Origin of the sequence: Citrobacter sp. Cf132, assembly GCF_030333885.1 — a bacterium.
GTDB lineage: Bacteria > Pseudomonadota > Gammaproteobacteria > Enterobacterales > Enterobacteriaceae > Citrobacter > Citrobacter freundii.
In genome coordinates, this window is record NZ_JAOWFA010000061.1 from 57672 (window position 1) to 115342 (window position 57671).

Sequence of the window (57671 nt, forward strand, 5' to 3'; positions counted from 1 at the left end):
TGCGCTTCCCCCGCCCCTTTTCCTGCGCACAGAATCAGCCCGACTGGCGGATTTTCCCCCGGTATCGTCCAATGTTCTTTGGCATAGTTCAGATACATATTCATCTGCCCGGCATCCGCATAGCTGAATTTGCCTACTTTTAGATCAACGAGCAACAGGCAGCGTAAACGACGATGAAAGAACAGCAGATCGACGCGGAACCAGTTATCGTCAATGCGCAATCGACGCTGACGGCCAACAAAAGCAAAATCGTCGCCGAGCTCCAGCATAAAGTCCATCAGGTGATTGATCAGCGCCTCTTCAAGCTCCGATTCTGAATACTCATCCTTGAGGCCAAGAAACTCCAGAATGAACGGATCGCGGATGGCCTTTTCAGGCAAGACTTCAGGCTCCGTCGGGACTGCCTTCTGCAACATGGCGGATTTGTCGCGGGACAACAGCGTCCGCTCATAAAACTGAGTGGCAATTTGTCGATTGAGCTGCCGTACTGACCAGCCGTTACGGAGAGTCTCTTTCTCATAAAAAGTGCGGGCATCGGCATTTTTAACAGACAAGAGGCGGACATACGCCGACCAGGGTAGTGGGAATGTTTTGGCGAGTTGTATGAGATTTTGAGATTCACCAGACAGTGTCTGCTGAATCTCAATTTGTTGAAAATAAAGATAAAACATACGCATTTGCCGTATGTTTACCATGGAAAACCCCCGTTTATAGCGTTGGTTTAGATCCACTGACAGCCGTTCAATAAGCTGAGCGCCATAGGCTGCCCGGGATTCACCACCTTGCTCAAATTCAACAATTCGTCGACCAATTTCCCAGTAGGTCGCCGTCATTAGTGCATTGATACTACGGACAGTTTCTGTCCGCGCGGTGTCCAGTAGTCGAACAATTCCGTTATGGATTTGCTGATAGTCATCTGCATCCTGAAGTGACGTCGGCGTGGTCATACTTCATCCCTTTTGTGAAAGTTACGGTGTAAAAATATTCCGCGATCAATACGCCCGGGTGCTGAAGTGGTCAATCCACGTTCTACTAATTACAAAGACTTGCAGTCTTAATTGCGAGTAGCTTTCAAAGAATGGTGGAGAAATACGGAGAAAAAAAGCCCCTGTCGACAAACGTGAACAGGGGCCAGAGAAGGCTCTTTTACACTTCCAGGTAATTCAGAATCCCGTCTGCCGCTTTACGACCTTCGGCAATCGCGGTGACCACCAGATCCGAACCGCGTACGATGTCGCCGCCTGCGAAGATTTTCGGGTTGCTGGTCTGGAAAGCGTTGTCGCTACGTTCCGGGGCAATAATGCGCCCCTGTGAATCCAGTTCGACGCTGTGCTCTTTCAACCATTCCATGCTATGTGGGCGGAAACCAAACGCCAGGACCACGGCATCAGCCGGAACAACGTGCTCGGAGCCAGCGACGATCTCCGCACGGCGACGTCCCTTCGCATCCGGTTCGCCCATTTCAGTGCGCGCCATTTTCACGCCGCACACTTTCCCGTTGGCATTCACTTCCACACCTAAAGGCTGGACGTTGAACTGGAACTCGACGCCTTCTTCACGCGCATTTTTCACTTCGCGTTTGGAACCCGGCATGTTCTCTTCGTCGCGACGATAGGCGCAAATGACGTGTGCAGCATTCTGGCGAACCGAAGTGCGCACGCAGTCCATCGCGGTATCGCCACCGCCGAGCACGACGACACGTTTGCCTTCCATGCTGATGTATGGCTCATTGCTGCTTTCGCCAAAGCCCATCAACTGTTTGGTATTGGCAATCAGGAACGGCAGGGCATCAAACACGCCATCAGCGTCTTCGTTTTCCAGCCCGCCGCGCATCGACTGATAGGTTCCTACGCCAAGGAACACGGCGTCGTAATCCTTCAGCAAATCGTTGAGCTGTACGTCACGGCCTACTTCCACGTTCAGTTTGAACTCAATGCCCATGCCGGTGAAGATTTCACGGCGACGGGTCATGACCTCTTTTTCCAGCTTGAAGGCTGGGATACCGAAGGTCAGCAAGCCGCCGATTTCCGGGTGACGGTCAAAGACCACCGCCTTCACGCCGTTGCGGGTCAGCACATCAGCGCACGCCAGACCTGCAGGACCGGCACCGATAATGGCGACGCGCTTGTCCGTCTGGCGAACACCGGTCATATCCGGACGCCAGCCCATCTCAAACGCTTTGTCGTTGATATAGCGTTCAATATTGCCGATGGTCACCGCGCCGAACTCATCGTTCAGCGTACAGGAACCCTCACACAGACGGTCCTGCGGACACACGCGCCCGCAGACTTCCGGCAGGGTGTTGGTCTGATGTGACAGCTCAGCCGCTTCAAAAATACGTCCCTCATTCGCCAACTTCAGCCAGTTCGGGATGTAGTTATGCACCGGGCACTTCCACTCGCAGTACGGGTTACCGCAGGACAGGCAGCGATCTGCCTGTGCTTTGGCTTGGCCTTCGGAAAACGGCTCGTAAATCTCGATAAACTCGATCTTGCGGATCTTCAGCGGCTTCTTCGGCGGATCAACACGCTGCAGGTCGATAAATTGGTATACGTTCTGACTCATTGCTGCTACCCCTTACTGCGCCTGCACACGCAGCTCTGCTGCGCTACGACTACGGTGACCCAACAGTGCTTTCACATCACTGGATTTTGGTTTTACCAGCGCGAATTTCGCCGAGAATGCTGGCCAGTTCGCCAGGATCTCTTCGCCGTGAGAAGAGCCGGTATGCTGTACGTGCTCGGTAATCAGGCCACGCAGGTGCTCTTCGTGGATCGCCAGCGAGTCCACGCTCAGCACTTCGACCAGTTCCGGGTTTACGCGTTTGCGGAATTCACCGTCTTCGTCGAGCACGTAGGCGAATCCGCCGGTCATGCCCGCGCCGAAGTTAACGCCGGTTTTGCCGAGAATACAGACGATGCCGCCGGTCATGTATTCACAGCCGTTGTCGCCAATACCTTCAACCACGGTGATTGCGCCAGAGTTACGCACTGCAAAGCGCTCACCCGCACGACCCGCAGCAAACAGGCGACCACCGGTGGCGCCATACAGGCAGGTGTTACCGATGATGCTCGCCTCATGGCTACGGAAAGCAGAGCCAACCGGAGGACGTACCGCCAGCAGGCCGCCCGCCATGCCTTTACCGACATAGTCGTTGGCATCGCCGGTCAGATACAACTCCACGCCGCCCGCGTTCCACACGCCAAAGCTCTGGCCTGCGGTACCGCTGAAGTGCGCTTTGATCGGGTCAGACGCCAGCCCCTGATCGCCATGCGTCTGAGCGATATAGCCCGACAGCGATGCGCCGACGGAACGGTCGGTGTTGCGGATATCGAACCAGAAGGTTTTGCTCTGGCGCTCGTCGACGAACGGCTTCGCCTGCTGTAACAACTGGGCGTTCAGCACGCCATTATCAAACGGCGGGTTGTTCTCGGTGCAATGCAGCGCTTTACCAGGATGCGGTTCGGCTGTTTCCAGCAGACGAGACAGCTCCAGCTTTTGCTGCTTGGCGGTAAACCCTTCCAGCTCTTTGAGCAGGTCGGTGCGACCAATCAGATCCACCAGGCGGGTAACGCCCAGCGAGGCCATCAGTTCGCGCACTTCACGGGCGATAAACTCAAAGTAGTTGGTCACTTTGAACGGTAGGCCGTGATAGTGGTTCTTACGCAGTTTCTCATCCTGAGTTGCAACACCGGTTGCGCAGTTGTTCAGGTGGCAAATACGCAGATATTTACAGCCCAGCGCCACCATCGGGCCGGTACCGAAGCCAAAGCTTTCTGCACCCAGAATTGCCGCTTTAATGATATCGACGCCGGTTTTCAGACCGCCATCGACCTGCAGACGAATCTTGTGACGCAGACCGTTAGCCACCAGCGCCTGCTGGGTTTCCACCAGGCCTAGTTCCCACGGGCAGCCCGCATATTTCACTGATGAGAGCGGGCTTGCGCCTGTGCCGCCATCGTAGCCAGCAATGGTGATCAGATCCGCATAGGCTTTCGCTACGCCAGTGGCGATGGTACCAACGCCTGGTTCGGAAACCAGCTTCACCGAGATCATCGCCTTCGGGTTGACCTGTTTCAGGTCGAAAATCAGCTGCGCTAAATCCTCGATAGAGTAGATATCGTGGTGCGGCGGCGGGGAGATCAGCGTCACGCCCGGCACTGAATAACGCAGTTTGGCGATGTACGGGGTGACTTTATCACCCGGTAACTGACCACCTTCGCCAGGTTTCGCGCCCTGAGCGACTTTAATCTGAATGACATCGGCATTGACCAGGTATGCCGGGGTTACGCCAAAGCGACCGGAAGCAACCTGCTTAATGCGTGACACTTTATTGGTGCCATAGCGCGCCGGGTCTTCGCCGCCTTCACCGGAGTTCGAGTTGCCGCCGATGCTGTTCATGGCTTCGGCCAGCGCTTCGTGTGCTTCCGGGCTTAATGCGCCGATAGACATGGCGGCGGTATCAAAGCGTTTAAACAGTTCGGTCGCGGGTTCTACTTCGCTAATGCTTACGGCTTCATCGCCAGGCGTAATCGCCAGCAGATCGCGCAGCGTGGCCGCCGGACGCTCATTAACCAGCTTGGCGTATTCCTGATAGTCGCTGTACTCGCCGCTTTGTACCGCCTGCTGCAGAGTGCGTACCACGTCCGGGTTGTAGGCGTGGTATTCGCCGCCATGGACGTACTTCAGCAAACCGCCCTGGCTGATAGGTTTACGCGCCAGCCATGCATGTTTGGAGAGGTTCAGCAGATCCTGCTGGAAGTCGGTAAACCCTGCACCGCTAATACGGCTGACCACGCCCTGGAAGCACAACGCAACCACATCATCGTGCAGACCAACGGCTTCAAACAGCTTCGAGCAGCGGTAGGAGGCAATGGTCGAGATGCCCATCTTGGACATGATTTTGTACAGACCTTTGTTGATGCCGTTACGGTAGTTCAGCATCACGGTTCGGTAATCTTTGGCAATCGCCTGAGTGTCGATCAGACGTCCCAATGTTTCATACGCGAGATACGGATAGATTGCCGTCGCGCCAAAACCGAGCAGGACGGCAAAATGGTGCGGATCGCGGGCACTGGCGGTTTCAACGATGATGTTGGCGTCGCAGCGCAGGCTTTGTTCTACCAGACGCGTTTGCACTGCGCCCACGGCCATCGGCGCCGGAACCGGCAGACGATTTTTGGCGATGTTGCGGTCAGAGAGTACCAGCAGCACCGTGCCGTTGCGCACCATCTGTTCCGCCTTATCGCACAATGCTTTGACGGTCTCTTCGAGCGTAGTTTCGGTCGCGTCGAAGGTGATATCCAGACGGTCAGCGCGATAATGCTCCTCTTTCATGGTGGTAAGCTGGGTGAAATCGGAGTACAGCAGGATCGGCGATTTAAAGCTCAGGCGGTGTGCCTGACCTTCAGCTTCGCAGAAGACGTTCATCTCACGACCGATGCTGGTGGCCAGCGACATGACGTGCGCTTCACGCAGCGGGTCGATCGGCGGGTTGGTGACCTGCGCGAACTGCTGGCGGAAGTAGTCATAAATGATGCGCGGCTGGCTGGAGAGTACGGCAAACGGGGTATCATCACCCATTGAACCGACCGCTTCCTGGCCATTTTCGCCGAGCACGCGGATCACGGAATCCAGCTCTTCAGCGCTGTAGTTAAACTGTTTCTGATAGCTGGCGAGGGTGTCATCGTCGAGTTCACGGCTGCCTACCTGATCGTCAGCCAGGTCTTCGAACGGCACCAGACGGCGGACGTTTTTCTCCATCCATTCTTTGTATGGGTGACGGCTTTTCAGGTCATCATCGGTTTCGGCGGAGTGGAGAATGCGCCCGCTGCGAGTATCGATAACCATCAGCTCGCCAGGGCCGACGCGGCCTTTCTCTACCACTTCATCCGGCTGATAATCCCAGATCCCGACTTCAGAGGCGCAGGTAATCAGCTTGTCTTTGGTGATGACGTAGCGTGCCGGACGCAAGCCGTTACGGTCAAGGTTACAGGCGGCAAAGCGGCCGTCGGACATGACGATGCCCGCTGGGCCGTCCCACGGTTCCATGTGCATGGAGTTAAAGTCAAAGAACGCGCGCAGCTCCGGATCCATATCCGGGTTGTTCTGCCATGCCGGGGGAACCAGTAAGCGCATGGCACGGATGATGTCCATCCCGCCTGCCAGCAGCAGTTCCAGCATGTTGTCCATCGAACTGGAGTCTGAGCCGGTTTCGTTAACAAACGGCGCGGCGTCGTGCAGATCCGGGATCAACGGGGTCTGGAACTTATAGGTACGGGCGCGCGCCCATTGGCGGTTGCCGGTGATGGTGTTGATTTCACCGTTGTGCGCCAGATAGCGGAACGGCTGCGCCAGCGGCCAGCGCGGTACGGTGTTGGTGGAGAAGCGCTGGTGGAACAGGCAGATGGCCGATTCCAGACGCAGGTCTGCCAGGTCCAGGTAGAAGCGCGGCAGATCCGCCGGCATACACAGACCTTTATAGATATTGACCAGGTTCGACAAGCTACAGACGTAGAAATCTTTGTCTTGCAGGAGGCGTTTTTCGATACGACGACGCGCGATGAACAGGCGACGCTCCACATCACGCGGACGCCAGCCCGCAGGGGCGTTAACAAAAATTTGCTCGATACGAGGCAGGGAGGAGAGCGCAATTTCACCGAGAACACCTTCGTTGGTCGGCACGTCGCGCCAGCCGACAATCGACAGGGTCTCCTGCTGTAATTCTTCTTCAACAATGCGACGAGAAGCCGCAGCCAGCTCAGGGTCTTTATTTAAAAAGATCATGCCGACGGCGTAGTTTTTGGCTAAACGCCAGCCGCGCTCTTGCGCCACGATGCGGAAAAAGCGGTCAGGTTTTTGTAACAGCAGGCCGCAACCATCGCCGGTTTTTCCATCGGCAAGAATTGCGCCACGGTGCTGCATACGGGCCAGTGCGTGTATGGCGGTACGCACTACCTTGTGGCTAGGTTCGCCTTCTATGTGGGCGATCAGGCCGAAACCACAGTTATCCCTCTCAAGGGATTTATCGTACAACATATCAGTGAACCTCCCCAGGCTCTGAGGGATTCCCATCTGGACCGTTGCGCACGGGCACACCAAGAGCATGGCGACGGGGTTTGCGTGTCATACGCTTACCTCGCATTCGCCCTCTTTATCCTTTTCGCACAGGTCAAACAAGTTTGAGGACTTGCTTCAGAGGGAATCTCAATTACTGCATAAATATGATGAGCAGACTGCTCATCCAGAAAGCTTCCAGCGGATTTCCAAGTTATCGGGAATCCACACACAGGTCAAATGGCAATCTTATTTATGCAAAAATGTGCTATAGGGCGATTAACTTTATGAAAATATTGAAATAAAAGGATTTTTTACATTGATTTAACCTAAGAGGAATCCCCCTGGAAGTGTGATCTGTCTCACTGTAAGAAAGGCTGGATATCCCTCGTCCTCCCTTTATTTATCGAGATGACTGGCATTTTATGCTGGTTTTTGGAGTTCAGGCGTCTTAAAGATACTGTTTTTACGCTCAGAGTATAAGAAGATAAAAAAAACCGCTGAATATAAGGAAAAGTAATTAGATTTTGAGTGAATGAAATTTCAATTATTTTGATTTGTTATGCAATAAATAAAGGCTCGCCAGGGCGATTGATCCAGGTCATCGCCGACTGGGGCAAAAAATGGCAGGCTTTGGCCTCTTTTCAAGGCGCGGTCTACCAGATTATGCAGTTACAGAAATTAGTCAATATGTTTGGTGGGGATCTTTCTCGCCGTTATGGGCAAAAGGTTCATAAACTCACGCTGCACGGCGGCTTTAGCTGTCCAAATCGTGATGGCACCATCGGACGTGGCGGATGTACTTTCTGTAATGTCGCCTCGTTTGCCGATGAAACTCAGCAGCATCATTCCATTGCCGAGCAGCTTGAGCATCAGGCGCAGTTGGTCAATCGCGCCAGACGCTATCTGGCCTATTTCCAGGCCTATACCAGCACCTTTGCTGAAGTACAGGTGCTGCGTTCGATGTATCAGCAGGCGGTCAGCCAGGCCAGTATCGTCGGGTTATGCGTTGGGACGCGCCCCGACTGCGTGCCGGATGCGGTACTCGATCTGCTTTGCGAGTATAAAGACCTGGGTTATGAGGTATGGCTGGAACTTGGTCTGCAAACCGTACATGACAAAACCCTGCACCGTATTAACCGCGGTCATGATTTTGCCTGCTACCAGAACACCACGCGGCTGGCGCGTGAACGCGGGCTGAAAGTATGTTCGCACCTGATTGTCGGTCTGCCGGGAGAAGGGCAGGCAGAATGCCTGCAAACCATGGAACGTGTGGTGGAGACGGGTGTCGACGGTATTAAGCTGCATCCGCTGCATATTGTGAAAGGCAGTACGATGGCGAAAGCCTGGGAAGCTGGGCGGCTGAACGGAATTGAACTGGACGATTATACGGTTACCGCCGGGGAGATGATCCGCCATACGCCGCCAGAGGTGATTTATCATCGCATTTCCGCCAGCGCGCGTCGCCCAACGCTGTTAGCACCGCTATGGTGTGAAAATCGCTGGACTGGGATGGTTGAACTGGATAAGTACCTTAACGAGCACGGCGTGCAAGGCTCGGCGCTGGGTACGCCATGGGTGCAGCCGGGGATCTAACCCTCCGTAGGCCGGATAAGGCAAAGCCGACATCCGGCAATCTGCGCCTGCTTGCCTGATGGCGCTTAGCTTATCAGGCCTACGATTAACCTCTCTACGGTCATTTCACTGATAACCTCCGCATTTCTTGCACATTCTCAAACGTCACGCCAAGAATTGAGTATTATTGTGCCAAGTTGTCGTGAAGGAACCCTCTATGAAGCAAATCCGTATGCTGGCGCAATATTACGTCGACCTAATGATGAAGTTGGGTCTGGTGCGCTTTTCGCTGCTATTAGCGCTGGCTCTGGTCGTGTTGGCAATTGTGGTGCAGATGGCTGTCACCATGGTTCTGCATGGCCAGGTAGAAAGCATTGATGTTATCCGTTCTATCTTTTTTGGTCTGTTAATTACCCCTTGGGCTGTCTATTTCCTGTCAGTGGTGGTGGAACAACTGGAAGAGTCCCGGCAACGCCTGTCACGACTGGTACAAAAGCTGGAAGAGATGCGCGAGCGCGATCTCAAGCTCAATGTGCAATTGAAAGATAATATAGCCCAGCTCAATCAGGAAATTGTTGAGCGCGAAAAAGCCGAAGCGGAGCGCCAGGAAACGTTCGAGCAACTGAAGGTTGAAATCAAAGAGCGCGAAGAAGCGCAGATCCAGCTCGAGCAACAGTCTTCCTTTTTACGCTCTTTCCTTGATGCCTCGCCGGATCTGGTTTTTTATCGCAATGAAGATAAAGAATTTTCCGGCTGTAACCGTGCCATGGAACTGCTGACTGGCAAAAGCGAAAAGCAGCTGGTGAACTTAAAACCGGCTGACGTTTACTCTCCTGAAGCGGCTGAAAAGGTAATTGAAACCGACGAGAAGGTATTCCGTCATAACGTCTCACTCACCTACGAACAGTGGCTGGACTACCCGGACGGGCGCAAAGCCTGCTTTGAAATTCGTAAAGTGCCGTACTATGACCGCGTAGGTAAGCGACATGGCCTGATGGGCTTTGGGCGCGATATTACCGAGCGTAAGCGCTATCAGGACGCGCTTGAACGTGCCAGCCGTGATAAGACCACCTTCATTTCCACCATCAGCCACGAGCTGCGCACTCCGCTTAACGGCATTGTCGGCTTAAGCCGAATCCTGTTGGATACAGACCTGACCGCTGAGCAGGAAAAATACCTGAAAACCATCCATGTCTCTGCCGTGACGCTGGGGAATATTTTCAACGATATCATAGATATGGATAAGATGGAGCGACGTAAAGTCCAGCTCGATAACCAGCCTGTTGATTTCACCAGCTTTATGGCGGATCTGGAAAACCTTTCTGGCCTGCAGGCGCAGCAAAAAGGGCTGCGTTTTGTACTTGAGCCAACGTTACCGCTACCGCATAAGGTCATTACCGACGGCACGCGTTTGCGCCAGATTCTGTGGAATCTGATCAGCAACGCCGTGAAGTTCACTCAGCAGGGACAGGTGACCGTGCGGGCGCGCTATGACCAGGGCGATATGCTGCATTTCGAGGTTGAAGATTCTGGGATCGGCATTCCGCAGGATGAGCAGGATAAAATCTTCGCCATGTATTATCAGGTGAAGGACAGCAACGGCGGTAAACCGGCCACAGGAACCGGGATTGGTTTGGCCGTGTCGAAGCGTCTGGCGAAAAATATGGGCGGCGATATTACGGTTTCCAGCCAGGCAGGTAAAGGCTCCATCTTTACGCTGACCGTACATGCGCCTGCGGTAGCGGAAGAGATTGAAGACGCCTTTGAAGACGATGACATGCCGCTGCCAGCCCTGAATGTGCTGCTGGTGGAAGACATTGAACTAAACGTTATTGTTGCGCGTTCCGTGCTGGAAAAATTAGGCAACAGCGTGGATGTCGCGATGACCGGGAAAGCCGCGCTGGAAATGTTTAAGCCGGGTGAATATGACCTGGTGCTGCTGGATATTCAGCTACCGGATATGACCGGTCTGGATATCTCGCGGGAGCTCACGCAAAAATACGCTCGTGAGGACCTTCCGCCGCTGGTTGCACTCACCGCCAACGTACTGAAAGATAAAAAAGAGTATTTGGACGCGGGAATGGATGACGTGCTGAGTAAGCCGCTGTCGGTTCCGGCGCTAACCGCCATGATCAAAAAATACTGGGATACCAGAAACGAAGAGGAGAGCACTGTGACATCTGAAGAAAGCAGTAAATCGCAAGCGCTGTTAGATATTCCTATGTTGGAACAATACCTCGAGCTGGTGGGACCGAAGTTAATTACCGACGGGCTGGCGGTGTTTGAGAAGATGATGCCGGGATATTTGAGCGTGCTGGAGTCAAACTTGACCGCACGGGATAAAAAAGGCGTGGTTGAGGAAGGTCATAAAATTAAAGGCGCAGCAGGTTCAGTGGGGCTGCGTCACCTGCAACAGTTAGGTCAGCAAATCCAGTCGCCGGACCTTCCCGCCTGGGAAGATAACGTTGCTGAATGGATTGAAGAGATGAAGCAGGAGTGGCAGCACGACGTGGCGGTATTAAAAGCCTGGGTGGCGAGCGTGGAAAAAAAATGACCCCGGCTTGACCGGGGTGCGCGAATACTGCGCCAACACCAGGGAAATCGTGGCTGCGCCGTAAATTATTATCATTGTTTACAAGGGCGCAGCCCTAATTTTCAGGCCGCACGCAGTTAAGATAGCAAATCTTAAATAATTTGTTACATGAATCAGTTAAATGTGTGAAGCGTAGCATTTAAATCATAATAACTAATATGTTTCAGCCAGTTGAGAAAGGAGTATCACGATGAAAAAAGTGGGTGTAGTGCTCAGCGGATGCGGCGTGTATGACGGTGCAGAGATCCATGAAACTGTTCTCACGCTTCTGGCCATTGCCCGCAACGGCGCTCAGGCCGTCTGCTTTGCTCCGGATAAACAGCAAGCGGATGTGATTAATCATCTGACCGGCGAGCCGATGCTGGAAACGCGTAATGTACTGATTGAAGCCGCACGTATAACACGCGGTGAAATTCGCCCGCTCGCTCAGGCAGTCTCAACGGAACTGGATGCGTTGATCGTGCCGGGTGGGTTTGGTGCGGCCAAAAATCTGAGCAATTTTGCCAGTCAGGGCAGCGAATGCCGGGTTGACAGCGATTTAGCCGCGCTGGCGGTGGCTATGCATCAGGCGGGTAAGCCGCTGGGATTTATGTGCATTGCGCCCGCTATGTTACCTAAAATTTTTGATTTCCCGTTGCGTCTGACTATCGGTACTGATATCGATACGGCAGAGGTGCTGGAAGAGATGGGCGCTGAGCATGTGCCTTGTCCGGTTGATGACATTGTCGTCGATGAGGACAACAAAATTGTCACCACGCCCGCCTATATGCTGGCGCAGGATATCGCTCAGGCTGCGAGTGGTATCGATAAACTGGTATCGCGTGTGCTGGTGCTGGCTGAATGAGAACAGGAGTTACCGCCTTTCTGCGACGTATCTTTCTGCGGGCGGTCATTGTCCTCGGCGTATTCTGGGGCGGGGGCATCGCACTTTTCAGCGTGATGCCTGTGCCTTTCTCGGCGGTGATGGTTGAACGGCAACTGGGCGCATGGCTGTCCGGTGATTTTGGTTATGTGGCGCACTCAGACTGGGTGAGCATGGACGAGATTTCACCTTGGATGGGACTGGCCGTCATTGCCGCGGAGGACCAGAAGTTTCCCGAGCACTGGGGATTCGATGTCTCCGCCATAGAGAAAGCGCTGGCGCACAATGAACGCAATGAAAACCGTATTCGCGGAGCGTCGACGTTATCGCAACAGACGGCGAAAAACCTCTTTCTGTGGGATGGACGTAGCTGGGTACGTAAAGGTCTTGAAGCCGGGCTAACGCTGGGTATGGAAACCGTCTGGAGCAAGAAACGTATTCTGACCGTTTACCTGAATATCGCTGAGTTTGGCGATGGGATTTTTGGTGTGGAGGCGGCGGCGCAGCGCTATTTCCATAAACCTGCCAGTCGGTTGAGTCTGTCTGAAGCGGCCTTGCTGGCGGCGGTATTACCCAATCCTTTGCGTTTTAAAGCGAATGCGCCTTCTGGTTATGTGCGTAGCCGTCAGGCGTGGATCATGCGTCAAATGCGCCAGTTAGGCGGTGAGTCGTTTATGCGGGAAAATAAGCTATATTAATTGCTGCTGTCGCTGTTTTTGTAGGCCTGATTTAAGTGCAGCGCATCAGACACAATACGACACAATGGCATTGCCGGATACGGCGTAAACGCCTTATCCGACCTACTGGCTACGTGTTAAAACTACTTGATTAATCTTCATCAAAACCTGAATTAAACAGGGCAACCACTGCGGCAAGGGCTTCAACTTCCTGCGGACCCGTGGCTTCAACTTCTATCTGACGCCCTTTGGCTGAATCCAGCATCAGCAGAGCGATAACGCTGTTGGCCTCGGCTTCCGTTCCTTCATCATTACGCAGCAAAACTTCTGCTTCGAAACCCTGCATCAATTCAAACAGTTTCATAGCTGGACGGGCATGCATGCCCAGCTTATTAGTGATTTCAACGGTTTGCTTCACGGTCATGATTTACGTTTTTCCAGCGTACGATGGCGTGACTGCACGTTTTTACCGCGTGAGCGGAAGTAGTCTGCCAGCTGCTCTGCAATATACACCGAACGGTGCTTCCCGCCGGTACAACCGATGGCTACGGTGAGGTAGCTGCGGTTGTTGGTCTCCAGCATGGGTAACCATAGCTCAAGATAGCTGCGCGTCTGGTAGATAAAATTGTGTACTTCTGTGTGCCTGTCGAGGAACGCGGCGACGGGGCGGTCAAGACCGGTCATTGGGCGCAGCTTCGGATCCCAGTGCGGGTTAGGCAGGAAGCGCACGTCAAAGACGTAATCCGCATCAATCGGGATACCGTGTTTGAAACCAAAGGATTCGAAAACCATCGTCAATTCACGTTCACGTTTGCCCAACAGTCGGGTACGCAACATTTCCGCCAGTTCGTGCACGGACATTTCGGAGGTATCAACGATCAGGTCAGCGCGAGAGCGCAAAGGCTCAAGCAAATCGCTTTCCTTATCGATAGCGCTTTCCAGAGACAAGTTCTTGCTGGAGAGTGGGTGCAGGCGACGCGTGTCACTGTAGCGACGAATCAGCGTGTTACGGTCAGCATCAAGGAACAGCAGTTGTGGTGAGAAACCTTCAGGCAGATTGTTCATGGCCTGCTCGAAAATCTCCGGGGACTCAGGCATGTTGCGCACATCAATGCTGACGGCCGCAGAAATCTGGCGATCGGCCAGAGTACGAGCCAGATCGGGCAACAGCACTACGGGAAGGTTATCCACGCAGTAAAAACCCATATCTTCCAGCGCACGCAGAGCGACAGATTTACCTGACCCTGAACGGCCGCTGACGATCATCAGTACCATGTACTGTTTCTCCTCACAACGACAAAAAAGGATGCCATTGGGTTGTTATGCTTCATCCTGTCCACCTTCGGTGTCCGTGATGATTTGATACAACTCCTGGTCACTCTGTGCGGCGCGCAGACGACGACAGATGGTTTTATCCGCCAGACGTTTTGCGACCAGTGACAACGTATGCAAATGCGTCTTGGTTTGGTCCGCCGGAACCAGCAGGGCGAACAACAGATCGACTGGCTGATTATCAATAGCGTCGAAGGCGATAGGCGTTTCAAGTTGCACAAACACACCAACCGCGCGCATCGTGTCTTCTTCCAGCTTTCCATGCGGGATAGCAATACCATTACCGATGCCGGTACTGCCCATTTTTTCACGCGTCAGAATGGCCTCAAATACCACCTGAGAAGGCAAGCTGAGCTGTTTTGCCGCCAGTTCACTGATGATTTCCAGTGCGCGTTTCTTGCTTTGGCAGTGAACGCCTGCGCGTGTACATTCCTGGTTAAGAACAGTGCTCAGTTGTAGAGTCGTATCGTTATTTGTCATAATTTCACCTAAGCGCTAACTGTACAAATGGCCCGTTGTGCTACACAACAGGCCGTCCTGCACCCGCTAACTGCCCGGACAAGTTAGTGCTGTTTCAGTTTATCTTTATGTTTTGTTAACTGCCGAGCCAGTTTATCAATTAAACCGTCAATGGCGGCGTACATATCCTGACCTTCCGCGCTGGCATGAATTTCGCCACCGTTCACATGCAGCGTTGCATCCGAGATATGTGTAACCTTCTCCACTTTCAACACAATATAGACCTGATTAATCCGGTCGAAATATTGTTCAAGCTTGGCAAATTTTGTATTAACAAAATCGCGCAGGGCCTCAGTGATTTCGACGTTGTTTCCAGTGATGTTGAGCTGCATAGTGTCTTCCTTATCGGTTGGGTCAGACCAGCTGTTTGCGCTGGTTAGACGGCGGAATGGATAAAGACTCTCGGTACTTCGCAACGGTGCGGCGTGCCACCATGATACCCTGTTCTGACAGCATAGAGGTTAACTTGCTGTCACTCAGTGGTTTCGCGGGGTTTTCCGCAGCAATTAATTTCTTCACCAGCGCACGGATCGCCGTGGATGAGGCTTCGCCTCCACCTTCAGTGTTAACGTGACTGGAAAAGAAATACTTCAATTCAAAAATGCCGCGCGGACTGTGCAGATACTTTTGCGTGGTCACACGGGAAATGGTCGATTCGTGCATCTCGACGGCTTGGGCGATATCCGCCAGCACCATCGGTTTCATAAACTCTTCGCCTTGCTCAAAGAAGGCTTGCTGTTGTTCAACGATGCAACGGCTTACGCGCAGCAGTGTATCATTGCGGCTTTCCAGGCTTTTAATCAGCCACTTCGCATCCTGTAGATTGCTACGGATAAACTGACTGTCGGCATCGTTGCGCGCGCTATTGCACATAGCGGCGTAGTGCTGGTTAATCTGCAGTCGTGGGATGCTGTCGCTGTTGAGTTCGACCACCCAGCGATCGTTATGCTTACGCACCAGCACATCCGGAATAACGTATTCTGGTTCGCCAGTCTGGATCGACTGCCCAGGCCTTGGATCCAGTGACTGAATAAGATTGACGGCTTCTTTTAGCACGTCTTCTTTCAGTCGGGTCACGCGCATCAGCGTGCGGAAGTCATGGTTGGCTAACAGATCGAGATGATCGCTGATGATCAGACGCGCTTCTTCCAGCCACGGTGTGGCTTTATCAAACTGCGAAAGTTGGATCAGTAAGCAGTCGCGGAGATCTTTAGCGGCCACGCCTACGGGATCAAAGCGCTGAACGCGTTTAAGCACGGCTTCGATTTCGTCCATACCGACGTCGTCATCGCCCATGCTTTCGAGAATATCGTCCAGGGTCACGGTGAGATAACCGGTTTCGTCTACCGCATCCACAATGGATGTCGCAATGGCGCGATCGGTATCCGAGAACGGGGTCAGTTCCACTTGCCACATCAGGTAATCCTGTAGTGATTGCGTGGTCTCACCCTGATACACAGGCAGCTCGTCGTCGATGTAATCTCCGCTGGTGCCCGAAGGCGTCCCGGCGGTGTAAATTTCATCCCAACTGGCGTCAAGCGGCAGCTCCTCAGGCATCTCTTTTTGTTCGAGAGCATCGGCGGTGTCGAGGGTTTCGCTGTCCTGTTTTTCCTGGGTATCAATTTCGTCGTGAAGATCGGTTTGCTCGAGCAGTGGGTTACTTTCCAGCGCTTGCTGAAGTTCTTGCTGAAGTTCCAGCGTGGACAGCTGCAACAGACGGATAGCCTGTTGTAGCTGAGGCGTCATCGCCAGTTGTTGGCTAAGCCTGAGTTGCAAACCTTGCTTCATGTTCAGAGTTGTTTTCTCCTGCGGTGACGTGAAGTCTTCTACCCTATCAGAGTCTGAAGTCTTCCCCAAGGTATACGCGCTTAACGTGCTCATCCTGCAGTATTTCTGTTGGCGTGCCGTGCGCGATCAGGTGCCCCTGACTCACGATATAGGCGCGCTCACACACAGCCAGCGTTTCGCGGACGTTATGGTCGGTAATCAGCACGCCAAGGCCGCTGTCGCGCAGGTGTTCGATGATCCGTTTGATATCAATAACGGAAATCGGGTCAACACCGGCAAACGGTTCATCCAGCAGGATAAATTTCGGATTAGCGGCCAGTGCGCGGGCGATCTCCACGCGGCGTCGTTCACCACCGGAGAGCGACTGCCCCATACTGTCACGCAGGTGCTCGATGTGGAATTCTTCCATCAGCTCGTTGGCGCGATCTTCCCGCTGCTCGCTGGTCAGATCGTCACGAATTTGCAGTACCGCCATCAGGTTATCAAACACGCTCAGGCGACGGAAAATCGATGCTTCCTGCGGTAAGTAGCCGATGCCGCGACGCGCGCGCGCATGCAGAGGCAGCAGGCTGATGTCTTCGTCATCAATGATAATGTTACCCGCATCGCGCGGGACAATGCCGACCACCATGTAAAAGGTTGTTGTCTTGCCTGCACCGTTAGGACCGAGCAGACCGACGATCTCCCCGGAGTTGACGGTCAGACTGACATCTTCCACCACACGACGGCCTTTATAGGCTTTTGCAAGGTTCTTTGCAGTTAATGTTGCCATAACGAATCAGTTACCTTTTTTCTCTGCCGGAGCCTTGTTTTTGTCCTGCAACTGCGACGGAACCAGAACGGTGGTGACGCGTTTGCCTTTATCGCTGAAGGCCTGCATTTTCTGCTCTTTTACCAGATAGGTGATCTTATCGCCCGTGATGTTGCTATCGAGCTGTTCCAGATACGCCTTGCCGGTTAGCACGACAAAGTCTTTCGCCAGTTCATAGTGCATCTGCGAGGCGCGGCCTTTAACCGGTTTACCGTTGTCCTGCATCTGGTAAAACGTCGCTGGATTGCCATAGCCGTCAATCACTTCTTTGCCGTCTTCGCCGCCAGGACGGGTCACGACGACTTTATCGGCGTTAATTTTGATGGTGCCCTGAGTCACAATCACGTTGCCAGTAAACGTTACCACGTTGCCCTGCATATCCAGGGACTGCTGGTCCGACTCAATGTGAATCGGCTGCTCGGTATCGCCGGTGACGGCAAATGCCGGAATGCTGGCGGCCAGAAGTGAGCTGGCAAGTACAAGATTAAGGCTGAGTTTGTTTGTTTTGGATTTCATATGAGGTTCTAACCTTTTCAATCAGCTCGGCGTTCTTGCTGCGTAAGTTGCCGCGCATCTTCAGTCCGCTGGAGTTAAATGTTGTGCCATACAACGTCACCAGATCATCGGAAGTGACATCTTGTGTCACCAGGTTAATCTGCGCGTTATCGGTCGTAATTCTGCGTAGTTGAGAGTCAGGCACCAGGGCGTTAACCTCAACATGGCCGTACAGATACAGCATCCGATCGTTGGTCAATTTGGCTTTATCGGCCTTGATCGTCCAGGTCGGTACTTTATCCTTATCAAATGTGGTTAATACTGGTTGAGTAAACCACGAAACCGCTTGTTCCGAATAATATTCAACGTGTTGTGCGATCAAGTGATAGCTCAGCGCGCCTTCCGGACTATACACGACGGTATCAGTATGTTCGCTCTTATAGGTTGGCTCGTTGTTATTGACGACGACCTGAGCGGTGTCCTCTTTGTCTGCCAGATTAATACCAATCATCACAAGGACAGCCAGCGACAGTAGAATGATAACCCAACGTCTGGTTTTGCTCATATCGATTGCCCTTTGGCCTCGTCCAGTTTGCCCTGCGCCAGGAGTAATAAATCGCAGACTTCACGCACAGCGCCACGTCCCCCATTAATACGGGTGACATAATCGGCCCGCGGGATCAGCAAAGGGTGGGCATCTGCCACCGCGACGCTCAATCCCACTTGTGCCATCACCGGCCAGTCGATCAGGTCATCGCCAACGTAGGCGACATTCTCCGGCGCGATCGCCAGTTTGCTAAGGAGATCGCCAAAAGCAACCAGTTTGTCTGACTGCCCCTGATACAGGTGGGTGATCCCCAAAGTGGCACAGCGATCTTCTACAAGTTTAGCCTTTCGTCCGGTAATAATGGCAACCTCAATACCGGAAGTGAGCGCACAGCGAATTCCGTAACCATCGCGGACGTTAAAAGCCTTCAGCTCTTCACCGTTGTTGCCCATATAAATCAGACCATCAGACAGTACGCCATCCACATCCAGGATCAGCAAACGGATGTTTTCTGCCCGGGTGATAACGTCTGCGCTGACGGGTCCATAACAGGTCGCAAGCGACGCACCTGCTTTACTCATTTTCGTTATCCTTGAGTTTCTTACACTACACCTGCACGTAGCAGATCATGCATATGTAACACACCGAGTAACTGGTCGCCATCAGCAACCATTACCGAGGTGATATGGCGGGACTGCATTAAGTTCAGGGCATCGACGGCAAGAATACCCGGACGCACGCGAATGCCTCCAGGGGTCATCACATCGGCAATGCCTAACTGGCGTACATCAACGCCCATATCGAAGACACGACGTAAATCACCATCGGTGAAAATACCGTCAATCTTCATGGCATCATCGCAAATGACGGTCATGCCGAGATTTTTACGCGTGATCTCAATTAAGGCGTCACGCAGGCTGGCGTTTTTGGTTACATGCGGGATCTCGTCGCCCGTATGCATAATATCGTTAACGCGCAGTAAAAGCTTACGGCCCAGTGCGCCACCGGGATGAGACAATGCAAAATCTTCCGCGGTAAAGCCGCGCGCTTTTAATAATGCCACCGCAAGGGCATCGCCCATCACCAGTGTTGCTGTCGTGCTGCTGGTCGGCGCCAGGCCTAACGGACAAGCTTCCTTGGGCACTTTAACACACAGATGCACATCTGCTGCACGCGCCATACTGCTTTCCGGACGACCGGTCATGCAGATAAGCGGTACATGAAGACGTTTTAATACCGGGATCAGCGCCGCTATCTCATTGGATTCACCGGAGTTAGAGATGGCGATGACCACATCCTGCGGCGAGACCATACCCAGATCGCCATGTGCGGCTTCGCCTGGGTGTACAAAAAATGAGGGGGTGCCGGTGCTGGCAAATGTGGCTGCCATTTTCCGCCCGATATGGCCGGATTTCCCCATTCCCATCACCACGACTTTGCCCGGGCAACTGAATATTTTCTCGCATGCCAGGGTAAAATTTTGGTTGATGTACTGATCAAGCTCCGCCAGGCCTTCACGTTCAATTGCCAGGACTTCCTTGCCTGCTTGCTGAAAGTCAAAACCCGGTTGCAACTCTAAGTGCGACATAATGCGTTTCCAGTTATCCAACGAGAAGTGGCGATAACCAATACAGCATCGCCAGCCATATGATAAAACCGCCGGTCAGCAGCGCGCCCGCGCCGCGACCAATCTGGCGCGGACGTCGCCAGCAGAGTAATGCAAAAATAACGCTCACCAGCAGCATGACGCTGTAGTCCCGGACGAAGGCCATCGGATTGACTTCGCCCGGCGTAATCAACGCCGGTAGCCCGAGGACGATAACAATATTAAAAATGTTCGCGCCGATAATGTTACCGACGGCAATATCGTTTTCACCTTTACGCAGACCCGCAATCGCCGTTGCCAGTTCCGGCAGGCTGGTACCAATGGCGACCACCGTCAACCCGATGGTGAGTTCGCTCATGGCGAAATAGTTCGCCAGTACGGTAGCGTTATCTACCACCATACGCGTAGCCATAGGCATAATAATCAGCGCAATACCCAACCACAAAAATGCGACGGGTAACCCGCCTTCGCGCGGCAGCTCAGCTATCTGCTCGCGTGTCAGGCTGTCATTGCCTTGTCGCTCGGCCAGACGAGCGATTTTAACAATGAATAGCAGCCATAGCACGGCCAGGAGCAGAAGAAAGAAACCGTCGCTGCGGCTCAACTGCCCGTCATACAGGACGGATGCAGCTAAAATACTTACCAGCAACATTAGCGGTAATTCACGACGCAGAACATCAGAATGCACGGTAAAAGGATGAATCAGCGCCGACAGGCCTAAAATAAGCAGAATGTTGGTGATGTTAGAACCTATGGCGGTCCCGACAGCCAGATCGAGTTGCCCATTCATCGATGCGGCAACGGATACAATGATCTCGGGTAACGACGTACCAATGCTGACCACGGTCATTCCGATGATAATGGGTGGAATACCGACGTTTCGACATAAAATGGATGCGGCAAATACCAGACGGTCGGCACCGTAGACCACCAGAAGTAAACCAATTATTAACAGCGCCGTCGCTAAAAGCATCTAAAGTCCTTTCTTCAGGTATACTCGCCGGTCCTCTTGAAGGATCTTCTGGAAGCCGTAACGAAGTCTTAATTTTGACTTTATGCGGCTAAAAAGTAAAACAAATGCCAGCTTTCGCTAACCAGGACAGGCAATAATCTGTAAATATGTTGAGTTCAGGGCTAAATTGAGCGCCAAACTCTTCGATCAACAAGGCAATAGTAAAGGATGAATCAATGGGGCAGTCTGTGGCGAATCTAGTCGATATGCGCGATGTCAGCTTTTCCCGGGGCGACCGCTGCATCTTTGATAATATTTCCCTGACGGTACCGCGCGGTAAGGTGACGGCAATCATGGGGCCATCAGGCATCGGCAAAACGACGCTGTTGCGTCTGATTGGCGGACAGATCTCACCGGATAAGGGCGAGATTCTGTTTGACGGTGAGAACGTCCCGGCCATGTCCCGTTCGCGTTTATTTACCGTGCGTAAGCGCATGAGTATGCTGTTTCAGTCAGGTGCGCTATTTACCGACATGAATGTGTTTGACAACGTTGCGTACCCTCTGCGCGAGCATACGACGTTGCCAGCGCCGTTGCTGAAGAGCACGGTGATGATGAAGCTCGAGGCGGTCGGCCTGCGGGGTGCGGCCAAATTAATGCCTTCTGAATTATCCGGTGGGATGGCGCGCCGCGCTGCGTTAGCGCGTGCTATCGCGCTGGAGCCTGACCTCATTATGTTTGATGAGCCGTTCGTCGGTCAGGATCCCATCACCATGGGCGTGCTGGTGAAGTTGATTTCAGAACTGAACAGCGCGCTGGGTGTCACCTGTGTGGTGGTATCCCATGATGTGCCTGAAGTACTGAGTATTGCGGATTACGCCTATATAATGGCGGACAAAAAAATAGTGGCCTACGGTAGTGCTCAGGCGCTACAAGAAAATGCCGATCCGCGCGTACGCCAGTTCCTTGACGGCATTGCCGATGGACCGGTTCCGTTCCGTTACCCGGCGGGTGACTACCATATCGATTTACTCTAAACAGGGAGTTAAGCCACCCATGTTGTTAAATGCGCTGGCATCACTCGGACACCGAGGAATAAAAACCCTCAGGACGTTCGGGCGAGCCGGATTAATGTTGTTCAATGCGGTTGTCGGCAAACCGGAGTTTCGCAAACATGCGCCGCTGCTGATACGCCAGCTTTATAATGTCGGTGTCTTATCGATGCTGATCATTATTGTGTCAGGCGTATTCATCGGTATGGTGTTGGGATTGCAGGGATACCTGGTGCTGACGACCTACAGTGCGGAAACCAGCCTCGGTATGCTGGTGGCGCTGTCATTGTTACGTGAGCTGGGGCCGGTTGTTGCGGCACTGCTGTTTGCCGGGCGGGCCGGATCGGCCTTAACTGCAGAGATTGGTCTGATGAGAGCGACCGAGCAGCTTTCCAGCCTGGAAATGATGGCCGTCGATCCACTGCGCCGAGTGATCTCTCCGCGTTTTTGGGCCGGTGTCATTTCATTGCCGCTGCTAACGATTATATTTGTCGCCGTGGGGATCTGGGGTGGTTCACTGGTTGGCGTAAGCTGGAAGGGTATTGATGCGGGCTTTTTCTGGTCGGCTATGCAAAATGCCGTCGACTGGCGTCTGGACCTGGTCAACTGTCTGATTAAGAGCGTGGTGTTCGCCATTACGGTCACCTGGATTGCATTGTTCAATGGTTATGATGCGATCCCGACCTCTGCCGGGATTAGCCGGGCAACGACACGCACCGTTGTGCACGCCTCTCTTGCCGTTCTGGGGCTGGATTTTGTGCTGACCGCACTGATGTTTGGGAATTGAGTTCATGCAAACGAAAAAAAATGAAATTTGGGTCGGGTTATTCCTGCTGGTTGCGCTGCTGGCTGCGCTGTTTGTCTGCCTGAAGGCGGCGAACGTTACCTCAATGCGTACTGAACCGACTTACACGATTTATGCGACCTTTGATAATATCGGCGGCCTGAGAGAGCGTTCTCCGGTGCGGATTGGCGGGGTGGTAGTTGGACGCGTATCGGACATCTCGTTAGATCCGAAAACGTACCTGCCGCGCGTGACGCTGGAAATCGAATCGCGTTTTAACCATATTCCTGACACCAGTTCTCTGAGCATCCGTACTTCCGGTCTGCTGGGCGAACAGTATCTGGCATTGAACGTGGGTTTTGAAGATCCTGAGCTGGGAACGTCTATCCTCAAAGATGGCGGTACGATTCAGGACACGAAATCCGCGATGGTGCTGGAAGATATGATTGGTCAGTTCCTTTACAACAGCAACAGCAAAGGTGATGACAATAAGAATTCTGGCGATGCGCCAGCCGCAACTGAAGGCAATAATGAAGCCACTACGCCTGCGGGCGCAACGAAATAATATCAGGAGAATCGACGTATGTTTAAACGATTGATGATGGTGGCTATGCTGGTGATTGCTCCACTTAGCGCGGCAACCGCAGCAGACCAGACTAACCCGTACAAACTGATGGATGAGGCGGCGCAAAAGACCTTTGACCGTCTGAAAAACGAGCAACCAAAAATCCGTTCCAACCCCGATTACCTGCGTCAGGTCGTCGATCAGGAACTGCTGCCTTATGTGCAGGTTAAGTATGCCGGTGCGCTGGTGCTGGGTCGTTACTACAAAGATGCGACTCCTGCCCAACGTGAAGCCTATTTTGCTGCATTCCGTGAATATCTGAAGCAGGCTTACGGCCAGGCACTGGCGATGTACCACGGCCAGACCTATCAGATTGCCCCTGAGCAGCCGTTGGGTGATGCGACCATCGTACCTATCCGCGTAACCATCATCGATCCAAACGGTCGTCCTCCGGTACGTCTGGATTTCCAGTGGCGTAAAAACTCCCAGACCGGTAACTGGCAGGCGTATGACATGATCGCCGAAGGCGTAAGTATGATCACCACCAAACAAAATGAGTGGAGCGACCTGCTGCGTACCAAAGGTATTGATGGCCTGACGGCACAGCTGAAATCTATTTCTCAGCAGAAAATCACGCTGGAAGAGAAAAAATAATGACGCAGTCACTCACCTGGACGCGCGAAGGCGACAAGCTGGTGCTGGTGGGAGAGCTGGATCAGGACGTGTTAAATCCCTTATGGGATGCGCGAATTGAGGCGATGAAAGGGGTATCCTGCATCGATCTGAACCAGGTATCCCGGGTAGATACCGGCGGTCTGGCGTTACTGTTGCATCTGATTAATCAAGGCAAGCAGCAGGGAAACAGCGTTTCGCTCACTGGTGTTAACGATAAAGTGTACACGCTGGCGCAGCTTTACAATCTGCCTGACGACGTCCTTCCGCGTTAATTTTTCCAGGCCGGATAAGGTCTTGTGCCGCTATCCGGCAAAACCCCTGAGGGGGATCTGCCACTAAAGCCTTGTCTGATTTATCAGCGAGGCTTTTTGCTTATTTATGACAGCGCCACTTTGCTCTAAGATGTTGGGCTGTTTTCACTATCTGACGAATGAAGAGCCCATGGAAAATAATGAAATTCAGAGCGTGCTGATGAATGCACTCTCCCTCCAGGAAGTCCACGTTTCTGGCGACGGCAGTCACTTTCAGGTTATTGCCGTGGGTGAGATGTTTGAAGGCATGAGCCGGGTCAAGAAGCAGCAATCGGTCTATGGCCCGTTGATGGAGTACATTGCGGACAACCGCATTCATGCCGTGTCGATTAAGGCGTTTACCCCAGCGGAATGGGCGCGCGATCGCAAACTTAACGGTTTTTGAGCTACGGGTGATGCGCCGGTAGCGAAGATAAATTCTTAACAGAGAACAGAATAATGGATAAATTTCGTGTTCAGGGGCCAACCAAGCTCCAGGGCGAAGTCACAATTTCAGGCGCTAAAAACGCCGCACTGCCGATCCTGTTTGCGGCGCTGCTGGCTGAAGAACCTGTAGAGATCCAAAACGTCCCGAAACTGAAGGACGTTGACACATCAATGAAGCTGTTGAGCCAGCTGGGTGCGAAAGTTGAGCGTAATGGTTCCGTGCACATTGATGCGCGTGATGTGAACGTCTTCTGTGCGCCGTACGATCTGGTGAAAACCATGCGTGCATCCATTTGGGCGCTCGGGCCGCTGGTTGCTCGCTTTGGTCAGGGCCAGGTTTCACTGCCGGGCGGCTGCACCATCGGCGCGCGTCCGGTTGACCTGCACATTACCGGTCTGGAGCAGTTAGGCGCGACTATCAAGCTGGAAGAAGGCTATGTGAAAGCGTCCGTTGATGGCCGTCTGAAAGGCTCGCATATTGTCATGGACAAAGTGAGCGTCGGTGCGACTGTCACCATCATGTGTGCAGCAACGCTTGCCGAAGGCACCACCATTATCGAAAACGCCGCGCGCGAGCCGGAGATTGTGGATACCGCGAACTTCCTGATTGCGCTGGGCGCGAAGATCACTGGCCAGGGCACCGATCGTATTACGATCGAAGGCGTTGAGCGTCTCGGCGGCGGTGTGTATCGCGTTCTGCCAGACCGCATCGAAACCGGTACCTTCCTGGTGGCGGCGGCAATTTCTCGTGGCAAAATTATCTGCCGTAATGCACAGCCGGACACGCTGGATGCTGTTCTGGCGAAGCTGCGTGATGCGGGTGCGGATATTGAAGTGGGTGATGACTGGATCAGCCTTGATATGCACGGCAAACGTCCGAAAGCGGTCAATGTGCGTACTGCGCCGCATCCGGCGTTCCCTACCGATATGCAGGCCCAGTTCACGCTGCTGAACCTGGTAGCAGAAGGGACCGGCTTCATCACGGAAACCGTGTTTGAGAACCGCTTTATGCACGTGCCTGAGCTGAGCCGTATGGGCGCTCACGCAGAAATCGAAAGCAATACCGTGATTTGCCACGGCGTGGAAACACTCTCAGGCGCACAGGTTATGGCGACCGATCTGCGCGCATCTGCAAGTTTAGTGCTGGCAGGTTGTATTGCTGAAGGTACAACAGTGGTCGATCGTATTTATCACATCGATCGCGGCTATGAGCGCATCGAAGATAAACTGCGTGCGCTGGGCGCAAACATTGAGCGCGTGAAAGGCGAGTAATCGTCAACGTCTCTTGTAACCCCCAGTTCAGTTGGCCGGGGGTTACAGCTCAATGTTCATTCCGGATTCTTTTTCTCTCTGCGACTCCTCATCATCCGCGTTCTGTCGATGAACTCATGCGTTTTGGCATCGTGATAGCGTGACGGCCAAATCACCCAGGGATCAGTTCCCAGTGCCCGGGCGATAATCAACTCACCTTTTGGCCATGGTCTCGTTAACGCATTTGCCAGCGTTGATGAACTCAATCCATTTTTACGTGATTCAGCGGCCATTGAGGTCCCTTTCTTGCGCAGTCCGGCGATGATGTCGGCCGGATGCCAGTCAATCAGCTTGCTTTCCATAAATTCATCTCTCCTTTGGTTAACGACTTACGGTTCCACGATCGGTTGTGGCGACACTATAACGCCCGAAGAACGAATGTTCTAAAATGTTCATGTAAAGTGTGTGTATATTCAGAATATGCCAAGGTTATGCGTGATTATCCGGAGGGGAGTAGGGAGGATTACTAGAACTTATAAAAAAATCCCGTGCAGAGCACGGGATGAGGGAGGATGCTGTAGGGAATTAACGGTCGCGCTGTACGGCGATATGTGCCAGACCAATCAGCGCTTCTCTCCACGGCGTATCAGGCAGCACCTGCAACGCAGCGATGGCCTTATCTGCCTCTTCTTCTGCACGTTGGCGCGTCCACTCCAGGGAACCACAGGCGTTCATCGCTTCCAGAACCGGCTCCAGAAGGTGACGACCATTACCTTGCTCAATGGCCTGGCGGATCATTTGCGCTTGTTCTGGAGTACCGTGGCGCATGGCATGCAGCAGCGGCAGCGTAGGTTTACCCTCGTTGAGGTCATCACCGACGTTTTTACCCAGCTGCTCGCCATCTGCGCTGTAATCCAGCAAATCGTCAATTAACTGGAAAGCTGTGCCGAGATAACGGCCATAATCCTGCAACCCTTTTTCTTGTTCTTCGCTACAGCCAGCCAGAATGCCTGAACATTGGGCTGCCGCTTCAAACAACCGCGCCGTCTTACTGTAGATGACGCGCATATAGTTTTCTTCGGTGATGTCTGGGTCGTTGACGTTCATCAGCTGCAAGACTTCACCTTCGGCGATGACGTTGACTGCTTTCGACATGACTTCCAGCACTTTCAACGAGCCAAGGCTGGTCATCATCTGAAATGCGCGGGTATAGATAAAATCGCCAACCAGCACGCTGGCCGCATTACCAAACGCCGCATTTGCCGTAGCTTTCCCACGGCGCATGTCTGACTCATCCACAACATCATCGTGCAGCAGGGTCGCTGTGTGGATAAACTCGATGAGGGCCGCGATCGTAACGTGCGCATTTTCCTGGTAACCAACGGCCCGCGCTGCGAGGACGGCGATCATTGGGCGAATGCGTTTTCCGCCGCCGCTAACGATGTAGTACCCCAGTTGATTGATCAACTGAACGTCAGAATTGAGCTGTTCAAGGATTGTCGCATTGACCCCCGCCATATCTTGCGCGGTTAACTCATTGATTTTTTCTAAATTCATCGCAAAAGCCGGGCTTCTCGCCCCGATTACCTTACTGTGTGAGAAGGTAACGTCGGGTTTAGGGTTATAAATATATGCTGATTGTACTGAAAAAACGCCGTAGATAAACGTTACCGTACGTGTTGTGTTTTTTTTCTTCATGTATTGACGGTAGCACTTGTCAAAGGCTCGCGTTTTGCGTAATATTCGCGCCCTATTGTGAATATTTATAGCGCACTCTGAATCATCAAAAAGGTGTGCGCGGAAGCGGAGTTTTTTATGTACGCGGTTTTCCAAAGTGGTGGTAAACAACACCGAGTAAGCGAAGGTCAGACCGTTCGCCTGGAAAAGCTGGACATCGCAACTGGCGAATCTGTTGAATTCGCAGAAGTTCTGATGATCGCAAACGGTGAAGAAGTCAAAATCGGCGTTCCTTTCGTTGATGGCGGCGTTATCAAAGCTGAAGTTGTTGCTCACGGTCGTGGCGAGAAAGTTAAAATTGTTAAGTTTCGTCGTCGTAAACACTACCGTAAGCAGCAGGGCCATCGTCAGTGGTTCACTGATGTGAAAATCACTGGCATCAGCGCTTAAGTTAAGGGGAGCAGATTAAATGGCACATAAAAAGGCTGGCGGCTCGACTCGTAACGGTCGCGATTCAGAAGCTAAACGTCTGGGCGTAAAACGCTTCGGCGGTGAAACAGTTCTGGCTGGTAGCATCATCGTTCGTCAACGTGGTACTAAATTCCACGCTGGCTCCAACGTTGGTTGCGGCAAAGACCACACTCTGTTTGCTAAAGCAGACGGTAAAGTGAAATTTGAAGTGAAAGGCCCGAAAAACCGTAAATTCATCAGCATCGTTGCTGAATAAGTTTTTCGCGTCCCGGTAACGGATAAAAGCCCCGCAACACGTTGCGGGGCTTTTTACATTCGACGGCCGGTAAATACGCTCGTCACGCCGTGACAACCCGGAAACGAGCCCTTGCAGGGAATACGGCATGAAGCAACAGGCAGGCATTGGTATTCTGTTAGCACTCACAACGGCAGTATGTTGGGGGGCTTTGCCAATAGCAATGAAGCAAGTGCTGGAGGTGATGGAGCCTCCTACCGTGGTGTTCTACCGTTTTTTAATGGCAAGCATTGGCCTTGGCGCTATTCTTGCGGTTAAAAAAAAGCTCCCTCCGTTGCGTATTTTTCGCAAAGCGCGTTGGCTGGTGTTGCTGGCTATCGCAACCGGTGGGCTGTTCGGTAACTTCATTCTGTTTAGTTCATCCTTGCAGTATTTGAGCCCAACGGCTTCGCAGGTTATCGGTCAGCTGTCACCGGTTGGTATGATGATCGCCAGCGTCTTTATCCTGAAAGAAAAGATGCGCGGCACGCAGGTGATTGGCGCCATTATGCTTCTGAGCGGCCTGGTCCTGTTTTTTAATACCAGTCTGATCGAAATTTTTACCCGACTCACCGATTACACCTGGGGCGTTATCTTTGGTGTCGGTGCGGCGATGGTTTGGGTGAGCTATGGGGTCGCGCAAAAGGTGTTATTGCGCCGCCTGGCATCACCGCAGATCCTGTTTTTACTGTACACTTTATGTACGATTGCGTTGTTGCCGCTGGCTAAACCCGGTGTCATCACGCAGCTCAGCGACTGGCAGCTGGCATGCCTGGTATTCTGCGGCCTGAATACGCTGGTAGGATACGGCGCTCTTGCGGAAGCGATGGCGCGTTGGCAGGCGGCGCAGGTGAGCGCTATTATCACGCTCACACCGCTGTTTACGTTGTTATTTTCAGATTTATTATCACTGGCCTGGCCCGATTTCTTCGCCAGACCGATGCTAAACCTATTAGGTTATCTCGGTGCGTTTATCGTGGTTGCGGGCGCGATGTATTCCGCCATTGGTCATCGAATTTGGGGCGGTTTACGTAAGCATGAAACGGTGGTTTCGCAACCCCGCTCAGGCGAATGATTTACGGAGAGTAAAATGAAGTTTGTTGATGAAGCATCGATTCTGGTCGTTGCAGGTGATGGCGGTAATGGTTGCGTCAGCTTCCGCCGCGAAAAGTACATCCCAAAAGGCGGTCCGGACGGTGGTGATGGTGGTGACGGTGGTGACGTTTGGCTGGAAGCCGACGAAAACCTGAACACACTAATCGATTACCGTTTTGAAAAATCATTCCGTGCGGAACGTGGTCAGAATGGCGCGAGCCGTGATTGCACCGGTAAGCGTGGCAAAGACGTCACGATTAAAGTGCCTGTTGGTACGCGTGTTATCGATCAGGGCACGGGCGAAACCATGGGCGACATGACCAAACACGGTCAGCGTCTGATGGTCGCTAAAGGCGGCTGGCATGGTCTGGGCAACACCCGTTTCAAATCATCGGTTAACCGTACTCCGCGTCAGAAAACAATGGGTACGCCGGGTGATAAGCGCGATCTGATGCTGGAGCTGATGCTGCTGGCAGACGTGGGTATGCTGGGTATGCCAAACGCCGGGAAATCGACGTTTATCCGTGCAGTATCTGCGGCGAAGCCGAAAGTCGCTGATTATCCGTTCACCACCCTGGTGCCGAGCCTGGGCGTGGTGCGTATGGACAACGAAAAGAGCTTCGTGGTTGCCGACATTCCGGGTCTGATTGAAGGTGCGGCTGAAGGCGCAGGCCTGGGTATCCGCTTCCTGAAGCATCTGGAACGTTGCCGCGTGTTGCTGCACCTCATCGATATCGATCCGATTGACGGTTCCGATCCGGTAGAAAACGCCCGTATCATTATTGGCGAACTGGAAAAATACAGTCAGGATCTGGCATCTAAACCGCGCTGGTTAGTGTTCAACAAAATTGATTTGATGGACAAGGCTGAAGCGGAAGAGAAAGCGAAAGCGATCGCCGAAGCGCTGGGCTGGGAAGGTAAATATTACCTGATCTCTGCCGCCAGCCAGCTGGGCGTGAAGGATCTTTGCTGGGATGTTATGACCTTTATCATCGAGAACCCGATTGTTCAGGCTGAAGAAGCGAAACAGCCAGAGAAAGTTGAGTTCATGTGGGATGATTATCACCGCCAGCAGCTCGCTGAAGTCGAAGACGAAGCGGAAGATGACTGGGATGACGATTGGGACGAAGAAGACGACGAAGGCGTCGAGTTCATCTACAAGCGTTAATCGCATGAAAAACCCCGGCCATGTTGCCGGGGTTGTTGTTTTCAGGTCTCTCTGTAGGCCGGATAAGGCACGTTAGTGCCGCCATCCGGCAATCAAACTACCCATCTAATTGTTCTGATAAATATCCTTGTACAATCGGCTCTCGAAGCGCACCAACGGAATACGGCGATTACGCTGGTCAGCCGGCTCTACCGCATAACCAGACAAATACTGCACGAATGCCATGCGTTGGCCGCTTGCCGTGGTAATGAAGCCAGCAAGGTTATAGACTCCTTGCAGCGAGCCTGTCTTCGCCGATACTTTGCCATCCACACCAGCCTGATGCAGACCCGCACGGTATTGCAGGGAGCCGTCGTGCCCCGCCAGAGGCAGCATAGTGATAAAGTTCAGCTCGTTATCGTGTTGAGCGATATATTGCAGCACCTGCATCATGGTCGCCGGAGCAATCAGGTTATGCCGGGAGAGGCCTGAACCGTCGGCAATAATGGTGTTGCCGATATCAACGCCCGCCTGCTGACGCAAAATCTGGCGTACGGCATCAGAACCCGCCCGCCAGGTGCCTGGCACGTTAAATCGGGCATGACCAATCATACGGAAAACGGTATCGGCAATCATGTTGTCCGATTTTTTCAGCATAATCTTAAGCAGGTCATGCAGTGGCGCTGACTGCTTACTGGCGACCACCGTTCCCGGCTCGTTGACCAGCGTTTGGCGCAGCAGCGTACCGCTGTAGGTGATACCTGCTTGTTTTAGCTCATCTTTGATAATCGCCCCGGCATAGCTGGCTCCGTCCTGAATGGCGAACGCCAGCGGCAGCGGATCGGCTCGTTGGGGCAGGCATCCGGTCAGCGTATAGCGGTTGAGATCGCCGGGAACCACATCCAGTTCACAATATTGCGCTTCCGCAGAACCTCGGGCGAGAGTACGCACCTGACTGAACATGGTGACCGGGTAATAAGATGCCACGCGAATAAAGGCGAGATCGTTGGGTTTTTGCGCGCTGTAGAGTGAAACCGAGAAACAGTTTCTATCGACAATAGCCGCTGCGGGCGGTGCGCTAAAACACTGCGTCATGTCGTTCCAGGGCCAACCGGGCGCTTTATCATGACTGGCGAAAATAGAGGTGTCGATCAGGACATTTCCGGCAATTTGCGTCACGCCTGATTTTTTCAGGGTTGCCACCATATTGCGAATATCCTGGCGTTTTAGCGTCGGATCAGCACCAAATCGTGCCACTAAGTCACCTTTCAATACGCCGCCTTCCACGTTGCCTTTAGTCTCAAGCGTAGTGGTAAAACGAAAGTCAGGCCCGAGCTGAATCAATGCCGCCAGCGCGGTGATCACTTTCTGGGTACTGGCCGGCAGCGCCATCTGCTGGCTATGAAAATCAATAGCGGGTGCAGGTGCGCCAACCTTCTGTACCATGAGGGCGAGGTTGGCCCCGGCAGGGAGCTGATTGATATACTCGTCGACGTTCGCAGCCTGAACACTGAACGCTATACTGGCAGTCAATCCGATGGTAAATCTGGAAAATCGCATAATCTCGCGCTAACAACCTGGAAACAGGCCGTCATACTACGGCGCAACGCCCCAAAAAGTAAACGATGACCCATAAGGAACTCCAGGGTAAAATGATCATCAAATAGAGAATTGTAGCTGACCTGGGACCTTGAGCCCCGGGTCGGTATTTTTTTGCTTCTGACTCTGGCATGACATTCGCCAGGGTGGGCTTAGCAGCCGGGGTGAGAGCAACTGCCCCCTACAGGAATGTTCAAGAGGTATAACAAATGCAAGCTATCCCGATGACCTTACGTGGTGCTGAAAAACTGCGCGAAGAGCTGGATTTTCTGAAATCTGTGCGCCGTCCTGAAATTATTGCCGCTATCGCTGAAGCGCGTGAGCACGGTGACCTGAAAGAGAACGCGGAGTATCACGCGGCGCGCGAACAGCAGGGTTTCTGCGAAGGACGCATTAAAGATATCGAGGCTAAACTGTCCAACGCGCAGGTAATCGACGTTACTAAAATGCCGAACAATGGCCGCGTTGTTTTCGGCGCGACGGTTACTGTGTTGAATCTTGATAACGATGAAGAGCAGACCTGGCGTATTGTCGGCGATGATGAAGCCGATTTTAAACAGAACCTGATTTCAGTGAACTCGCCTATCGCTCGTGGCCTTATCGGTAAAGAGCAGGATGACGTCGTGGTTATCAAAACGCCGGGCGGCGAAGTGGAATATGAAGTGACGAAGGTAGAATACCTGTAATTCGCATCTTGGTTAAGATGTTGATACATTGTAAAGAAAGGAAAAAGGCCGCATAGCGGCCTTTTATCAACGAAGAGAGCGTGGCATTTTGCTCTCCTGCTAGCGGAAAACCCCGCGTTTTACACAAACTTCGTGTGCAACTTTGGGATATTCTTAGCGTGGCAGCGAGATTTTACGTTCTTTAGTCGGGCGATACAGTACCAGCGTTTTGCCGATGACCTGCACATTACAGGCGCCGGTTTCGCGTACGATAGCTTCCACGATCAAGGTTTTAGTATCGCGATCTTCCGAGGCGATTTTCACCTTGATAAGTTCATGGTGCTCTAACGCTTGTTCAATCTCGGCCAGTACCCCTTCGGTCAAACCATTGTTGCCAAGCATAACTACAGGCTTGAGCGGATGTGCCAGACCTTTCAGGTGCTGTTTTTGTTTAGTACTCAGATTCATCGTATATTTTTGCTTACGTTGGGATTGAAAACGGGTCATTCTACCGCCATCTCCCATATATCACCAAATAGCTGTGTAGAAATTTACACCATTGGTTACGATGAACTGCCCTTTGGGAATGTGAAATGACAGGTAAAAAGCGTTCTGCCAGCTCGAGTCGCTGGCTTCAGGAACACTTTAGCGATAAATATGTTCAACAGGCGCAGAAAAAGGGGTTACGTTCCCGTGCCTGGTTTAAACTTGATGAAATACAGCAAAGTGACAAAATTTTTAAACCGGGGATGACGATAGTTGATCTCGGTGCTGCACCCGGTGGCTGGTCGCAATATGCAGTTACGCAGATCGGCAACACCGGCCGCATTATCGCTTGCGATCTTTTACCTATGGATCCAATCGTTGGTGTGGACTTCCTTCAGGGCGACTTTCGTGATGAATTAGTCCTGAAAGCGTTACTTGAACGCGTAGGTGACAGTAAAGTACAAGTTGTCATGTCTGATATGGCGCCAAATATGTGTGGAACACCGGCGGTGGATATTCCCCGGGCCATGTATCTGGTAGAGCTGGCGCTTGGAATGGCTCGTGATGTATTAGCGCCAGGTGGTAGTTTTGTAGTGAAGGTGTTCCAGGGCGAAGGCTTCGATGAGTATCTAAGAGAGATTCGCTCCCTGTTTACGAAGGTCAAAGTTCGTAAGCCGGACTCTTCTCGCGCCCGTTCGCGTGAAGTGTATATTGTAGCGACCGGGCGTAAACCATAACCGGCAGATTTCAAACGAAAGTTTGAAAGAAACTGGATATAGAGTATCCTGACGCTGTTTTTAACACAGTTGTAATATGAGGTTAATCCCTTGAGTGACATGGCGAAAAACCTAATTCTCTGGCTGGTCATTGCCGTTGTGCTGATGTCAGTATTCCAGAGCTTTGGGCCCAGCGAGTCTAATGGCCGTAAGGTTGATTACTCTACCTTCCTGCAAGAGGTCAATCAGGACCAGGTTCGTGAAGCGAAGATCAACGGACGTGAGATTAACGTTACCAAGAAAGATAGTAACCGTTACACGACCTACATCCCGGTTAACGATCCGAAGCTGCTTGATAACCTGCTGACCAAAAACGTCAAGGTTGTTGGCGAACCACCTGAAGAGCCGAGCCTGCTGGCTTCTATCTTCATTTCCTGGTTCCCAATGCTGCTGCTGATTGGTGTCTGGATCTTCTTCATGCGTCAGATGCAGGGCGGTGGTGGCAAAGGTGCCATGTCGTTCGGCAAGAGCAAAGCGCGCATGCTGACGGAAGATCAGATCAAAACGACTTTTGCTGACGTTGCGGGTTGTGACGAAGCAAAAGAAGAAGTCGCTGAGCTGGTTGAGTATCTGCGCGAACCGAGCCGTTTCCAGAAACTGGGCGGTAAAATCCCGAAAGGCGTCCTGATGGTCGGTCCTCCGGGTACGGGTAAAACCCTGCTGGCGAAAGCTATCGCAGGTGAAGCGAAGGTTCCATTCTTCACAATTTCCGGTTCTGATTTCGTGGAAATGTTCGTGGGTGTCGGTGCATCTCGTGTGCGTGACATGTTCGAACAAGCCAAAAAAGCGGCACCGTGCATCATCTTCATCGATGAAATCGACGCCGTAGGCCGCCAGCGTGGCGCAGGTCTGGGCGGTGGTCACGATGAACGTGAACAGACGCTGAACCAGATGCTGGTTGAGATGGACGGCTTCGAAGGTAACGAAGGTATTATCGTTATCGCTGCGACTAACCGTCCGGACGTTCTTGACCCTGCGCTGCTTCGTCCAGGCCGTTTCGACCGTCAGGTTGTGGTTGGTCTGCCGGACGTTCGCGGTCGTGAACAGATCCTGAAAGTGCATATGCGTCGCGTGCCGCTGTCTCCGGATATCGATGCGGCAATCATTGCACGTGGTACGCCTGGCTTCTCCGGTGCGGACCTCGCGAACCTGGTCAACGAAGCGGCACTGTTTGCTGCTCGTGGCAACAAGCGCGTAGTGTCGATGGTTGAGTTCGAAAAAGCGAAAGACAAAATCATGATGGGTGCGGAACGTCGCTCCATGGTGATGACGGAAGCGCAGAAAGAATCTACCGCGTATCACGAAGCTGGCCACGCGATTATCGGTCGCCTGGTGCCGGAACACGATCCGGTGCACAAAGTGACGATTATCCCGCGCGGTCGTGCGCTGGGTGTGACCTTCTTCCTGCCTGAAGGCGATGCAATCAGCGCCAGCCGTCAGAAACTGGAAAGTCAGATCTCCACATTGTACGGTGGCCGTCTGGCGGAAGAGATCATCTACGGTGCTGAACATGTTTCTACCGGTGCGTCGAACGACATTAAAGTCGCGACTAACCTGGCGCGTAACATGGTTACTCAGTGGGGCTTCTCCGATAAACTCGGTCCGTTGCTGTACGCTGAAGAAGAAGGCGAAGTGTTCCTGGGACGTTCTGTGGCGAAAGCGAAACACATGTCCGATGAAACCGCTCGCATTATCGATCAGGAAGTTAAACTGCTGATTGAGCGTAACTATGACCGTGCACGTCGTTTGCTGAACGAAAACATGGACATTTTGCACTCGATGAAAGATGCGCTCATGAAATATGAGACTATCGATGCGCCGCAGATTGACGATCTGATGGCTCGCCGCGATGTGCGTCCGCCTGCGGGTTGGGAAGAACCGGGTTCTTCTAACAACAACTCTGGCAGCACCGGCAAGCCGAGTGCACCGCGTCCGGTTGATGAACCGCGTGCGCCGGACTCTGGCACTATGTCAGAGCAACTGGGCGACAAATAAGTTATCGTTGATGATGACCGTGTTTTAATTGAAAACCCTGGGGCTTGCTCCGGGGTTTTTCTTATCTGCATATTCAAGATTTTACCAGGGATAAAACTATGAAACTCTTTGCTCAGGGTTCTTCACTGGATCTCAGCCATCCGCACGTCATGGGGATTTTGAACGTCACGCCAGACTCATTTTCCGATGGTGGAGCGCACAACTCTTTGGTTGAGGCGGTAAAACACGCAAACCTGATGATTAACGCCGGGGCGACTATCATTGATGTGGGTGGTGAGTCCACGCGTCCGGGCGCGGCTGATGTGAGTGTGGAAGAAGAGTTGCAGCGAGTGATCCCTGTGGTGGAGGCGATTGCTCAGCGTTTTGAAGTGTGGATTTCGGTTGATACCTCAAAGCCCGAAGTGATCCGCGAATGCGCCAGAGTTGGCGCGCATATCATCAATGACATTCGCTCACTCTCGGAGCCTGGAGCGTTGGAAGCCGCAGCGGAGACCGGATTGCCGGTTTGCCTGATGCATATGCAGGGGCAGCCGAAAACCATGCAGGAAGCGCCAAAGTATGAGGATGTTTTTGCTGAGGTAGATCGTTACTTTGTTGAGCAAATAGCACGTTGCGAGCGGGCTGGAATCACAAAAGATAAATTGTTGCTCGACCCCGGGTTCGGATTCGGTAAAAATCTCACTCACAACTACACATTACTGGCACGTCTGGCGGAGTTTCATCATTTTAATCTGCCGCTGCTGGTTGGGATGTCACGAAAATCAATGGTTGGCCAGTTGCTGAATGTGGGGCCATCCGAACGCCTGAGCGGCAGTCTGGCGTGCGCGGTGATTGCCGCAATGCAGGGGGCGCAGATCGTTCGTGTCCATGACGTCAAAGAAACCGTAGAAGCGATGCGTGTGGTGGAAGCCACATTGTCTGCAAAGGAAAAAAAACGCTATGAGTAATCGTAAATATTTTGGCACTGATGGGATCCGCGGTCGCGTAGGTGATGCCCCAATTACTCCTGACTTTGTGCTCAAGCTGGGCTGGGCTGCAGGGAAAGTGCTGGCTCGTCATGGTTCACGTAAAATTATTATCGGTAAAGATACGCGTATTTCCGGCTATATGCTGGAGTCCGCGCTGGAAGCGGGCCTGGCAGCCGCCGGACTCTCAGCCTCATTCACAGGGCCAATGCCAACACCTGCCGTTGCTTATTTGACGCGTGCTTTCCGTGCTGAGGCCGGGATTGTTATCTCCGCTTCGCACAACCCATTCTATGACAATGGGATTAAATTCTTCTCCATCGATGGGACCAAACTGCCGGATGCGGTTGAAGAAGCTATCGAAGCCGAAATGGAAAAAGCGATCACCTGCGTGGACTCGGCTGAACTGGGTAAAGCTACCCGTATCGTTGATGCTGCCGGTCGCTATATCGAGTTTTGCAAAGGCACCTTCCCGAACGAACTGAGTCTGAGTGAGCTTAAAATTGTGGTGGATTGCGCTAACGGTGCAACGTACCACATTGCACCAAATGTACTGCGTGAGCTGGGTGCAAACGTGATTGCCATTGGCTGTGAGCCAAACGGTGTGAACATCAATGAAGAAGTCGGCGCCACTGACGTCCGTGCCCTGCAGGCGCGCGTGATTGCGGAAAAAGCCGATCTGGGTATTGCGCTGGACGGCGATGGCGACCGCGTTATTATGGTTGACCACGAAGGCAATAAGGTCGATGGCGATCAGATCATGTACATCATCGCCCGTGAAGCCCTGCGTCAGGGACAGCTGCGTGGTGGTGCGGTAGGTACGCTGATGAGCAACATGGGCCTCGAGCTGGCGCTGAAACAGCTGGGTATTCCTTTTGCTCGGGCGAAAGTTGGCGACCGCTATGTGCTGGAAAAAATGCAGGAAAAAGGCTGGCGTATCGGTGCCGAAAACTCTGGTCATGTGATCCTGCTGGACAAAACCACCACTGGTGACGGCATCGTGGCGGGCCTGCAGGTGCTGGCGGCGATGGTGCGTAACCATATGAGTTTGCACGACCTGTGCAGCGGCATGAAAATGTTCCCACAGCTGCTGGTTAACGTACGTTACACCGCAGGTAGCGGCGATCCGCTGGAACATGAAAATGTGAAAGCGGTGATGGCGGAAGTGGAAGCGGCACTGGGTAACCGTGGACGCGTCCTGCTGCGTAAGTCTGGTACCGAACCGTTAATTCGTGTGATGGTTGAAGGTGAAGACGAAGCGCAGGTGACTGAATTCGCCCACCGTATTGCCGATGCTGTGAAAGCGGCGTAATCCCGAAGAAAGTGAGAGCCGGAGTCTGAGACTCCGGCTTTTTTTTACTGTACGGCAAGCGGCTGTTTACGTCGGCGCTGCCAGAAGTAACCACCGACCATCAGTAGTACAAGGACTGCCAGCCACGGCAGAACCGCCAGCAAATGCCCAGACCGGGCAAAGGTTAGCGCAATCATCAGTAGCCAACCGCCCAGCATCGGAATCGCGGTGCGCTTAACAATATCCACAGGCGAGACGCCTGCAATCCCTGCGATAGCAATGATGACGCCGGCAATCGGCGATAACGTACGACCAATACCCGCCGATATCTGGATAGGCAACATCATGACTGCGATATCGCTACCGATATGACGGCTGATGTCCGGCACCATGGGTGCGAAGGAGAAAAATGCCGCATTCCCGGAGCCCATCAGCGCTGAAATTGCGAAGGTGATTAGGGTCATCAGCAGGATAATAGAGGCGGCGCTGAGGCCAAATTCGCCAGAAAGCGACAGCAGCGCGTCGACGGCGCCAATGGCTTTCAGCCCGGCGGAAAAAACTTCACCGGCGATAATCAGCGTCACGACGGTGGCAAAAACGCTGCCCATGCTGTCGAAAACCTTTTGTACGCCAGCCATCACCTCGCGCGCCTTGCGATGACGGCAGTACTCACAAACCAGCGTAATAGCGAGGCTTATCAGTACGGCGGTATCCAGCGTAATCTTAAGCGAGCTAAATACTAAATCGCTGCACACCAACATCAATACCAGCGGCAGCATGGGCAGAAACAGCCAGGCGATAGGTGCGTCGGCTTCATCAGTTGCCGTTAATGTCTGCATCTGCTGAGCTGCATTGTCGCCACTTTCCCGACGGTCAAAAAAGCGTTGCACAACAATATGCAACAGGGCGATGAAAAGGATGACGGGCACAACGATCGGCAACTGATCCTGCACAAAATAGTTCACCACTTCAATACCTGCGGTTTTGGCGGCGAGAACCGAGTTGCCGGATCCTGGGCCAAACTCAACCGCACAGGTACTGGCGATAACTGCGGCAACTGCGGCGCGGCTACAGCCAAGACGGGTAAGCAATGGGTAAAGCGTCGCCATCAACAGCAGACCCAATCCGGTGGCGCTGCTGATAAACAGCGACAGGAATTGGCCTAATAGCAGTGCCAGTCCCAGCAGCAGATAAGGCGAGTTCAGCCGTTGTAGAGGACGAGATGTTACCCGAACCAGTACCTGGCTTGCGCCAATGGCTGACATGTACGTGGCGAAACCACCAATCAGCATAATTTGCAGCCCGAGGCCGCCGAGACGCACGCTCAGGGTATCGCGGATAAACTCAAAGGCGTCAAAGGGGCCAAATCCGGTGCTCTTTTTCACCAGGCCACTGAGTGAGGTCATTCCGCTAAAATGCGCGATAAGCAACAGCACAATCCCGGTCAATAACAGTACCGACTGGGGGTGATATTTTTTGAGGATCAGACGTCCGGCAAAAATGATGGCGATTAGCGCCAGTAGTAATGACATTCTTGCCCCCTTACTCGAAGTTGCCGGTAACCAGGCACTCGCCATCCCGCAGCAACGGTTTACCCGCGGCAAACAGATGGGCCAGCGAGAGGTCATCATTGAGTACACAGATATCGGCACGTTCTCCGGCGCAGAGCACGCCCCCGGAAATACCCAGCGAGCGTGCAACGTTTGCCGTCAGCATTGCGATGGCCTGCGGCACCGGAATACCGACATCAATCAGGCGAGGAAGTAGGTTAAGATTGCCTGCGACCGGTGCCGCGCTTAAACCTTCAACGATACCCTGAGCGTTAAAGCGCGGAACGCTGCCATTGCCGTCAGAACTGATCGTGATGCGCTCCGCCGGAACCTGTGCTTCGAGTGCGTGGAGAATCGCTTGCTCCTGAGGCATAAAACGACTGCCACCAGACGTAACATCGATATGGCCGCCACGATGGGCGAAAGCAATAGCCTGTTCGAACAAGGGCTCTGTTCTTGCAACATGGGTCGGTGAAATATGGTGAATCGGAATACCCGCATCACACAACTCAATAAGTTGCGACATCCCTTCCGGCAGATTCCCCAGGTGCACATGCAGCAAGCCTTTTTTCCCTGCCAGCAGGGAAGCGACGCGAATATCGCTCACTATCCTCAGCAACTCCTGGAAAGAGGGGTAAGAGCCGCGGTGATCGGCGAGGGCGATTTTTACACCAAGAATTGCCGGAATGAAGGCCATATCATCGCGGATGGATCGCGTAATGGTTGGGCTGGGAACGGCGTAGGCTCCCGTATGCATAAACGCGCGTAATCCCTCAAGGTTGAGAGACTGCATTTTAGCGTAGAGGTCTTTGGGCGAACGAGAAATGGCATCGGTGCCTAACACGCCAACCACCGTGGTAATACCCGCCTGAATCAGATCGCGCAGCTTGACGGCGGGTGTCCGGCTGGCAAATCCGGCTTCGCCACCGCCACCGGTAAGATGAACATGCTGATCGATGATGCCAGGGATAACCCATTTACCCCGACAATCGATGACCTCGTTGACGCCATCAAACAATGAAATATCTTTTTCTACCGCCACAATTCGGTCGGCATGAATGAGCAGGGAGCAGAGGCCTAAATCCTCAGGAGAAAAAACACGGGCATTGGTCAATAAAGTAAACATAGCGGTCCTGTCAAACGTCGAAGGTGAGAGTCGGCAGGTGAAACGGAATATTGTTGTTATGATGCCCACCATAAAGCCATTACTATAACTATGACTATTACCGATTTGTTATTGGAGGATGCGGTTATGGCATGGCGGAGAGCACAACGTGGATTGTAAGTGGCTGGAAGATTTTCTGGCCTTGAGCCAGCATGGAAACTACTCTCAGGCCGCGGCGCAGCGGCATATTACTCAACCTGCGCTGAGTCGGCGTATAAAGGCGCTGGAAGAGGTGCTGGGCGTGCCTTTGTTTGATCGGACAACGACCCCCGTCACGCTGACGCGCTATGGTGAACGCTTTGAACCTTATGCCCGGCACGTCCTCAGTACGTTAACAGAGGCACGCCATGAGCTGTCGGCGATGACGCCAGCAACGGATAACACGCTGGTGATGGTCAGCCTGCATACGCTGTCGGTGAATATCCTGCCGGATATGATCAACTACCTGCGACAGAGTGAGCCGCAGTTAAACTTTACGGTAAACGCCAGTATCCAGGGGATAGACAACCACTTCAATGCCCTGATAAACCGGCAAATTGATATGCTGGTGACTTACGATTTACCCTCTTCACAACCAGGGCTGGAGATTGCCGGAGGGTTAAAACGTTCACTATGGCGGTATGAGCGATTTATTCCTGTGATTTCTGCACAGTTGGTGGATACGCTTGACGATCCGCATACCCCGATCCCCTGGCTATGTTACAGCGACTATACCTTTGTCAGACGTATTATTGATCTGGCAGAACAACGAGTGCGATCACGGTTGAAAAAAGTGTTTGAGAGTGGTTTAAGCGAAACGATACGAGAAATGGTGTTGCGCCATATGGGAATGGCCTGGTTACCTGAATCAATGGTGGCGGAAGAGTTGGTGAATCAGCAAATTATTCACTGCTGGCCACAAAATGCAGATCTGATTTGTGAAATCCCCGTTGTGGTATGGGCGAATCTTGACGATCAACGCGCCGTCATGCAGAGATGCTGGGAGAAGTTGCTGCGTTTTTGATTGATATGGCGATTTTTTCCGCAGTTGATACAATGCTAACAAATTGCCCTTGCGAAGGTTATTCGCTTTGGTTAGTATTCACACCCGCTTCAGTGGGAAACAGTAAATATTCCCGCTTTAATGGTCGAAGCATTGTACGCGGCAACTCCGCAAGGAACAGGTTGATTATGCACGAAGCTCTTTTAGTAGTTTTCCTTATTGTGGCAATTGGCCTGGTAGGCTTGATCATGCTGCAGCAAGGCAAAGGCGCTGATATGGGAGCCTCTTTTGGCGCAGGCGCTTCTGGTACTCTGTTTGGTTCAAGTGGTTCTGGTAACTTCATGACCCGTATGACAGCTGTATTGGGAACCTTGTTCTTCATCATCAGTCTGGTGCTGGGTAACATGAACAGCAATAAGACCAATAAAGGAAGTGAGTGGGAAAATCTGAGTGCACCGGCGAAAACCGAGCAAACTCAGCCAGCTGCTCCGGCTCAGCCGACCAGCGATATCCCACGCTAAGTATTCTGTACCGAGGTGGTGGAATTGGTAGACACGCTACCTTGAGGTGGTAGTGCCCTAACGGGCTTGTGGGTTCGAGTCCCATCCTCGGTACCAAATTCCAAAAAAAAGACGCTGCAAAGCGTCTTTTTTTTCGTCTGTTATTTTTGGCTGTCCTGTAGGTCGGATAAGCATAGCGCCATCAGGCGTTGTAATAATGTCGGATGGCGGCGTAAACGCCTTATCCGACCTACAGGGCCGCAGAGCTATATTCCGCACATAAAAAAGGCCGCTTTCGCGGCCTTAAGATGGTGTATCTTTACTTCGCCTTATTTTCCAGATTCTCAACCTGCGGCAGGCCGGTTGTGGAAGAAGCGGTCAGCAGACCAGACTGCGCATAGCCGAACAGCTTCTCGCGGGTATCGGTGATATCCAGATTACGCATGGTCAACTGACCGATACGGTCGTCCGGAGAGAATACGGAATCGCCTTTTTCCATCGTCAGACGTTCTGGTTTATAAGTCAGATTGTCAGATACGGTGTTGAGGATCGAGTAGTCATTACCACGGCGCAGTTCCAGCGTCACTTCACCGGTAATCTGGCTGGCAACCCAACGCTGCAGACCGTCACGCAGCATCAGCGCCTGAGAGTCGAACCAGCGACCCTGATACAGCAGACGACCAAGCTGGCGACCATGTGCGTGATACTGCTCGATGGTATCCTCGTTGTGAATACCGGTCAGCAAACGCTCGTATGCGATATGTAACAATGCCATCCCCGGGGCTTCGTAGATGCCACGGCTCTTCGCTTCAATGATGCGGTTTTCAATCTGATCGCTCATACCCAGACCGTGACGGCCGCCGATACGGTTGGCTTCCAGCATCATCTCAACGTCGTCGCTGAAGGTTTTACCGTTCAGTGCAACCGGATGACCCTGTTCAAAACGCACAGTCACTTCTTCTGCCGGGATCTTCACGCTCTCATCCCAGAACTTCACGCCCATAATTGGGTTGACGATTTTGACGCTTGAGTTCAGGAATTCCAGATCTTTTGCTTCGTGGGTCGCCCCGAGCATATTGGAGTCTGTTGAGTACGCTTTCTCAACGGACATCTTGTAGTCGAAACCACAGGCAATCATAAATTCGGACATCTCATGGCGACCGCCGAGTTCATCGATAAAATCGGTATCCAGCCATGGTTTATAAATCTGCAGTTCGGCGTTGGTCAGCAGACCGTAACGATAGAAACGTTCAATATCGTTACCTTTATAGGTGCTACCGTCACCCCAGATATTTACGCCATCTTCTTTCATGGCGGCAACCAGCATGGTGCCGGTCACGGCACGGCCCAGCGGGGTGGTATTGAAGTAGGTCAGTCCGCCAGTGGTGTTGTGGAATGCACCGCACTGAATGGCAGCGATCCCTTCGGCAACGAGCTGCTTACGGCAATCTACCAGGCGAGCATTCTCAGCACCATATTCCATTGCACGGCGAGGAATGGCGTCATAGTCATCCTCATCCGGCTGGCCCAAATTCGCAGTATATGCATATGGGACAGCCCCTTTTTGTCGCATCCACAGCAGTGCTGCACTGGTGTCCAGGCCGCCGGAAAAAGCGATACCAATACGTTGACCTACCGGGAGATGCTTGAGAATCGTCGTCATAAAATAAAACCCTGCTTGATAGACTGGTGAAGAGGTCGCTTATTATGCTAATTGCATTTTTATGCAAAATAAATGAGTTTTCATTTAATCATCTTTTCTGGATGACAGGAAGAGTTTAGTGATAATTTCGTTAAATAACGGCGTGGGTGGCATATTTATCTTGCTGGGCTAGTGCTGGGCAGCATTCATTGATTTGCATAGTCGTAACAAGGTTGACATAACACATATTGAATCAATATACTGTGTGCAGATTTTACGTCCCGTCCTCGGTACCAAATCCCAGCAGTATTTGCATTTTTTACCCAAAACGAGTAAAATTTGCCACGTTTCAGGCGCGGGGTGGAGCAGCCTGGTAGCTCGTCGGGCTCATAACCCGAAGGTCGTCGGTTCAAATCCGGCCCCCGCAACCACTTTCCCTTAGAGTTCTTTTTCAAATATACTGTGAAGACTTAGGCCTTCGTAGCTGGATTTGAAAAAAATTCTTTCGGAAGGTTCTCCGAACCGCAGGTGCGGTTATAGGGTTCAGTTATCTAAAGCCCCGATTTATCGGGGTTTTTTGTTATCTGACTACAGAATAACTGGGCTTTAGGCCCTTTTTTTATGTCTTGGGGGTGGGCTTGTCCACATTAGAGCAAAAATTAACAGAGATGATTACAGCGCCAGTTGAAGCCCTGGGCTACGAACTGGTCGGCATCGAATTTATTCGTGGTCGCACATCCACACTGCGCATCTATATTGATAGTGAAGATGGCATCAATGTTGATGATTGTGCTGATGTGAGCCATCAGGTAAGCGCCGTGATGGATGTCGAAGACCCAATCACCGTTGCCTATAACCTGGAAGTCTCCTCTCCGGGTCTCGACCGTCCTCTGTTCACAGCTGAACACTACGTGCGTTTCCTGGGTGAAGAAGTCACGCTGGTTCTTCGTATGGCGGTACAAAACCGTCGTAAATGGCAGGGCGTTATCAAAGCGGTGGACGGTGAGATGATCACGGTCACAGTCGAAGGCAAAGATGAAGTGTTCGCGCTGAGTAATATCCAGAAGGCGAACCTGGTTCCCCACTTTTAACAGTCTGGATTGAGGTGAAAAGCCCGCGATGAACAAAGAAATTTTGGCTGTTGTTGAAGCCGTATCCAACGAAAAAGCGCTGCCACGCGAGAAAATTTTTGAAGCACTGGAAAGTGCGCTGGCTACAGCAACAAAGAAAAAATATGAGCAAGAGATCGACGTTCGCGTAGAAATCGATCGTAAAAGCGGTGATTTCGATACCTTCCGTCGTTGGGTAATCGTAGAAGAAGTTACTCAGCCGACCAAAGAAATTACGCTGGAAGCGGCACGCTTCGAAGACGAAAGTCTGAACGTGGGCGAATATGTTGAAGATCAGATTGAATCTGTCACCTTTGACCGTATCACCACCCAGACCGCGAAACAGGTTATCGTACAGAAAGTACGTGAAGCTGAACGCGCAATGGTTGTCGATCAGTTCCGCGAACACGAAGGCGAAATCGTCACCGGTGTGGTAAAGAAAGTAAACCGCGACAACATTTCTCTGGATCTGGGCAGCAATGCTGAAGCTGTTATCCTGCGTGAAGACATGCTCCCGCGTGAAAACTTCCGCCCAGGTGACCGTATTCGTGGCGTTCTGTACTCTGTACGCCCGGAAGCGCGCGGTGCGCAGCTGTTTGTAACCCGTTCCAAACCGGAAATGCTGATTGAGCTGTTCCGCATTGAAGTACCGGAAATTGGCGAAGAAGTTATCGAAATTAAAGCGGCTGCCCGTGATCCGGGATCGCGTGCGAAAATCGCCGTTAAGACCAACGACAAGCGTATTGATCCGGTCGGCGCCTGTGTTGGTATGCGCGGTGCGCGCGTTCAGGCGGTTTCTACCGAACTGGGCGGCGAGCGTATCGATATCGTCCTGTGGGATGATAACCCGGCGCAGTTCGTGATTAACGCAATGGCGCCAGCAGACGTTGCTTCTATCGTGGTGGATGAAGACAAGCATACCATGGATATCGCGGTTGAAGCCGGTAACCTGGCTCAGGCGATTGGACGTAATGGTCAGAACGTCCGCCTGGCTTCACAACTGAGCGGTTGGGAACTCAACGTGATGACCGTTGATGACCTGCAGGCGAAGCATCAGGCTGAAGCACATGCAGCCATCGATACCTTCACCAAATATCTCGATATCGATGAAGATTTCGCGACCGTTCTGGTGGAAGAAGGTTTTGCGACGCTGGAAGAACTGGCCTACGTGCCAATGAAAGAGCTGCTGGAAATTGACGGCCTGGATGAACAGACCGTTGAAGCGCTGCGCGAGCGTGCTAAAAACGCACTGACCACTCTGGCACTGGCCCAGGAAGAAAGCCTCGGTGATAACAAACCGGCTGACGATCTGCTGAATCTGGAAGGATTGGATCGTGAGATGGCCTTCAAACTGGCGGCCCGTGGTGTTTGTACGCTGGAAGATCTCGCTGAACAGGGCATTGATGATCTGGCTGATATCGAAGGGTTGACCGACGAAAAAGCCGGTGAGCTGATTATGGCTGCCCGTAATATTTGCTGGTTCGGCGACGAAGCGTAATAAACTGTAGCAGGAAGGAACAGTATGACAGATGTAACCGTAAAAACGCTGGCTGCAGAGATACAGACTTCCGTGGATCGCCTGGTACAGCAATTTGCTGATGCCGGTATCCCGAAGTCTGCTGACGACTCTGTGTCCGCACAAGAGAAACAAACCTTACTGGCGCATTTGAACCGTGAAAACGGCTCAGCGCCGGATAAGTTGACATTGCAGCGTAAAACGCGCAGTACTCTCAATATTCCAGGTACCGGTGGAAAAAGCAAATCGGTACAAATCGAAGTCCGCAAGACACGCACCTTTGTGAAACGCGATCCGCAAGAGGCTGAACGCCTTGCCGCGGAAGAGCAGGCGCAGCGTGAAGCGGAAGAGCAAGCCCGTCGTGAGGCAGAAGAAGCTGCCAAACGCGAGGCGCAACAAAAAGCCGAACGTGAGGCCGCAGAACAAGCTAAGCGTGAAGCCGCTGATAAAGCGAAACGTGAAGCTGCGGAAAAAGACAAAGTGAGCAATCAACAGACCGACGATATGACTAAAACCGCCCAGGCCGAAAAAGCCCGCCGTGAAAATGAAGCCGCAGAACTGAAGCGTAAAGCGGAAGAAGAAGCACGTCGTAAGCTTGAAGAAGAAGCGCGCCGCGTAGCGGAAGAAGCTCGCCGTATGGCGGAAGAAAACGAGAAAAATGGTGTGAATAACGCTGAACCTGTTGAAGATACCAGCGATTATCACGTCACCACTTCCCAGCATGCTCGCCAGGCTGAAGACGAAAACGATCGTGAAGTCGAAGGCGGCCGTGGTCGTACTCGCAGCACGAAAGCAGCGCGTCCGGCGAAGAAAGGCAACAAACACGCTGAATCTAAAGCTGACCGTGAAGAAGCACGTGCAGCGGTTCGCGGCGGTAAAGGCGGTAAGCAGCGTAAAGGTTCCGCTCTGCAGCAGGGCTTCCAGAAGCCAGCTCAGGCCGTTAACCGTGACGTTGTGATCGGCGAAACCATCACCGTTGGCGATCTGGCGAACAAAATGGCGGTCAAAGGCTCTCAGGTCATCAAAGCGATGATGAAGCTGGGCGCAATGGCTACCATTAACCAGGTCATCGACCAGGAAACCGCACAGCTGGTTGCCGAAGAGATGGGCCACAAAGTTATCCTGCGTCGTGAAAACGAGCTGGAAGAAGCGGTAATGAGCGACCGTGACACCGGTGCTGCGGCTGAACCGCGCGCACCAGTTGTGACCATCATGGGTCACGTTGACCACGGTAAAACCTCCCTGCTGGACTACATTCGTTCCACGAAAGTGGCTTCTGGTGAAGCGGGCGGCATTACTCAGCACATCGGTGCGTACCACGTTGAAACTGACAACGGTATGATCACCTTCCTGGATACCCCGGGTCACGCCGCGTTTACCTCCATGCGTGCTCGTGGTGCTCAGGCAACGGATATCGTTGTTCTGGTTGTTGCAGCAGACGACGGCGTGATGCCACAGACCATCGAAGCTATCCAGCACGCGAAAGCGGCGGGTGTGCCGGTGGTGGTTGCAGTCAACAAAATCGATAAGCCGGAAGCGGATCCGGATCGCGTTAAAAACGAACTGTCCCAGTACGGCATCATGCCGGAAGAGTGGGGCGGCGAGAGCCAATTCGTTCACGTTTCTGCGAAAGCGGGTACCGGTATCGACGAGCTGCTGGACGCTATCCTGCTGCAGGCCGAAGTACTGGAACTGAAAGCTGTGCGTAAAGGTATGGCGAGCGGTGCGGTTATCGAATCCTTCCTGGATAAAGGTCGTGGTCCGGTTGCTACCGTACTGGTGCGTGAAGGTACGCTGCACAAAGGCGACATCGTACTGTGTGGCTTCGAATACGGTCGCGTTCGTGCTATGCGTAACGAACTGGGTCAGGAAGTACTGGAAGCAGGTCCGTCCATTCCGGTGGAAATCCTCGGTCTGTCCGGTGTTCCGGCTGCAGGTGACGAAGTTACTGTCGTTCGTGACGAGAAGAAAGCCCGTGAAGTTGCACTGTATCGTCAGGGCAAATTCCGTGAAGTTAAACTGGCTCGTCAGCAGAAATCTAAACTCGAGAACATGTTCGCTAACATGACCGAAGGCGAAGTTCACGAAGTGAACGTCGTCCTGAAGGCTGACGTTCAGGGTTCTGTAGAAGCGATTTCCGACTCTTTACTGAAACTGTCTACCGACGAAGTCAAAGTGAAGATCATCGGTTCTGGCGTAGGTGGTATCACCGAAACCGACGCGACCCTGGCTGCGGCATCCAACGCGATTCTGGTTGGCTTCAACGTCCGTGCTGATGCCTCTGCACGTAAAGTTATCGAATCTGAAAGCCTGGATCTGCGTTACTACTCCGTCATCTATCATCTGATCGACGAAGTGAAAGCAGCGATGAGCGGCATGCTGTCTCCGGAGCTGAAACAGCAGATCATAGGTCTGGCTGAAGTTCGTGATGTGTTCAAATCACCGAAATTCGGCGCTATCGCAGGCTGTATGGTTACCGAAGGCACGATTAAACGTCACAACCCAATCCGCGTTCTGCGCGACAACGTGGTTATCTATGAAGGCGAGCTGGAATCCCTGCGTCGCTTCAAAGATGACGTTAACGAAGTCCGTAACGGCATGGAATGTGGTATCGGCGTTAAGAACTACAACGACGTTCGCGTTGGCGATATGATTGAAGTGTTCGAGATTATCGAGATCCAACGTACTATCGCTTAATCTTCGTCGTCTTTTGGGCCGTAATTTGCAGCCCAAAATCCTTAGAAGACGATTAGGTGTAGGCCGGGTAAGCGAAGCGCCACCCGGCAAGAAATTTAAAAAGGGGCTGATAGCCCCTTTTTTGTCTTTATTCTGGAGAATTTATTATGGCGAAAGAATTTGGTCGCCCGCAGCGTGTCGCGCAAGAGATGCAGAAAGAGATCGCACTCATCCTGCAACGCGAAATCAAAGACCCGCGTGTTGGTATGATGACCACCGTATCGGGCGTTGAGATGTCTCGTGATCTGGCATATGCCAAAGTATTCGTGACTTTCCTCAACGATCAGGACGAAGCTGCTGTGAAAAACGGCATCAAGGCACTGCAGGAAGCCTCTGGTTTTATCCGTTCTCTGCTGGGTAAAGCCATGCGTCTGCGTATCGTGCCTGAGCTGACCTTCTTCTACGACAACTCGTTGGTTGAAGGGATGCGCATGTCCAACCTGGTGACCAGCGTGGTGAAACATGACGATGAGCGTCGTGTGAACCCAGCGGACGACAGCAAGGAGGACTGATGAGTCGTCCTCGTCGTCGTGGTCGCGATATTCACGGTGTCCTGCTGCTGGATAAGCCGCAGGGCATGTCCAGCAATGATGTACTGCAAAAAGTAAAACGCATCTACAATGCCAATCGCGCGGGACATACCGGCGCACTGGATCCGCTGGCGACAGGCATGCTGCCAATCTGCCTCGGTGAAGCGACTAAGTTTTCACAGTATTTGCTGGATTCTGACAAACGCTATCGTGTGGTTGCCCGTCTGGGCCAGCGTACAGACACTTCCGATGCCGATGGGCAAATCGTGCAGGAACGTCCGGTAACCTTCACCGCAGAACAACTGGCGAGCGCGCTGGAAACTTTCCGCGGCGATATCGAGCAGATCCCGTCAATGTATTCGGCGCTGAAGTATCAGGGTAAGAAGCTGTACGAATATGCGCGTCAGGGTATTGAAGTGCCGCGTGAAGCGCGACCGATTACCGTCTATGAGCTGCTGTTTATCCGTCACGAAGGTAACGAACTGGAGCTGGAAGTTCACTGTTCCAAAGGCACCTATATTCGCACCATTGTTGACGATCTCGGTGAGAAGTTGGGCTGCGGCGCGCACGTCACGTATCTGCGTCGTTTGACGGTCAGCAAGTATCCGGTGGATCGAATGGTGACGCTGGAACATCTGCGTGAGCTGGTTGAACAGGCCGAGCAGCAGAACATTCCGGCGGCACAGCTGCTTGATCCTTTGCTGATGCCAATGGACAGTCCTGCATCGGACTATCCTGTTGTTAATTTGCCTTTAACATCCTCGGTTTACTTTAAAAACGGTAACCCGGTACGGACATCAGGCGCGCCGCTGGAAGGGCTGGTCCGCGTGACGGAAGGCGATGACGGCAAGTTTATTGGCATGGGGGAGATGGACGATGAAGGTCGTGTCGCCCCCCGTCGCCTGGTGGTTGAGTATCCTGCATAGCGCTCTCTGTCTTGCGATAAAAGGGCGCTGCGAGTAGAATACTGCCGCTTAACGTCGCGTAAATTGTTTAACAATCTACGCGACGTATACACAAAATCATTCGAGCTGCATCAAGGCGGCAAGTCTGAGAATCCTCAGGAGCTTACTTAAGTAAGTGACTGAGGTGAGCGGACGCAGCCAACGCAGAGTCAGTTTGAAGGATAAAGTGTATACACTGGGATAGCTGAATTAGAGATCGGCATCCTTTCATTCTTATCACTTTGGAGTTTTAAAATGTCTCTAAGTACTGAAGCTACCGCTAAAATCGTTTCTGAGTTTGGTCGTGATGCAAACGACACCGGTTCTACCGATGTTCAGGTTGCTCTGTTGACTGCACAGATTAACCACCTGCAGGGTCACTTTGCAGAGCACAAAAAAGATCACCACAGCCGTCGTGGTCTGCTGCGCATGGTTTCTCAGCGTCGTAAACTGCTCGACTACCTGAAACGTAAAGATGTTGCACGTTACACCGCGCTGATCGAGCGTCTGGGCCTGCGTCGCTAATTCTTTCGAGTTTCAGAAAGAGGGGGCCTTCATGGCCCCTTTTTTCCAGCAGATGGCAGCAATTCGCTGGAAACTAATGTATTGTTGCTAAGAATGATCTTCCGTTGCAGAGGTTCGCGCGGCTAATGAGAGGCTTTACTCATGCTTATGGGTTAGGGTTGTCATTAGTCGCGAGGATGCGCAGAAGATCGGGTATTAACGATGGCGCAAAATGTGCCGTCAAAAAAATAGAGAAAGGATATTATTTTGCTTAATCCGATCGTTCGTAAATTCCAGTACGGTCAGCATACCGTTACGCTGGAAACCGGCATGATGGCGCGTCAGGCGACTGCCGCTGTTATGGTTAGCATGGATGACACCGCGGTATTCGTTACCGTTGTTGGCCAGAAAAAAGCGAAACCAGGCCAGGACTTTTTCCCGCTGACCGTTAACTATCAGGAGCGTACCTACGCTGCTGGCCGTATCCCGGGTAGCTTCTTCCGTCGTGAAGGCCGTCCGAGCGAAGGCGAAACCCTGATCGCGCGTCTGATTGACCGCCCGGTTCGCCCGCTGTTCCCGGAAGGCTTCGTTAACGAAGTTCAGGTTATCGCGACCGTTGTTTCCGTTAACCCGCAGGTTAACCCGGACATCGTGGCAATGATTGGTGCATCTGCTGCGCTGACTCTGTCTGGTATTCCATTCAACGGCCCGATCGGTGCTGCACGTGTTGGTTACATCAATGACCAGTACGTACTGAACCCGACTCAGGACGAACTGAAAGAAAGCAAGCTGGACCTGGTTGTTGCGGGTACTGAAGCAGCCGTACTGATGGTTGAATCCGAAGCAGAACTGCTGAGCGAAGATCAGATGCTGGGTGCTGTTGTGTTCGGTCACGAACAGCAGCAGGTTGTGATTCAGGCTATCAACGAGCTGGCGAAAGAAGCTGGCAAACCGCGTTGGGACTGGCAGCCAGAAGCCGTCAACGAAGCGCTGAACGCACGCGTTGCCGCACTGGCAGAAGCTCGCCTGAGCGATGCTTACCGCATCACTGACAAACAAGAGCGTTATGCTCAGGTTGACGTAATCAAATCTGAAACCATCGCGACTCTGGTGGCTGAAGACGAAACCCTGGACGCTAACGAACTGGGTGAAATCCTGCACGCTATCGAGAAAAACGTTGTTCGTAGCCGCGTACTGGCAGGCGAGCCGCGCATCGATGGCCGTGAAAAAGACATGATCCGTGGTCTGGACGTGCGTACTGGCGTTCTGCCGCGTACCCACGGTTCCGCACTGTTCACCCGTGGCGAAACTCAGGCGCTGGTTACTGCGACCCTGGGCACCACTCGTGATGCGCAGAACCTTGACGAACTGATGGGCGAGCGCACTGACAACTTCCTGTTCCACTACAACTTCCCTCCGTACTGCGTAGGTGAAACCGGTATGGTCGGTTCTCCGAAGCGTCGTGAGATTGGTCACGGCCGTCTGGCGAAACGTGGCGTACTGGCAGTAATGCCGGAACTGGATAAATTCCCGTACACCGTGCGTGTGGTTTCTGAAATCACCGAATCTAACGGTTCTTCTTCCATGGCTTCCGTATGTGGTGCTTCCCTGGCGCTGATGGACGCAGGCGTGCCGATCAAAGCCGCTGTTGCGGGTATCGCGATGGGTCTGGTGAAAGAAGGCGACAACTTTGTTGTTCTGTCTGACATCCTGGGCGACGAAGACCACCTGGGCGATATGGACTTCAAAGTGGCGGGTTCCCGCGACGGTATCTCTGCACTGCAGATGGATATCAAAATTGAAGGTATCACCAAAGAGATCATGCAGGTTGCTCTGAACCAGGCTAAAGGTGCGCGTCTGCACATCCTGGGTGTGATGGAACAAGCGATCAACGCACCGCGTGGCGATATCTCTGAATTTGCTCCGCGTATCCACACCATCAAGATCAGCCCGGACAAGATCAAAGACGTTATCGGTAAAGGCGGTTCTGTTATCCGTGCTCTGACCGAAGAAACCGGCACCACCATTGAAATCGAAGATGATGGTACCGTGAAGATTGCTGCGACCGACGGCGAAAAAGCGAAATATGCTATCCGTCGTATCGAAGAGATCACCGCAGAGATCGAAGTAGGCCGTATCTACAATGGTAAAGTGACCCGTATCGTTGACTTTGGCGCATTCGTTGCCATCGGTGGCGGTAAAGAAGGTCTGGTACACATCTCTCAGATCGCTGATAAGCGCGTTGAGAAAGTGACCGACTACCTGCAGATGGGCCAGGAAGTACCGGTCAAAGTTCTGGAAGTTGATCGCCAGGGCCGTGTACGTCTGAGCATTAAAGAAGCAACTGAGCAGTCTCAGCCTGCAGGCGAACCGGAAGCTCCGGCAAGCCAGGGCGAGTAAGGTTGCCATTGCCCTCCGTGAAAGCGGAGGGCCTTTAACCCGGCAGGATGCCTTGTTAGCAACCGGGGAACCTGGACGTTCATTCAATCGTTGTCTTCGGGAGTGGGAAATGAAGCCTTTTTTGCGCTGGTGTTTCGTTGCGACAGCACTCACGCTGGCTGGATGCAGTAATTCCGCCTGGCGAAAGAGTGAAGTCCTCGCAGTACCATTGCAACCGACTTTGCAGCAGGAAGTGATTCTGGCACGTATGGAACAAATTCTTGCCAGTCGGGCTTTAACCGATGACGAACGCGCACAGCTTTTATATGAGCGCGGAGTGTTGTATGATAGTCTCGGTCTGAGGGCACTGGCGCGAAATGATTTTTCACAAGCGCTGGCAATCCGACCAGATATGCCTGAAGTATTCAATTACTTAGGTATATATTTAACGCAGGCAGGCAATTTTGATGCTGCCTATGAAGCGTTTGATTCTGTACTTGAGCTTGATCCAACTTACAACTACGCGCACTTAAATCGCGGTATCGCATTGTATTACGGCGGTCGCGACAAGTTAGCGCAAGATGATCTGCTAGCGTTTTATCAAGACGATCCCAATGATCCTTTCCGTAGTCTGTGGCTTTATCTTGCCGAGCAGAAGCTCGATGAGAAGCAGGCTAAAGAAGCGTTGAAGCAACGCTTTGAGAAATCGGATAAAGAGCAATGGGGATGGAACATTGTCGAGTTCTACCTGGGCAACATTAGCGAAGCAACGCTGATGGAACGCCTGAAGGCGGACGCAACGGATAACACCTCGCTCGCTGAGCATCTCAGTGAAACCAACTTCTATTTAGGTAAGTACTACCTAAGTCTGGGGGATTTGGACAACGCTACGGCATTGTTCAAACTGGCGGTGGCTAACAACGTTCATAACTTTGTTGAGCACCGATACGCATTGTTGGAATTATCGCTCCTGGGCCAGGACCAAGATGACCTGGCAGAATCGGACCAGCAATAGCTGACGTACACATCAGCCCGTAATCTTTTTTGATTGCCATCACCTTCACGGGTGAGGGCGTTGTTGTTCGTTAATACACCTACTTTGAGCCGGTTCACACTTTTCAATGAAAATTGCAGATCAATTTCATGATGAGTTATGTAGACTGGCCGCCATTAATTTTGAGGCACACGTACTACATGGCTGAATTCGAAACCACTTTTGCAGATCTGGGCCTGAAGGCTCCTATCCTTGAAGCCCTTAACGATCTGGGTTACGAAAAACCATCTCCAATCCAGGCAGAGTGCATTCCGCATCTGCTGGGCGGCCGCGATGTTCTGGGTATGGCCCAGACAGGTAGCGGCAAAACTGCAGCGTTCTCTTTACCGCTGCTCAACAATCTTGATCCTGAGCTGAAGGCACCTCAGATTCTGGTGCTGGCACCGACCCGCGAACTGGCGGTTCAGGTAGCAGAAGCCATGACGGATTTCTCTAAACACATGCGCGGCGTGAACGTGGTTGCCCTGTACGGCGGCCAGCGTTATGACGTGCAATTACGTGCCCTGCGTCAGGGACCACAGATCGTCGTCGGTACGCCGGGCCGTCTGCTGGATCACCTGAAGCGCGGTACTCTGGACCTCTCCAAACTGAGCGGTCTGGTACTGGACGAAGCTGACGAAATGCTGCGTATGGGCTTCATCGAAGACGTTGAAACCATCATGGCGCAGATCCCGGAAGGTCATCAGACCGCTCTGTTCTCTGCAACCATGCCGGAAGCGATTCGTCGTATTACCCGTCGCTTTATGAAAGAGCCGCAGGAAGTACGCATTCAGTCCAGCGTTACCACGCGTCCTGACATCAGCCAGAGCTACTGGACTGTCTGGGGCATGCGTAAAAATGAAGCGCTGGTGCGTTTCCTGGAAGCAGAAGATTTTGATGCGGCGATTATCTTCGTTCGTACCAAAAATGCGACCCTGGAAGTGGCAGAAGCGCTGGAGCGTAGCGGTTATAGCAGCGCTGCACTGAACGGTGACATGAACCAGTCCCTGCGTGAGCAGACTCTGGAACGTCTGAAAGATGGCCGCCTGGATATCCTGATTGCTACCGACGTTGCGGCCCGTGGCCTGGACGTTGAGCGTATCAGCCTGGTTGTTAACTACGACATCCCGATGGATTCCGAGTCTTACGTTCACCGTATCGGCCGTACCGGTCGTGCGGGTCGTGCGGGTCGTGCGCTGCTGTTCGTTGAGAACCGCGAGCGTCGTCTGCTGCGTAACATCGAACGCACCATGAAGCTGACTATTCCGGAAGTAGAACTGCCGAACGCAGACCTGCTGAGCAAACGCCGTCTGGAAAAATTCGCCGCTAAAGTACAGCAGCAGCTGGAAAGCAGCGATCTGGATCAGTACCGTGCTCTGCTGGCGAAAATGCAGCCGGAAGAAGAGCTGGATATCGAAACGCTGGCAGCAGCACTGCTGAAAATGGCTCAGGGCGAACGTCCGCTGATCCTGCCGCCAGATGCGCCGATGCGTCCGAAACGCGAATTCCGCGATCGTGATGACCGTGGTCCGCGCGATCGTAACGATCGTGGCCCTCGTGACCGTAATGACCGTGGTGGTGAAGATCGTCCGCGTCGTGAACGTCGTGACGTTGGTGACATGCAGCTGTACCGCATTGAAGTGGGCCGTGATGACGGTGTTGAAGTTCGTCATATCGTTGGCGCGATTGCTAACGAAGGCGATATCAGCAGCCGTTACATCGGTAACATCAAGCTGTTTGCTTCCCACTCCACCATCGAGCTGCCGAAAGGTATGCCGGGCGACGTGCTGCAGCACTTTACCCGTACTCGCATCCTGAACAAGCCGATGAACATGCAGCTGGTTGGCGATGCAGTTCCGCACACCGGTGGTGAGCGTCGTGGTGGTGGCCGTTTCAGCGGCGAGCGTCGTGAAGGCGGTCGTGGCGAAGGTCGTAATTTCAGCGGTGAGCGTCGTGAAGGCGGTCGTGGCGATGGCCGTCGTTTCAGCGGCGAACGTCGTGAAGGCAACCGTGGTCCGCGTCGTGACGATTCTTCTGCTCCGCGTCGTGATGACTCCGCTGGTCGTCGTCGTTTCGGCGGTGACGCATAAGCCTCACGGTATAAAAGCGTAAAGTAATATATACAGCCCCGATCTCAACAATCGGGGCTTTTTTTATTTCATTTGTACTCGTGTACTGGTACAGTGCAGCACATTGAGATGTAGTCACAATATAAATGACTGGAGAGATGGCTAAATGGCAACACTAACCACCACCCAAACGTCACCTTCGCTGCTCGGCGGCGTGGTGATTATCGGCGGCACCATTATTGGCGCGGGGATGTTTTCTCTGCCAGTGGTCATGTCCGGGGCGTGGTTTTTCTGGTCAATGGCGGCGCTGATCTTCACCTGGTTCTGTATGCTGCATTCCGGACTGATGATCCTCGAAGCTAACCTCAATTACCGCATTGGCTCCAGTTTTGACACCATCACGAAAGATCTGCTGGGTAAAGGCTGGAACGTAGTGAACGGCATCTCGATCGCCTTCGTTCTCTATATCCTGACCTACGCCTATATCTCAGCGAGCGGGTCGATTCTGCATCACACTTTCTCCGAGATGTCGCTGAATGTTCCGGCGCGCGCGGCAGGTCTTGGCTTTGCGCTGCTGGTGGCATTTGTGGTGTGGTTAAGCACCAAAGCGGTTAGCCGCATGACGGCGATTGTGCTGGGCGCAAAGGTGATTACCTTTTTCCTGACCTTCGGCAGCCTGCTGGGGCACGTGCAG

The 57671-nt window shown here is 52.7% G+C and carries 54 protein-coding genes and 2 tRNA genes (2 of these 56 cut by a window edge); 35 read left to right on the top strand and 21 right to left on the bottom strand.

The genetic code is table 11. The annotated features are described in order from the left end of the window. The 3 genes from OGV85_RS17985 to gltB form a co-directional block, all read right to left on the bottom strand. A protein-coding gene (locus OGV85_RS17985; RefSeq protein WP_061548605.1) for a PDDEXK nuclease domain-containing protein crosses the window boundary here: on the bottom strand, nt 1–947 show its 5' portion. It extends 136 nt beyond the left edge of the window; the window shows 947 of its 1083 coding nt (coding positions 1–947); its start codon is at nt 945–947; its stop codon lies beyond the left edge, outside the window. Between the two features lie 199 nt (nt 948–1146). Then, nucleotides 1147–2565 carry a glutamate synthase small subunit gene (locus OGV85_RS17990; protein WP_061548604.1) on the bottom strand — a complete coding sequence of 473 codons (1419 nt, stop codon included), beginning with the start codon at nt 2563–2565 and terminating at the stop codon, nt 1147–1149. A 12-nt stretch (nt 2566–2577) separates the two neighbouring features. Further along, nucleotides 2578–7038, bottom strand: coding sequence for a glutamate synthase large subunit (gene gltB / locus OGV85_RS17995; RefSeq protein WP_156485361.1), 4461 nt, complete (start codon nt 7036–7038; stop codon nt 2578–2580). A gap of 684 nt (nt 7039–7722) precedes the next feature. Between gltB and mnmL the strand changes: the two genes are divergently transcribed. From mnmL to mtgA, 4 genes are all read left to right on the top strand, one after another. After that, entirely contained in the window at nt 7723–8652 is a 930-nt protein-coding gene (gene mnmL / locus OGV85_RS18000; RefSeq protein ID WP_156485362.1) for a tRNA modification radical SAM protein MnmL/YtqA, read from the top strand. A 196-nt stretch (nt 8653–8848) separates the two neighbouring features. Beyond that, nucleotides 8849–11185, top strand: a complete 2337-nt coding sequence (arcB, locus tag OGV85_RS18005) for an aerobic respiration two-component sensor histidine kinase ArcB (protein ID WP_003844840.1) — start codon at nt 8849–8851, stop codon at nt 11183–11185. A gap of 229 nt (nt 11186–11414) precedes the next feature. Then, complete coding sequence (gene elbB / locus OGV85_RS18010; protein WP_003025088.1) at nt 11415–12068, top strand: isoprenoid biosynthesis glyoxalase ElbB; 654 nt, start codon at nt 11415–11417, stop codon at nt 12066–12068. Then, on the top strand, nt 12065–12784 hold the full coding sequence (mtgA, locus tag OGV85_RS18015; protein WP_003839927.1) for a monofunctional biosynthetic peptidoglycan transglycosylase: 720 nt from the start codon (nt 12065–12067) through the stop codon (nt 12782–12784). The genes elbB and mtgA overlap by 4 nt, the downstream gene beginning before the upstream one ends. 130 nt (nt 12785–12914) lie before the next feature. Here mtgA and npr read toward each other — a convergent pair whose 3' ends face one another. From npr to OGV85_RS18070, 11 genes are all read right to left on the bottom strand, one after another. Further along, nucleotides 12915–13187: a PTS phosphocarrier protein NPr gene (gene npr / locus OGV85_RS18020; protein ID WP_003025086.1), complete on the bottom strand. Its 273-nt coding sequence runs from the start codon at nt 13185–13187 to the stop codon at nt 12915–12917. Then, on the bottom strand, nt 13184–14038 hold the full coding sequence (gene rapZ / locus OGV85_RS18025) for an RNase adapter RapZ (protein WP_003025085.1): 855 nt from the start codon (nt 14036–14038) through the stop codon (nt 13184–13186). Before rapZ ends, npr begins: the two co-directional genes overlap by 4 nt. 45 nt (nt 14039–14083) lie before the next feature. Further along, the gene (gene ptsN / locus OGV85_RS18030; protein ID WP_003025083.1) at nt 14084–14575 is read right to left on the bottom strand and encodes a PTS IIA-like nitrogen regulatory protein PtsN; all 492 of its coding nucleotides are present in this window, start codon (nt 14573–14575) and stop codon (nt 14084–14086) included. An 83-nt stretch (nt 14576–14658) separates the two neighbouring features. Beyond that, a complete protein-coding gene (hpf, locus tag OGV85_RS18035; protein ID WP_003025078.1) occupies nt 14659–14946 on the bottom strand; it encodes a ribosome hibernation promoting factor in 288 nt (95 codons plus the stop codon). A gap of 22 nt (nt 14947–14968) precedes the next feature. Further along, nucleotides 14969–16402 carry an RNA polymerase factor sigma-54 gene (rpoN, locus tag OGV85_RS18040; RefSeq protein WP_003025074.1) on the bottom strand — a complete coding sequence of 478 codons (1434 nt, stop codon included), beginning with the start codon at nt 16400–16402 and terminating at the stop codon, nt 14969–14971. Nucleotides 16403–16448: 46 nt separating this feature from the next. Further along, nucleotides 16449–17174, bottom strand: a complete 726-nt coding sequence (lptB, locus tag OGV85_RS18045) for an LPS export ABC transporter ATP-binding protein (protein ID WP_003025073.1) — start codon at nt 17172–17174, stop codon at nt 16449–16451. A gap of 6 nt (nt 17175–17180) precedes the next feature. Then, entirely contained in the window at nt 17181–17729 is a 549-nt protein-coding gene (gene lptA / locus OGV85_RS18050) for a lipopolysaccharide ABC transporter substrate-binding protein LptA (protein ID WP_003025070.1), read from the bottom strand. Then, nucleotides 17698–18273, bottom strand: a complete 576-nt coding sequence (gene lptC / locus OGV85_RS18055) for an LPS export ABC transporter periplasmic protein LptC (protein ID WP_003025068.1) — start codon at nt 18271–18273, stop codon at nt 17698–17700. Before lptC ends, lptA begins: the two co-directional genes overlap by 32 nt. Further along, nucleotides 18270–18836, bottom strand: coding sequence for a 3-deoxy-manno-octulosonate-8-phosphatase KdsC (gene kdsC / locus OGV85_RS18060; protein WP_003025065.1), 567 nt, complete (start codon nt 18834–18836; stop codon nt 18270–18272). The genes lptC and kdsC overlap by 4 nt, the downstream gene beginning before the upstream one ends. 20 nt (nt 18837–18856) lie before the next feature. Further along, entirely contained in the window at nt 18857–19843 is a 987-nt protein-coding gene (gene kdsD, locus OGV85_RS18065; protein ID WP_003025063.1) for an arabinose-5-phosphate isomerase KdsD, read from the bottom strand. A gap of 13 nt (nt 19844–19856) precedes the next feature. Beyond that, nucleotides 19857–20834 carry a calcium/sodium antiporter gene (locus OGV85_RS18070; protein ID WP_003839941.1) on the bottom strand — a complete coding sequence of 326 codons (978 nt, stop codon included), beginning with the start codon at nt 20832–20834 and terminating at the stop codon, nt 19857–19859. Nucleotides 20835–21049: 215 nt separating this feature from the next. On the opposite strand from OGV85_RS18070, the gene mlaF reads away from it, so the two are divergent. The 7 genes from mlaF to murA all read left to right on the top strand — a co-directional run bounded on the left by mlaF (nt 21050) and on the right by murA (nt 25898). Further along, nucleotides 21050–21850, top strand: a complete 801-nt coding sequence (gene mlaF, locus OGV85_RS18075) for a phospholipid ABC transporter ATP-binding protein MlaF (RefSeq protein ID WP_003025057.1) — start codon at nt 21050–21052, stop codon at nt 21848–21850. A 19-nt stretch (nt 21851–21869) separates the two neighbouring features. Next, a complete protein-coding gene (gene mlaE / locus OGV85_RS18080; protein WP_003025053.1) occupies nt 21870–22652 on the top strand; it encodes a lipid asymmetry maintenance ABC transporter permease subunit MlaE in 783 nt (260 codons plus the stop codon). A 4-nt stretch (nt 22653–22656) separates the two neighbouring features. Continuing rightward, complete coding sequence (mlaD, locus tag OGV85_RS18085) at nt 22657–23214, top strand: outer membrane lipid asymmetry maintenance protein MlaD (RefSeq protein ID WP_003025050.1); 558 nt, start codon at nt 22657–22659, stop codon at nt 23212–23214. A gap of 18 nt (nt 23215–23232) precedes the next feature. Next, a complete protein-coding gene (gene mlaC, locus OGV85_RS18090; protein ID WP_003025047.1) occupies nt 23233–23868 on the top strand; it encodes a phospholipid-binding protein MlaC in 636 nt (211 codons plus the stop codon). After that, complete coding sequence (gene mlaB, locus OGV85_RS18095; protein ID WP_003025045.1) at nt 23868–24161, top strand: lipid asymmetry maintenance protein MlaB; 294 nt, start codon at nt 23868–23870, stop codon at nt 24159–24161. Before mlaC ends, mlaB begins: the two co-directional genes overlap by 1 nt. A gap of 169 nt (nt 24162–24330) precedes the next feature. Further along, a complete protein-coding gene (gene ibaG / locus OGV85_RS18100; RefSeq protein ID WP_003025040.1) occupies nt 24331–24585 on the top strand; it encodes a BolA family iron metabolism protein IbaG in 255 nt (84 codons plus the stop codon). Between the two features lie 53 nt (nt 24586–24638). Then, nucleotides 24639–25898, top strand: a complete 1260-nt coding sequence (gene murA, locus OGV85_RS18105; RefSeq protein WP_003025037.1) for a UDP-N-acetylglucosamine 1-carboxyvinyltransferase — start codon at nt 24639–24641, stop codon at nt 25896–25898. A 56-nt stretch (nt 25899–25954) separates the two neighbouring features. On the opposite strand, the gene sfsB is transcribed toward murA, so the two are convergent. Together sfsB and ispB are read right to left on the bottom strand one after the other, a co-directional pair. Further along, nucleotides 25955–26239, bottom strand: a complete 285-nt coding sequence (gene sfsB, locus OGV85_RS18110) for a DNA-binding transcriptional regulator SfsB (protein ID WP_003025035.1) — start codon at nt 26237–26239, stop codon at nt 25955–25957. A gap of 223 nt (nt 26240–26462) precedes the next feature. Continuing rightward, nucleotides 26463–27434 (bottom strand): octaprenyl diphosphate synthase, encoded by a 972-nt coding sequence (ispB, locus tag OGV85_RS18115; protein ID WP_003025033.1) that lies wholly within the window; start codon nt 27432–27434, stop codon nt 26463–26465. 258 nt (nt 27435–27692) lie between these two features. On the opposite strand from ispB, the gene rplU reads away from it, so the two are divergent. The 4 genes from rplU to cgtA all read left to right on the top strand — a co-directional run bounded on the left by rplU (nt 27693) and on the right by cgtA (nt 30562). Continuing rightward, complete coding sequence (gene rplU, locus OGV85_RS18120; protein WP_003025032.1) at nt 27693–28004, top strand: 50S ribosomal protein L21; 312 nt, start codon at nt 27693–27695, stop codon at nt 28002–28004. A gap of 19 nt (nt 28005–28023) precedes the next feature. Next, nucleotides 28024–28281, top strand: a complete 258-nt coding sequence (gene rpmA, locus OGV85_RS18125) for a 50S ribosomal protein L27 (protein WP_003025030.1) — start codon at nt 28024–28026, stop codon at nt 28279–28281. A gap of 127 nt (nt 28282–28408) precedes the next feature. Continuing rightward, complete coding sequence (locus OGV85_RS18130; protein ID WP_003025028.1) at nt 28409–29374, top strand: DMT family transporter; 966 nt, start codon at nt 28409–28411, stop codon at nt 29372–29374. Nucleotides 29375–29389: 15 nt separating this feature from the next. Continuing rightward, nucleotides 29390–30562, top strand: a complete 1173-nt coding sequence (gene cgtA / locus OGV85_RS18135) for an Obg family GTPase CgtA (protein WP_003025024.1) — start codon at nt 29390–29392, stop codon at nt 30560–30562. Between the two features lie 105 nt (nt 30563–30667). Here the strand turns inward: cgtA and dacB are convergent, their stop codons facing one another. Then, the gene (gene dacB, locus OGV85_RS18140) at nt 30668–32101 is read right to left on the bottom strand and encodes a serine-type D-Ala-D-Ala carboxypeptidase (protein ID WP_003025021.1); all 1434 of its coding nucleotides are present in this window, start codon (nt 32099–32101) and stop codon (nt 30668–30670) included. 248 nt (nt 32102–32349) lie between these two features. Between dacB and greA the strand changes: the two genes are divergently transcribed. Next, complete coding sequence (greA, locus tag OGV85_RS18145; protein ID WP_003025019.1) at nt 32350–32826, top strand: transcription elongation factor GreA; 477 nt, start codon at nt 32350–32352, stop codon at nt 32824–32826. Nucleotides 32827–32979: 153 nt separating this feature from the next. Here greA and yhbY read toward each other — a convergent pair whose 3' ends face one another. Continuing rightward, entirely contained in the window at nt 32980–33273 is a 294-nt protein-coding gene (yhbY, locus tag OGV85_RS18150) for a ribosome assembly RNA-binding protein YhbY (protein WP_003025016.1), read from the bottom strand. 125 nt (nt 33274–33398) lie between these two features. On the opposite strand from yhbY, the gene rlmE reads away from it, so the two are divergent. The 4 genes from rlmE to glmM all read left to right on the top strand — a co-directional run bounded on the left by rlmE (nt 33399) and on the right by glmM (nt 38339). Continuing rightward, entirely contained in the window at nt 33399–34028 is a 630-nt protein-coding gene (rlmE, locus tag OGV85_RS18155; RefSeq protein WP_003025015.1) for a 23S rRNA (uridine(2552)-2'-O)-methyltransferase RlmE, read from the top strand. A 99-nt stretch (nt 34029–34127) separates the two neighbouring features. Then, a complete protein-coding gene (gene ftsH, locus OGV85_RS18160; protein WP_003025013.1) occupies nt 34128–36062 on the top strand; it encodes an ATP-dependent zinc metalloprotease FtsH in 1935 nt (644 codons plus the stop codon). A gap of 98 nt (nt 36063–36160) precedes the next feature. Beyond that, the gene (folP, locus tag OGV85_RS18165) at nt 36161–37009 is read left to right on the top strand and encodes a dihydropteroate synthase (protein ID WP_003025010.1); all 849 of its coding nucleotides are present in this window, start codon (nt 36161–36163) and stop codon (nt 37007–37009) included. Then, nucleotides 37002–38339: a phosphoglucosamine mutase gene (gene glmM, locus OGV85_RS18170; RefSeq protein WP_003025008.1), complete on the top strand. Its 1338-nt coding sequence runs from the start codon at nt 37002–37004 to the stop codon at nt 38337–38339. The genes folP and glmM overlap by 8 nt, the downstream gene beginning before the upstream one ends. A 44-nt stretch (nt 38340–38383) precedes the next feature. Here the strand turns inward: glmM and dcuC are convergent, their stop codons facing one another. Continuing rightward, nucleotides 38384–39850, bottom strand: a complete 1467-nt coding sequence (dcuC, locus tag OGV85_RS18175) for a C4-dicarboxylate transporter DcuC (protein WP_003025006.1) — start codon at nt 39848–39850, stop codon at nt 38384–38386. A 10-nt stretch (nt 39851–39860) separates the two neighbouring features. Further along, on the bottom strand, nt 39861–40994 hold the full coding sequence (iadA, locus tag OGV85_RS18180; protein ID WP_003025004.1) for a beta-aspartyl-peptidase: 1134 nt from the start codon (nt 40992–40994) through the stop codon (nt 39861–39863). A gap of 148 nt (nt 40995–41142) precedes the next feature. Here iadA and OGV85_RS18185 point away from each other — a divergent pair, with 148 nt between their 5' ends. From OGV85_RS18185 to OGV85_RS18195, 3 genes are all read left to right on the top strand, one after another. Then, nucleotides 41143–42036: a LysR family transcriptional regulator gene (locus OGV85_RS18185; protein WP_061548601.1), complete on the top strand. Its 894-nt coding sequence runs from the start codon at nt 41143–41145 to the stop codon at nt 42034–42036. Nucleotides 42037–42203: 167 nt separating this feature from the next. Beyond that, nucleotides 42204–42536: a preprotein translocase subunit SecG gene (gene secG / locus OGV85_RS18190; RefSeq protein ID WP_003025000.1), complete on the top strand. Its 333-nt coding sequence runs from the start codon at nt 42204–42206 to the stop codon at nt 42534–42536. A 9-nt stretch (nt 42537–42545) separates the two neighbouring features. Beyond that, nucleotides 42546–42632, top strand: a tRNA-Leu gene (locus tag OGV85_RS18195). Between the two features lie 202 nt (nt 42633–42834). Here the strand turns inward: OGV85_RS18195 and argG are convergent. Next, nucleotides 42835–44178 (bottom strand): argininosuccinate synthase, encoded by a 1344-nt coding sequence (gene argG, locus OGV85_RS18200; RefSeq protein ID WP_003024998.1) that lies wholly within the window; start codon nt 44176–44178, stop codon nt 42835–42837. Nucleotides 44179–44511: 333 nt separating this feature from the next. On the opposite strand from argG, the gene OGV85_RS18205 reads away from it, so the two are divergent. The 12 genes from OGV85_RS18205 to mtr all read left to right on the top strand — a co-directional run. After that, nucleotides 44512–44588: transfer RNA gene (locus OGV85_RS18205), tRNA-Met, on the top strand. A 207-nt stretch (nt 44589–44795) separates the two neighbouring features. Continuing rightward, a complete protein-coding gene (rimP, locus tag OGV85_RS18210; protein WP_003024996.1) occupies nt 44796–45248 on the top strand; it encodes a ribosome maturation factor RimP in 453 nt (150 codons plus the stop codon). 28 nt (nt 45249–45276) lie between these two features. Further along, a complete protein-coding gene (gene nusA, locus OGV85_RS18215; protein ID WP_003024992.1) occupies nt 45277–46764 on the top strand; it encodes a transcription termination factor NusA in 1488 nt (495 codons plus the stop codon). A gap of 24 nt (nt 46765–46788) precedes the next feature. Next, a complete protein-coding gene (gene infB / locus OGV85_RS18220) occupies nt 46789–49479 on the top strand; it encodes a translation initiation factor IF-2 (RefSeq protein ID WP_003024990.1) in 2691 nt (896 codons plus the stop codon). A 146-nt stretch (nt 49480–49625) separates the two neighbouring features. Next, entirely contained in the window at nt 49626–50030 is a 405-nt protein-coding gene (gene rbfA / locus OGV85_RS18225) for a 30S ribosome-binding factor RbfA (RefSeq protein ID WP_003024988.1), read from the top strand. After that, a complete protein-coding gene (gene truB, locus OGV85_RS18230; RefSeq protein WP_003024986.1) occupies nt 50030–50974 on the top strand; it encodes a tRNA pseudouridine(55) synthase TruB in 945 nt (314 codons plus the stop codon). Before rbfA ends, truB begins: the two co-directional genes overlap by 1 nt. A 273-nt stretch (nt 50975–51247) precedes the next feature. After that, nucleotides 51248–51517: a 30S ribosomal protein S15 gene (gene rpsO, locus OGV85_RS18235; protein WP_000059465.1), complete on the top strand. Its 270-nt coding sequence runs from the start codon at nt 51248–51250 to the stop codon at nt 51515–51517. A gap of 246 nt (nt 51518–51763) precedes the next feature. Continuing rightward, nucleotides 51764–53896: a polyribonucleotide nucleotidyltransferase gene (pnp, locus tag OGV85_RS18240; RefSeq protein WP_003024984.1), complete on the top strand. Its 2133-nt coding sequence runs from the start codon at nt 51764–51766 to the stop codon at nt 53894–53896. Nucleotides 53897–54005: 109 nt separating this feature from the next. Beyond that, nucleotides 54006–54890: a lipoprotein NlpI gene (nlpI, locus tag OGV85_RS18245; RefSeq protein WP_003024982.1), complete on the top strand. Its 885-nt coding sequence runs from the start codon at nt 54006–54008 to the stop codon at nt 54888–54890. A 106-nt stretch (nt 54891–54996) separates the two neighbouring features. Further along, nucleotides 54997–55077 carry a protein YrbN gene (gene yrbN / locus OGV85_RS18250; RefSeq protein WP_010723222.1) on the top strand — a complete coding sequence of 27 codons (81 nt, stop codon included), beginning with the start codon at nt 54997–54999 and terminating at the stop codon, nt 55075–55077. Beyond that, nucleotides 55070–56998, top strand: coding sequence for a DEAD/DEAH family ATP-dependent RNA helicase (locus OGV85_RS18255; RefSeq protein ID WP_032950310.1), 1929 nt, complete (start codon nt 55070–55072; stop codon nt 56996–56998). Before yrbN ends, OGV85_RS18255 begins: the two co-directional genes overlap by 8 nt. Nucleotides 56999–57143: 145 nt before the next feature. Continuing rightward, nucleotides 57144–57671, top strand: partial view of a tryptophan permease gene (gene mtr, locus OGV85_RS18260; RefSeq protein WP_057064135.1) — the beginning only. It continues 717 nt past the right edge of the window; the window shows 528 of its 1245 coding nt (coding positions 1–528); its start codon is at nt 57144–57146; its stop codon lies off the right edge, out of view.

Excerpts from the sequence above, each read along its gene's own strand:
- rbfA (WP_003024988.1), top strand. The coding sequence starts at position 49,626 with ATGGCGAAAGAATTTGGTCGCCCGCAGCGTGTCGCGCAAGAGATGCAG.
- gltB (WP_156485361.1), bottom strand. The coding sequence starts at position 7,038 with ATGTTGTACGATAAATCCCTTGAGAGGGATAACTGTGGTTTCGGCCTG.
- kdsC (WP_003025065.1), bottom strand. The coding sequence starts at position 18,836 with ATGAGTAAAGCAGGTGCGTCGCTTGCGACCTGTTATGGACCCGTCAGC.
- rapZ (WP_003025085.1), bottom strand. The coding sequence starts at position 14,038 with ATGGTACTGATGATCGTCAGCGGCCGTTCAGGGTCAGGTAAATCTGTC.
- OGV85_RS17990 (WP_061548604.1), bottom strand. The coding sequence starts at position 2,565 with ATGAGTCAGAACGTATACCAATTTATCGACCTGCAGCGTGTTGATCCG.
- mlaB (WP_003025045.1), top strand. The coding sequence starts at position 23,868 with ATGACGCAGTCACTCACCTGGACGCGCGAAGGCGACAAGCTGGTGCTG.
- sfsB (WP_003025035.1), bottom strand. The coding sequence starts at position 26,239 with ATGGAAAGCAAGCTGATTGACTGGCATCCGGCCGACATCATCGCCGGA.
- folP (WP_003025010.1), top strand. The coding sequence starts at position 36,161 with ATGAAACTCTTTGCTCAGGGTTCTTCACTGGATCTCAGCCATCCGCAC.
- infB (WP_003024990.1), top strand. The coding sequence starts at position 46,789 with ATGACAGATGTAACCGTAAAAACGCTGGCTGCAGAGATACAGACTTCC.
- OGV85_RS18130 (WP_003025028.1), top strand. The coding sequence starts at position 28,409 with ATGAAGCAACAGGCAGGCATTGGTATTCTGTTAGCACTCACAACGGCA.
- mlaD (WP_003025050.1), top strand. The coding sequence starts at position 22,657 with ATGCAAACGAAAAAAAATGAAATTTGGGTCGGGTTATTCCTGCTGGTT.
- mnmL (WP_156485362.1), top strand. The coding sequence starts at position 7,723 with ATGCAGTTACAGAAATTAGTCAATATGTTTGGTGGGGATCTTTCTCGC.
- arcB (WP_003844840.1), top strand. The coding sequence starts at position 8,849 with ATGAAGCAAATCCGTATGCTGGCGCAATATTACGTCGACCTAATGATG.
- nusA (WP_003024992.1), top strand. The coding sequence starts at position 45,277 with ATGAACAAAGAAATTTTGGCTGTTGTTGAAGCCGTATCCAACGAAAAA.
- rpsO (WP_000059465.1), top strand. The coding sequence starts at position 51,248 with ATGTCTCTAAGTACTGAAGCTACCGCTAAAATCGTTTCTGAGTTTGGT.
- rpoN (WP_003025074.1), bottom strand. The coding sequence starts at position 16,402 with ATGAAGCAAGGTTTGCAACTCAGGCTTAGCCAACAACTGGCGATGACG.
- mlaE (WP_003025053.1), top strand. The coding sequence starts at position 21,870 with ATGTTGTTAAATGCGCTGGCATCACTCGGACACCGAGGAATAAAAACC.
- secG (WP_003025000.1), top strand. The coding sequence starts at position 42,204 with ATGCACGAAGCTCTTTTAGTAGTTTTCCTTATTGTGGCAATTGGCCTG.
- dacB (WP_003025021.1), bottom strand. The coding sequence starts at position 32,101 with ATGCGATTTTCCAGATTTACCATCGGATTGACTGCCAGTATAGCGTTC.
- nlpI (WP_003024982.1), top strand. The coding sequence starts at position 54,006 with ATGAAGCCTTTTTTGCGCTGGTGTTTCGTTGCGACAGCACTCACGCTG.
- lptB (WP_003025073.1), bottom strand. The coding sequence starts at position 17,174 with ATGGCAACATTAACTGCAAAGAACCTTGCAAAAGCCTATAAAGGCCGT.
- ptsN (WP_003025083.1), bottom strand. The coding sequence starts at position 14,575 with ATGACAAATAACGATACGACTCTACAACTGAGCACTGTTCTTAACCAG.
- ispB (WP_003025033.1), bottom strand. The coding sequence starts at position 27,434 with ATGAATTTAGAAAAAATCAATGAGTTAACCGCGCAAGATATGGCGGGG.
- lptA (WP_003025070.1), bottom strand. The coding sequence starts at position 17,729 with ATGAAATCCAAAACAAACAAACTCAGCCTTAATCTTGTACTTGCCAGC.
- hpf (WP_003025078.1), bottom strand. The coding sequence starts at position 14,946 with ATGCAGCTCAACATCACTGGAAACAACGTCGAAATCACTGAGGCCCTG.
- yrbN (WP_010723222.1), top strand. The coding sequence starts at position 54,997 with ATGAAAATTGCAGATCAATTTCATGATGAGTTATGTAGACTGGCCGCC.
- mlaC (WP_003025047.1), top strand. The coding sequence starts at position 23,233 with ATGTTTAAACGATTGATGATGGTGGCTATGCTGGTGATTGCTCCACTT.
- rlmE (WP_003025015.1), top strand. The coding sequence starts at position 33,399 with ATGACAGGTAAAAAGCGTTCTGCCAGCTCGAGTCGCTGGCTTCAGGAA.
- ibaG (WP_003025040.1), top strand. The coding sequence starts at position 24,331 with ATGGAAAATAATGAAATTCAGAGCGTGCTGATGAATGCACTCTCCCTC.
- OGV85_RS18255 (WP_032950310.1), top strand. The coding sequence starts at position 55,070 with ATGGCTGAATTCGAAACCACTTTTGCAGATCTGGGCCTGAAGGCTCCT.
- glmM (WP_003025008.1), top strand. The coding sequence starts at position 37,002 with ATGAGTAATCGTAAATATTTTGGCACTGATGGGATCCGCGGTCGCGTA.
- rplU (WP_003025032.1), top strand. The coding sequence starts at position 27,693 with ATGTACGCGGTTTTCCAAAGTGGTGGTAAACAACACCGAGTAAGCGAA.
- cgtA (WP_003025024.1), top strand. The coding sequence starts at position 29,390 with ATGAAGTTTGTTGATGAAGCATCGATTCTGGTCGTTGCAGGTGATGGC.
- greA (WP_003025019.1), top strand. The coding sequence starts at position 32,350 with ATGCAAGCTATCCCGATGACCTTACGTGGTGCTGAAAAACTGCGCGAA.
- iadA (WP_003025004.1), bottom strand. The coding sequence starts at position 40,994 with ATGTTTACTTTATTGACCAATGCCCGTGTTTTTTCTCCTGAGGATTTA.
- ftsH (WP_003025013.1), top strand. The coding sequence starts at position 34,128 with ATGGCGAAAAACCTAATTCTCTGGCTGGTCATTGCCGTTGTGCTGATG.
- rpmA (WP_003025030.1), top strand. The coding sequence starts at position 28,024 with ATGGCACATAAAAAGGCTGGCGGCTCGACTCGTAACGGTCGCGATTCA.
- lptC (WP_003025068.1), bottom strand. The coding sequence starts at position 18,273 with ATGAGCAAAACCAGACGTTGGGTTATCATTCTACTGTCGCTGGCTGTC.
- dcuC (WP_003025006.1), bottom strand. The coding sequence starts at position 39,850 with ATGTCATTACTACTGGCGCTAATCGCCATCATTTTTGCCGGACGTCTG.
- npr (WP_003025086.1), bottom strand. The coding sequence starts at position 13,187 with ATGACCGTGAAGCAAACCGTTGAAATCACTAATAAGCTGGGCATGCAT.
- mlaF (WP_003025057.1), top strand. The coding sequence starts at position 21,050 with ATGGGGCAGTCTGTGGCGAATCTAGTCGATATGCGCGATGTCAGCTTT.
- mtgA (WP_003839927.1), top strand. The coding sequence starts at position 12,065 with ATGAGAACAGGAGTTACCGCCTTTCTGCGACGTATCTTTCTGCGGGCG.
- yhbY (WP_003025016.1), bottom strand. The coding sequence starts at position 33,273 with ATGAATCTGAGTACTAAACAAAAACAGCACCTGAAAGGTCTGGCACAT.
- truB (WP_003024986.1), top strand. The coding sequence starts at position 50,030 with ATGAGTCGTCCTCGTCGTCGTGGTCGCGATATTCACGGTGTCCTGCTG.
- murA (WP_003025037.1), top strand. The coding sequence starts at position 24,639 with ATGGATAAATTTCGTGTTCAGGGGCCAACCAAGCTCCAGGGCGAAGTC.
- elbB (WP_003025088.1), top strand. The coding sequence starts at position 11,415 with ATGAAAAAAGTGGGTGTAGTGCTCAGCGGATGCGGCGTGTATGACGGT.
- kdsD (WP_003025063.1), bottom strand. The coding sequence starts at position 19,843 with ATGTCGCACTTAGAGTTGCAACCGGGTTTTGACTTTCAGCAAGCAGGC.
- argG (WP_003024998.1), bottom strand. The coding sequence starts at position 44,178 with ATGACGACGATTCTCAAGCATCTCCCGGTAGGTCAACGTATTGGTATC.
- OGV85_RS18070 (WP_003839941.1), bottom strand. The coding sequence starts at position 20,834 with ATGCTTTTAGCGACGGCGCTGTTAATAATTGGTTTACTTCTGGTGGTC.